This window comes from Bradyrhizobium sp. 2S1 (assembly GCF_011516625.5).
Taxonomy (GTDB): Bacteria; Pseudomonadota; Alphaproteobacteria; order Rhizobiales; family Xanthobacteraceae; genus Bradyrhizobium; species Bradyrhizobium septentrionale.
The window spans coordinates 3,435,120-3,492,534 of sequence record NZ_CP147717.1 but is presented as its reverse complement, the minus strand read 5'-3'; the positions used below and the strand labels follow the sequence as shown (position 1 = coordinate 3,492,534).

Genomic DNA, 57,415 nt, shown 5'->3' with positions numbered 1-57,415 from the left:
CGTCCGAGCCAGAACGATCCGGTGCGGCTCTACGGCACCGTCGATCGCGATCTCTACAAGGCGATCCTCAACATGTGCGTCGAGCCAGGCAAGATGTGCATGAGCGAGATGATGGCGATCGACGCCAAGGGCGGCCTCGGCCGCGAAGGCCTCAACAACACCCTGCCGCTCACTTACGACAAATACGCCCGCCGCGGCGCGTCGCTCGGCTCTGAGCCGACCTTCGTCGCCGGGATCTGCTCGATGGACGAGATCAAGGACGCGCCGTCGCGTGACGTTCTCGCCCCGCTCGATCTGACGCCGCTGCGCGGCGTCGGGCTGAAGCGGCCGCCGTTCTCGCCCGCCCCTCCGTCATCGACCTCTTTGCTGCTCGGCCAGCGCCCGAAATCAGACTCCTGAGGAGCGCCGCATGAATCCCGATCTCATCAAGATGATCTTCGGCCGCCTCAATCTGGAAGCGCTGCCGTTCCATGAGCCGATCCTGGTCGGCACCTTCGCCGTGGTCGCGACCGGCGGCCTCGCGCTGTTCGCCCTCGTCACCTATTTCCGGCTCTGGGGCTATCTGTGGCGCGAGTGGTTCACCACCGTCGACCACAAGCGCATCGGCATCATGTACATGATCCTCGGCATCGTGATGCTGCTGCGCGGCTTCGCGGACGCGCTGATGATGCGGCTGCAGCAGGCGATCGCCTTCAACGGCTCGGACGGCTATCTCCCGGCCCATCACTACGACCAGGTCTTCACCGCGCACGGCGTGATCATGATCTTCTTCGTGGCGATGCCGCTGGTGACCGGCCTGATGAACTACGTGGTACCGCTGCAGATCGGCGCCCGCGACGTCTCCTTCCCCTTCCTCAACAATTTCAGCTTCTGGATGACGGTCGGCGGCGCCGTGCTGGTGATGATGTCGCTATTCGTCGGCGAATTCGCCCGCACCGGCTGGCTCGCCTACCCGCCGCTGTCGAATATCGGCTACAGTCCCGACGTCGGCGTCGATTATTACATATGGGGATTGCAGGTCGCCGGCGTCGGCACGACGCTCTCGGGCATCAATTTGGTGTGCACCATCGTCAAGCTGCGCGCGCCGGGCATGACGATGATGAAGATGCCGGTGTTCACCTGGACCTCGCTCTGCACCAACGTCCTGATCGTCGCCTCCTTCCCGGTGCTCACCGCGGTGCTGGCGCTGCTGTCGCTCGACCGTTACGTCGGCACCAATTTCTTCACGAACGACTTCGGCGGCAACCCGATGATGTACGTGAACCTGATCTGGATCTGGGGCCACCCCGAGGTCTACATCCTGGTGCTGCCGGCGTTCGGCATCTTCTCCGAGGTGACCGCGACGTTCTCCGGCAAGCGGCTGTTCGGCTACACCTCGATGGTCTACGCCACGGTCGTCATCACCATCCTGTCCTACCTGGTCTGGCTGCACCACTTCTTCACGATGGGCTCCGGCGCCAGCGTGAACTCGTTCTTCGGCATCACCACCATGATCATCTCGATCCCGACGGGCGCCAAGATGTTCAACTGGCTGTTCACGATGTATCGCGGCCGCATCCGCTTCGAGCTGCCGATGATGTGGACGGTGGCGTTCATGCTGACCTTCGTGATCGGCGGCATGACCGGCGTGCTGCTCGCGGTGCCGCCGGCCGATTTCGTGCTGCATAACAGCCTGTTCCTGATCGCGCATTTCCACAACGTGATCATCGGCGGCGTGCTGTTCGGCCTGTTCGCCGGCATCAACTACTGGTTCCCGAAGGCGTTCGGCTTCAGGCTCGATCCGTTCTGGGGCAAGCTGTCGTTCTGGTTCTGGGTCTCCGGCTTCTACTTCGCCTTCATGCCGCTCTACGTGCTCGGCCTGATGGGCGTGACGAGACGGCTCCGCGTGTTCGACGACCCGTCCCTGCAGATCTGGTTCGTCATCGCGGCCTTCGGCGCGTTCCTGATTTTGCTCGGCATCGGCGCCATGCTGGTGCAGTTCGCGGTCAGCATTCTCAGACGCGAGCAGCTGAAGGACACCACCGGCGATCCCTGGGACGCGCGCACGCTGGAATGGGCGACATCCTCGCCGCCGCCGGACTACAACTTCGCCTTTACGCCTGTGGTCTACGACAACGATGCTTGGTGGGACATGAAGCGCCGCGGCTACAGGCGTCCGCTCACCGGCTTCAAGCCGATCCACATGCCGTCCAACACCGGCACCGGCGTCATCCTCGCCGGACTGGCGACAGTCATGGGGTTCGGCCTGATCTGGTACATCTGGTGGCTCGCCGCCATAAGCTACATTGCGCTGCTCGCGGTCGCGATCGGCCACACCTTCAACTATCACCGCGACTTCCACATCCCGGCGGATGAGGTGGTGCGGACCGAAGATGCGCGGACGCGCGTTCTCGCCGCGGGAGCCCAGCCATGACCGTTGCTACCGTCTCCACCCAAAGCTCCGAACCGATCTTTCACGTCATCGACGAGCATGCGCATCCGGAATGCGCCAGCACCATGCTAGGCTTCTGGATCTACCTGATGAGCGACTGCCTCATCTTCGCGATGCTGTTTGCGACCTATGGCGTGCTCGGCGGCAACTATGCCGCCGGTCCGGCGCCGAAGGACCTGTTCGACCTCAAGCTGGTCGCGCTCAACACCACGATGCTGCTGCTCTCCTCGATCACCTATGGCTTTGCGATGCTGACGATGGAGAAATCGCGGATCGGCGCGACGCAGATCTGGCTTGCGATCACCGGGCTGTTCGGCCTCGCCTTCCTCGGCATCGAGCTCACCGAGTTCGCGCACATGATCCATGAGGGCGCGACGCCGCAGCGCAGCGCCTTCCTGTCGTCGTTCTTCACCCTGGTCGGCACCCACGGCCTGCACGTCACCTTCGGCCTGGTCTGGCTGGTGACGCTGATGGTGCAGACCGCGCGTTTCGGCCTGACCGAAGCCAACCGGCGCCGGCTGATGTGCCTCTCGATGTTCTGGCACTTCCTCGACGTGGTCTGGATCGGCGTCTTCACCTTCGTCTATCTCCTGGGAATGCTGCGATGACATCAGACTCTCACGCCCTGCACTCTGCCGCCGGCGATCACGGTCACCACGCCCACGATGGCGCCGCCCATGGCTCGCTGAAGACCTATCTGATCGGCTTCGGCCTCTCGGTGATCCTCACCGCGGTGCCGTTCTGGCTGGTGATGACCGGCGCCATCGCCGACAAGCAGGTCACCGCGCTGATCGTGCTGGTGCTCGCCGCGGTGCAGATCGTCGTGCACATGGTGTACTTCCTGCACATGAACACACGGTCCGAGAACGGCTGGACCATGATGGCGCTGATCTTCACCGTGATCATGGTAGTGATCGCGCTGACCGGCTCGCTGTGGGTCATGCATCATCTCAACGTCAACATGATGCCCCTGCACGACATGAGCCAGATGCCGTGACAATGCGGGGCACCCGAGGCCCGTCTTCACCTCTCCCGCTTGCGGGGGAGCGTAGGCCGCCGTCGGCGGCCGTCTCTGAAGAACGCCGAAGCAAAGCTTCGGCTATCTCGCATCGTAAGATGCGATCCGGGTGGGGGCTTTCCCCACTCAATGAACCTTCCGACTCGCGGCGACACCCCCACCCCAACCCTCCCCCGCAAGCGGGAGAGGGGGTGCAGTCCCGGCGCGGACGTTCGACTCTCCGTCGCTATTCACTGCTCACGCTCGGCATGCTGGGCGTGGTGCTGCTGATCGCGCTCGGGGCCTGGCAGGTCGAACGCAGGACCTGGAAGCTGGCGCTGATCGGGCGGGTCGAGCAGCGCATGCATGCGGCGCCAACAGCGCCGCCGCCTCCGTCGTCATGGCCGGCGGTCACCGCCGCGAGCGACGAGTACCGCCGTGTCACCGTGCGCGGCACCTTCCTCAATGCCGACGAGACGCTGGTGCAGGCCGTGACATCAGACGGTCCAGGCTTCTGGGTGCTGACCCCACTGCGCATGGCCGACGGAACCACGGTGCTGGTCAATCGCGGCTTTGTGCCGTCTGAGCGGCGCGATCCCGCGACACGGCGCGACGGCGAGCCGCAGGGCACCGTCAACGTCACCGGCCTGTTGCGGATCTCGGAGCCGAAGGGCGGCTTCCTGCGCAGCAACGACCCCGGATCGGGCCATTGGTATTCGCGCGACGTCGCTGCGATCGCAGCCAACCACGGATTGTCGAAAGTAGCCCCCTTCTTCATCGACGCCGATGCGACGCCCAATCCGGGCGGCTACCCCATCGGCGGGCTCACGATGGTGCGGTTTCCAAACAACCACCTGATTTACGCGCTGACATGGTTCGCGCTGGCCTTTATGCTGGCGGGCGCGCTCCTGCGCATCATCAGCGGCAGGGGCCGCGCCGGCGCTGATCCAGGGTGGGACTCAAGGCGCGCCGCCGTGCGCCGCCTGATCGGCGCAGCCCGCAATCTGTCTCGCGACACAGGCCCAGATGCTCGAGCGCACATCGGATCCGCATGACGAAAAGGCCGAGACCGGCACGGCCGTGATGCCGTCCGCCGTGAACGCGGCTGCCGGCATGCCGTTCGATCTCGCAGCTCCCGCCGACGTCGCCACCAACCGAAAGAACATGGCCCTGCTGGTCCAGCTGCGCTGGATCGCGGTGATCGGCCAGATCGCGACCATCGGCTTTGTGCAGTTCTGGATGGGCGTCGCGCTGCCGCTGATGCCGATGGCGGCCGTGATCTCGGGGCTGGTGGCGCTCAATCTCGTCAGCCTGCTGTGGCTGCGCTACCGCGCCGACATCAACAACCGCGAGCTCCTGATCGCGCTGACGCTCGACGTCGCGGCGCTCACCGTCCTGCTCTATCTCAGCGGCGGCGCCACCAATCCCTTCACGTCGCTCTATCTGCTGCAGGTCACGCTGGGCGCGGTGCTGCTCGACGCCCCTTCGACCTGGTCGCTGGTGGCGCTGGTGTGCATGAACTTCGCCTGGCTGACCAGCTACTACCGGCCGCTGGAACTGCCCCAGCAGGGCTTTGCCGATGCGTTCAACCTCCATATCGTCGGCACCTTCATCGGCCTCGTGCTCGACGCCGTGCTGCTCGTGGTGTTCATGACGCGGATCAACCGCAATCTGCGCGACCGCGACCTCCGCCTCGCGGCGCTGCGCCAGGACGCTGCCGAACAGGACCATATCGTCCGGATGGGGCTGCTGGCCTCCGGCGCCGCGCACGAACTCGGCACGCCGCTCGCTTCGCTCTCAGTCATCCTGGGTGACTGGCGCCGGATGCCCGCGCTCGCCTCCGATCCCGAGCTGTCGCAGGACCTCGGCGAGATGGAGATCTCGGTGCAGCGCTGCAAGACGATCGTCACCGGCATCCTGCTGTCGGCCGGCGAGGCCCGCGGCGAAGGCTCCTCGCCAACGACGGTCGCGGCCTTCCTGGCGGCGCTGGTCGAGGAATGGCGGACGTCGCGGCCGTCGGCGACGCTGTATTTCCGCAACGCCTTCGGGGCGGATCTGCCGATCGTCTCCGACATCGCGCTCAAGCAGGCGATCTTCAACGTGCTCGACAATGCCGCCGAGGTCTCGCGCGACTGGATCGAGCTGACGGCGGAGCGCGATCGCGACAGGCTGGTGCTGTCGGTGATCGATCGCGGCCCGGGCTTCTCGCGCGAGATGCTGGCGCATGTCGGCAAGCCTTATCAATCGACCAAGGGCAGCCCCGGCAGCGGCCTCGGCCTGTTCCTGGTCGGCAACGTGGTGCGTAAGCTGGGCGGCGTGGTCACGGCGCGCAACCGGCCGGACATCGGCGCCGCGGTCAGGCTCGAGCTGCCGCTTTCGACGCTCGCGATCGGAGACCATCTTGACGGATGAACGCCAGCTCCTGATCGTCGAGGACGACGCGGGCTTTGCCCGCACGCTGAAGCGCTCGTTCGAGCGCCGCGGCTACGGTGTCGCGGTGTCGGCCTCGCTCGACGAGGTGCGGCATCTCCTGGAAGTACAATCGCCCAACTATGCCGTGGTCGACCTGAAGCTCGCCGGCGGCGCCTCCGGCCTCGCCTGCGTCGAAGCGCTGCACGCGCATGATCCGGAGATGCTGATCGTCGTGCTGACCGGGTTCGCCAGCATCGCGACCGCAGTGGAGGCGATCAAGCTCGGCGCCTGCCACTATCTGGCAAAACCGTCGAACACCGACGACATCGAGGCCGCATTCCTTAAAGCGCAAGGCAATTCCGCCATCGAGGTCGGCGCGCGGCCGACCTCGATCAAGACGCTGGAATGGGAACGCATTCACCAGACCCTGATCGAGACCGATTTCAATATCTCCGAAGCCGCCCGCCGCCTCGGCATGCACCGCCGGACGCTCGCGCGCAAGCTCGAGAAGCAGCGGGTGAAGTAGGCGATAGAGGCCGACGACGCCAACGAGACACGCGAATGCGCGCCTGATTCAGCCGGCCGCCTCTCGCTCCGTCACGACATCGCGGCAACATCCGCCGCAGTGTCGATGTACTCCTGAAAACGGACCGCCTTTCCGTCGCGGTACTTGAAAACGTGGGCCCATTCGTTCGTTACGGTCTTGCCTGTTCTCTTTGCCCGCGCCGTGAGTGTGCCCAAGACCACGACGGTGTCGCCCTGCTCGATCATCTCACGCGGAGCAAACTCGCTGAACTCCAAATTCTCGCCGACCTGGACGAAGAAGTTTGCAATCTGCTGCTTTCCCCTAAAGGTCCCAGCCCAAGGCAATTTATCCTGGGGACCTGGTGTTATCCACGTGCAGTCGTCATCGATCAGATCCCTGATGAGCGCTGGAATGTCACCACGTTGAAAGGCCTCATAGCCCTTCCTGGTTGCCTCAACATTGGATGCCATCGGATTTCTCCTCTGCAAATTGATGGGTCATCTTAACGTCGATCCAATAACGGCAGGGCGGCCAGCATAGCATGCCGGGCACCGATTGCCGTCGTCATCCGTGAAACAACTCAAGACGATTCCGGTCAGGATCGTTTACGTGGCTGGCGCGGAAGCTCGAGAGAAGCAGCGGGTGAAGCGGCCGATGCAGTAGCCCAGCTAGCGAGCTAGCGAAGTGGAGAGTGCCTCGCCGTCACCCTGAGGAGCGCGCAGCGCGTCTCGAAGGGCGACGGCCCGGCTATTTCCGCGCGCACCTGCAAGCACTCGGGCCGTGCATCCTTCGAGGCTCGCAAGAGCTCGCACCTCAGGATGACGGGGCGTCTGCCTGTAGCCCGGATGCAGCGCAGCGTAATCCGGGGCCAATCGATCCGCGGATGGGCCCAACCCCGGATTTCGCTTCGCTTCATCCGGACTACGAATAGAGAGCCGAGTGGACGCAGCGTTGCCGCTTACTTCGGTGGCGTTGCAACGCTCGCCACAAAACAAAAAGCCCGGTCCTGCGACCGGGCTTTCATCTGAAACCTTGCAGCGCTGCTTAGGCAGCTTCGTCGGCGACGCTGGTATCATCGCCATCGCTGTCGAGATCCTCACCGTCGGCATCGCCCTCGCCTTCACCCTCGGCTTCGGCCTTGGCACCGCGGCGCGGGCTCTTGGCGAGCTGGCCTTCGATCTCCTTGATCGCCTCGGTCTCGGTCGAGTGCTGCACGACCGCGATTTCGCGCGACAGGCGGTCGAGCGCCGCTTCATAGAGCTGGCGTTCGGAGTAGGACTGCTCGGGCTGCGATTCCGAACGATAGAGATCGCGGACCACCTCGGCGATCGCGACGATATCGCCCGAGTTGATCTTCGCTTCGTATTCCTGGGCGCGGCGCGACCACATGGTGCGCTTGACGCGGGCGCGGCCCTTCAGCGTCTCCAGCGCCTTCTTGACCAGCGCCGGCTCCGACAGCTTGCGCATGCCGACATTGGCGACCTTCGCCGTCGGAACGCGCAGCGTCATCTTGTCCTTCATGAAATTGATCACGAACAGCTCAAGCTTGGCGCCCGCGATCTCCTGCTCCTCGATCGCCAGGATCTGGCCGACGCCGTGAGCGGGATAAACCACGAATTCATTGGCCTTGAAGCCCTGACGCTGGGTCACGACCTTCTTCTCTGCCGGGGGCGGCGCAGCGGCCGGCTTGGCGGCAACCTTCGGAGCAGCGGCGGGGACGGCAGCCTTCGGGGCGGCCGGCTTCGGCGCAGCAGCAACAGTCTTGGGGGCGGCCTTCGCAGCAGCGGGCTTCGCAGCTGCCGCTTTCGCGGCAGTCTTGGCAGTCTTTTCTGGCATCACGCTTCTTTTGTTCTTTGAGGACTTTGCAGCCGCCGCCTTCTTGACCCCCTTCACGGGCGCCTTGGCACGGCCCTTGGTTGCGCTGCGGGCAACGACAGCGGCTTTTTTCGTCGTCTTTGAAGCACTCTTTTTACGCGTTTTCTGTGACACAGCCTGCGCGCGGAAACTGCCGCGCCCCTGTTCGATGTTTGCGGGAACCTCGAAGCCACAAGGTACGCATGGCAGGGGTTCTTGGCCTGTAATGTGCCAGATATAGCACATTTTCCGCAAAAATCAATGATTTACGCCCGATTCCGGGCATAACAGGGGACCCTCAGGTCATATGTCCGTCATTAGGGTTAAATCGGCGGGTCGGACGGAGGGCCGCGGCGGTCCAAGCCCGCCCTTATCGGGGTAGTCCCGAGGGTGACAGGCGAACTCAGTCGCCGCTGCCCGGATTCGCAGAAAAATATTCCTCGAACTTGCCTTCCTTGCCTTCCCACTCCTTGGCGTCCTCGGGCGAGTCCTTCTTCTGGGTGATGTTCGGCCAGCTCTTGGCGTAGTCCCGGTTGACCTCAAGCCACTTTTCCAGCCCCGGCTCGGTGTCCGGCTTGATGGCGTCAGCCGGGCATTCCGGCTCGCACACGCCGCAATCGATGCATTCGTCCGGATGGATGACCAGCATGTTCTCGCCCTCGTAGAAGCAATCGACGGGGCAGACCTCGACGCAGTCGGTATATTTGCACTTGATGCAGGCTTCAGTGACGACGTAGGTCATCCAAAACTCCGAAACGATCCACTTTTTCCGGGGTTGCGTAGCGCAGGAATACCGCAGCCGCAAGGAATTGCTGGTCCTAACCCGTCCTATTCGTGAGAGTGCTTTTTTTAGTCCGATTGATGTGGCCGCACATCTGCTCTGACGAGGCGCGCGGGATTGCCTTCGGCTTTTCACCGCCTGACGACCCGTACTTTGCAACGCGCTTGAGGGATGGGTTGGGCGAACGGGGGGCGGACGCCCCGCCGGTCAAGGACCGAGCGGCAGCAGCGCGCCTGGCAAGCCGCGGATCAGGTCGGCTTCGGGACATGCCGCGGCAAACGCAAGGCGAATGCGGCTCGTGGTCTCGACGACACGGGCAGCGAGTTTCAAGAGACGAAGACGCAGCGTCGCGAACTCGGCTGTGGCCAATTCCCGGGCTTTGGGAATCGCGTCGCGCACGGTCAGCATCAGCCAATAAGCGGCGGTGTGGAGAACGAGGCGGACTTGATTGGCGAGCGCCGAACGGCAGCTGGTGCGATCGGAGGCGAGCTGTGTCTTATGCAGCTTGATCAGATTCTCGGCTTGGCCGCGCGCGCAATACAGGCTGTCGTAGATCCACTCGGCCGAGCCGACATCGAGGCTGGTGACGACGAAACGGATGTCGAGGCCGAGCATCGTCGCCTCAATACGGGCGACGGTACGCCGTTCGCGATCCCAGGACTTGGCCTTGTGGCGCGTCTCGGTATAGCCACGCAGAACCGGCAGGTTCTCGATGGCGCGTCGCGTGCGGATGTCGTCGGCGGCCTCGTCGAGTTTTCTGGCGAGCGGCTTGGTGCCGGACAGACCGAAGATGTAGTCGATGCCGTTGGTCTCGCACCACGCCATTGCCTCCGGCCGGGCATAGTGCCCGTCGCCACGGAACGTAATTCGCGTGTTGTGCCACCGCGTCCGGATATGCCGTATCAGGCGGCGCAGATGGGCACGCACCTCGACGCCGCCCGGCGTCTTGCCGGGCCGCAACACGACCGCCACGGGCCGGCTCTTCTCCGTGTCGTAGACGTGGATCGGCAGGAAGCAGCGTTCGTCATAATGAGCGTTGAACAGCGAGAGCTGCTGATGGCCGTGGACGACATCGCAGGTATCATCGATGTCGAGCGTGACGGATGCCGGCTCGCGCGGGTAGCTATCCATCCATGCGTCGACCAAAGTGTAGGTCAGTCGGATCACGTCGCGCAGGCGCGGAGCATTCTCCAGCCGCGACAGCGTCGGTTGGGAACACAGATCGCGACCCGTGTCCGGCAGCCGTCCGCAGGCCAGCTTGAATGCGGGATCGGACCGCAGATGATCGAGGTCGTCGGCGTCCTCGTAGCCGCAGCAGATCGCGAACATGCGCGCGCGGAACATATCGACAAGGCTGTGCACGACCCGCGTCGGATCGCGCCGATCCGGGAACACCCGGGCCAAATTGTCGGCCAAGCCGAGACGCCGCTCGGCCATCGCCAGAAGCATCACGCCCCCGTTCGAGGTCAGCCGACCGCCATCGAAGGCAGCTGTGACTTTCTTGGCGTGAACGGCTGGAAACGAGAAGGGCAGAATCGTATCATCGGTCATGGCGGGCCTGGCGTTCGCGGTTGAGGTGATGGGGTTGGCTTTGCAACCGAATCCTACGCCGCATCAGCGCTTTACACCACGCTCGCCAGCCTCTCAGGCGCACTCTGACGAATAAGACGGGCTAAATAGCTATTCCTTGCCTCCTTGCAAATCCTCGCAAAGCAGGCGCGCGGACGCGGCGTCGCCGCGCCGTTCGGCAAAGCCGATCACTTTCAGCACACGGACGCTGTTGTCGAGCGCGACGGTGACGACGTCGCCTAGCTTCACCGCATGGCCCGGCGATTTCTCGCGCGTGCCGTTGATGCGGACATGCCCTGATGCGACGAGTTCAGCCGTGCTGGCGCGGGCCTTCACCACCCGCGCATGCCACAGCCATTTGTCGAGGCGCTGTCGATCCAAGAGCTAGACCAAAAGTTGGGCTATTCCTTCCGGCCGGCGAGCTGCTCCTTCAGTGCAGCGAGCTTGGCGAAGGGCGAGTTCGGATCGATCGGCCGATCGCGCTCGCGCGGCGTGCTCGCGCTCGAGGCATAGGGCCGATGCGACGGGCCACCCTCGCGCTTGTCGCGCCCGCCCTTGTCGCGGCCGAAATCGCGGCCGCCGCGATCACGATCGCCGCCCTTGCGGCCGCCGCCGAATTTCTCGCCGCGGCGCTCATTGTCGCGATCGCGTCCCTTGCCCTCGAAGCGCTCGCGGCGCTGGCCCTTGTCCTCTCTGGTGTCGCGGGCCTGCGCGCCATCGGCCGGCGCGGCGGGGGCTGCCGCAGCGCCGTCAGCGGGTGCCGCGCCCGGACGCGGCGCGCGGAAATCGTGATGCCGGCGCGGACGGCGATGCTGCTCGCGCTTCTCGCCTCCCTCGCCGCCGCCCTCAGCAGCCTGCGCACCTTCGGCGGGCTTGTTCTGATGACGGCCGCGATTGCGATCGTGACCGCGATGATGCGGCCGGCGTTCTCCATCGGAGCGGCCGCCGGGACGCCAGACTTCGACCAATTGCGGCTCGGCCGGCGTTTCCGCGGCTGCGGGAGCGGCCTCGGCGGTGTCAGCGTCAGCGCTCGCGGTCTCCGCGGGCGCCTCAGTGGCAGCCTCAGGCGTCTCTGCAGCGGCTTCCACGGCGGGCGCGGCTGCGACTTCAGCGGCGGGCGCTTCAGGAGCGGGTTCTTCGGTCGCGGCGGGCGCGTCGACCGGAGCGGCACGCTCCGCTGCGGCATCCTGGTGGGTCTCGATGACGACCGGCGTCGCCTCGCTGGAAACCACCTCGGCAAAGCCGACATCGGGCAACAGTGCGGCCGACGGCGCGGGATCGCCGGATACCGGCTGATCGACAGCAGCTTCGGCCTCGGGCGCTTCGGCCTCGGACGCAACGGTAGCCTCCACTGCATCGGCCGTGACCTCTGCGGCGGCGTCGGCCGGCGCCTCAGCGGCGGCGTCGACCGGCGCATCTGCGGCAGCGTCGACCGGCGCATCTGCGGCAGCGTCAGAGCTCGCTTCGACCGGCGGCGTCTCGGCGGCGGCCGTCTCGCTGGTCTCGACCGGTGCCACCTCAACCGCCTTCGGCGGCAGCGGCGGACGGCGGTCCATGCGATAGCCGAGCGCGCGCAGGATCGAGGCAAAGTCCTCGCCTGCCGAACCAGTCAGCGAGGTCATCGCCTGCGTCACGACAAAGCCGCGGCCGTCGAAGGCGCCTGTGGGCTTCTCGCCCGGCGAGGTCTCGCGCCAGGCCAGCGCCGGGCGGATCAGATCGGCGAGCCGCTCCAGGATGTCGACGCGCACCGCGCGCTCGCCGCACTGGCGATAGCCGAGCACACGATAGGCATCGCGGGCGAGCTGCTTGTCGACCGGGAACGAGGTGCGGCCGCTGGATGCCAGATGCTGCACGTTCGACAGCGCCGCCATGTCGACATTGTTCTGTTTCTCGGCCCATAGCAGCGAGGCCAGCGAGCGCGCCGCGGGCTTCAAAAGCTGCGGGAAGTAGATGTGATAGGCGCCGAACCGCACGCCGTATTTGCGCAGCGCTGCGCGCGAGGGCTGGTCGAGATCCTTCATCTCGGCCGCGATCTTGCTGCGCTCGAGCACGCCGAGCGCCTCGACCAGCTGGAAGGCAATGCCGCGGGCGATGCCCTGGATATCCTCGGCCTTGGAGAGTTCGAACAGCGGCCCGAGCAGTTTTTCGATATGCGTTTTGAGCCAGAGGTCGAGCCTGGTCTGCACGGCTTCGCGCGAGGCGCCGGTCAGCCGCTCGTCGGAGATGATGCGCAGGCGCGGATGCAGCGCGTCCTCGGCGGCGACCAGCTTTGCCACCGCATCGCCGGTCCAGCGGATGGTGCCGTCGGAGGTCAGCACGAACTGCTCGTCGGGCGCCGCACCCAGTTTCTCGGCGCGCGCATCGATCTCGCGCGCCAGCACCTGCTGGGCGGCGGCTTGCAGCGCCTTGGCGTCGCTGCCGGCCTCGGCCGCATCAGGTGCAAAGGTGAAACCATCGAGCCGGCCGATCACATGACCTTCCACGATCACTTCGCCGGTCTTGCCAATTTCCGTATTCAAAACTGAGTTCTCCCGCAGGCGGCGCATCAATACACTGGTCCGCCTGTCAACGAAACGCTCCGTGAGCCGTTCATGCAGCGCATCGGATAATTTATTTTCGAGATCGCGCGTGATCCCCTGCCAGTGCTCCGGGTCATACAGCCAGTCCGGCCGGTTGGCCACAAAGGTCCAGGTCCGGATCTGCGCGATCCGGCCCGATAGCGTGTCGATATCGCCGTCGGTCCGGTTGGCCTGGTCGACCTGGGCGGCAAACCATGCGTCAGGGATACGACCCTTTTGCATCAGGAAGCCATACAGGGTGGTCACGAGTTCGGCATGGGCGGCCGGCGACAGCTTTCGATAGTCCGGAACCTGGCAGGCCTCCCACAGCCGCTCCACCGCTTTGGCGCCATGCGCGAATTCGCGCACCTCGGCGTCGCGCGCGACGTGGTCGAGCACGCGCTGGTCCTCGGTGATCGGGGCCCGCGTCAGTGCCTCATGATTGGGCGCCTGCGCCAGCGACACCTGCAGCGCGCCGAGCGAGGCGAAATCGAGCTTCGCGTTGCGCCATTGCAACATCTTGACGCTGTCGAAGGTGTGGTTCTGCAGCGCGTTGACGAGCTCCGGCTCGAACGGCGCGCAGCGTCCCGTCGTACCAAACGTGCCGTTGCGCGTGGCGCGGCCGGCGCGACCCGCGATCTGGGCGAATTCGGCCGGCGTCAGCCGGCGGAATTGATAGCCGTCATATTTGCGGTCGGAGGCGAAGGCGACGTGATCGACGTCGAGATTGAGCCCCATGCCGACGGCGTCGGTGGCGACGAGATAATCGACGTCGCCGTTCTGGAACATTTCGACCTGCGCATTGCGCGTGCGCGGTGACAGCGAGCCCAGCACAACAGCCGCGCCGCCATGCTGGCGGCGGATCAATTCGGCGATCGCGTAGACCTCATCCGCCGAGAACGCGACAATTGCTGTTCTTCTCGGCTGCCGCGTGATCTTGCGGTCGCCGGCGAATTCGAGCTGCGACAGGCGCGGCCGCGTGACCATCGAGGCGCCCGGCAACAGCCGCTCGATGATCGGCCGCATCGTCGCCGCGCCAAGCAGCAGCGTCTCGTCGCGGCCGCGGCGGTTGAGCATGCGATCGGTGAAGACGTGGCCGCGCTCGAGATCGGCGGCGATCTGGATCTCGTCGACCGCAAGGAACGACACATCGAGATCGCGCGGCATCGCTTCCACGGTCGAGACCCAGAAGCGCGGCGCCTTCGGCTTGATCTTCTCCTCGCCGGTGATCAGCGCGACATTGTCGACGCCGGCGCGATCCGCGATCTTGTTGTAGACCTCGCGCGCGAGCAGCCGCAGCGGCAGCCCGATCAAGCCGGACGAATGCGCAAGCATGCGCTCGATCGCGAGATGCGTCTTGCCGGTGTTGGTCGGACCAAGCACCGCGGTGACGCCTGCGCCAGGCACGCGGTCATTTCCGAACGAGGATGAGAAAGCCATATTTTGCAGGTGTTTCTTGTTGCCGCGGTGTTGCGCGGATGCGCGCCTAAGAAGTCACCTCGCCCCGCCTGCGGGGAGAGGTCGGCGCAAAGCGCCGGGTGAGGGGGACCATCCGCGAGCAGCGCTCCTGGCGAGAGCCCCTCACCCCAACCCTCTCCCCGTAAGAGCGGGGCGAGGGAGAACAAGCAACGCGCGCGTCCAATTTCGTCACTCCAGCGCGATTCAACAATACGGCATCAGAATCGCGCAAAATCTGTCTCACAATGCGACGCTTTCTGCGCCCGGCTTAAGCTTCGGAACGACTCCGGAACGAATCGCGCCCGAATCGGTGACTCCATTCCAGGCCTGAAACGTTCACCGCAACATCTCGGGTGGGGCCCATGGCGGCGGCACTAGATCAAGTTTGAGAGGGCTCCACAAGCACAGGATATGCGGACTGAATTCCTTAAATTCCAGAGGGTGCCGAGTCGAATCAGAAGCAGGCAAGAGTCAACTGGATTCCGGTGACGTTTGTTGCATTCCCTGGACCGCGGTCACCTCCCCGATCCGTCATCCTGAGGTGCGAGCGCAGCGAGCCTCGAAGGATGCACGGCCCGGCCGGTGGCCGTCGATCCTTCGAGACGCGCTACGCGCTCCTCAGGATGACGGGTGGGCAGCGTGGCCGCGATCAGATCCGCTACTGCGTCTTCGCTACCCGCGGCGGCGCGGCTGTTGTGACGAATGAGGTGGCTTCCAGCATGGCCTGGCCGAGCGGGGTCGGGATCGTCATGCGGAACGGCACCAAGAGGCGGGTGCCCGCGATCGGCACGAAGGCGATCTCGATGTTGCGCTGGGCGGCGAGGTATTTGATCACGGGGCGATCCGGGATGTAGCCCGAGACCGGCACGAAATAGAGCGCGCAGACCAGCGCCGGGCCATGATAGCCGCGCTCGGCCTTGACGATCTCGACCCGCTTGAAATCGAGCTTGAGGTCGTAGCGCATGCGGCCGTCGAACACGCCGGCGCCGGAGCGGCAGACATCCGGGCTCATCAGTTCGGCATTGCCGGGCGCGCGCAGAAACGAGCCGGTCATCGGATCGAACACGCCCTTCTTCTGCGCGTCCGACACCGGCAGGCGGTCGGCATCGACCGGCGGCTCCGGCTCGATGGTGGATTCCTTGATGGCGCCGTTCACCAGCACCATCCGGATCGTCTCGGATTTCTTCGCGGTGGTGGTGGTCGCGGTGTAGGAATTGGCGACCAGCGATCCATTGACGACGCGGCCCTGCGAAGCGCCCGAGCCGCTGCCGCCGGAAAACGCCTTCAGGAGCCCCGCGGTGCCGCCCTGGGCCGAGGCCGAGAAGCTGTCGTCGCCGATTTCGATGGTCCAGGCGCCCTTGCCGACCGGGATACCGGCCAAGGTCGCCTCATACTTGGCGTCAAGCCGCCCCTGCGCGCTGGCGCGCTCGGCGCAAAACAGCAGGAGGGCACCAGCGCACAGGCCGATGAGCCGGCCGAGCGGGGGCAAAAGGGCAATCGTGGTGGTCACTTACGTACCTGACGGTCCTGCTATCGGCGCTCTGTGCGTTGTCCATCTTTGGCAGTCACATCGGCCGGACAACACGCGCATCTCTTATGGAACCAAGACTTGCAGCCGAATACGCCCTTTATATGGTTGCTATATCCGCCGGTAAGTGGCTGGAACGGCTTATGAACCGCCATTTCCCGCTGCGCCCATGCGGCGATATAATCTTGACGCTTGGGCGATCTGCCCCTATACACCCGCGGTTCCTGGAAAATGGACGCGAATTCAAAACCCCCGCGCGGGCCGCGTGATCGCACGCGCCGCCAGAGGCGGGGATGCAATAAGGATTTTGGTAATGTCCCGGCGCTGCGAACTGACGGCCAAGGGCCCCCAGACGGGCCACAAGGTGAGCCACTCGAACATCAAGACCAAGCGGCGCTTCCTGCCGAACCTGGCCAACGTGACCTTCATCTCGGATGCGCTCGGCCGCAACGTGCGCCTGCGCGTCTCGACCAATGCGCTGAAGAGCGTCGACCACAATGGCGGCCTCGACGCCTATCTGATCAAGGCCAAGGCCGAGGTGCTGTCGCCCCGCGCGCTCGATCTCAAGCGCGCGATCGAGAAGAAGGTCGGCAAGCCGGTGTTCGTGAAGAAGGCGAGCTGAGCTAGCTGCAAGCGCGAAAGCGCGGAGAGAGTTTTGAACGGCCGGGTCGGATGACCCGGCCGTTTTTGTTTTGGGCGAGCTTCCCCAAGAGTTAGTTAGGCCCCAAGGACCTCACCTCCCTCGGCCTCTCTCTTTGCGCTAACTCTTGCAGATCGCTTCTTCGCTGCAGCAGACGGGCTCCCGAGCTTAAGTTGATCGAAGAACACCTTGTTTCTGGTCTCGGCATCGCGAAGCATCTTCCTGTAGGAGATGACCCGTATGTGAGCGTTGTGGGGTGTGGACCAGCCGTAGTACCCATCACCATCTGGCGTTGGATGTTGAGCCAACGATCGTTGGAAGAGCCGTCTAGCTGACGACGTAAGATCGCAGACACCCGCCTCCAGTTTGACGGCGAGTTGGTCGAACTGCGAGAAATATGTCAATCGGCCTTTCAACCTATGGTTGGCTGCAGCGTAGACGACTGATTTCCCTTTGGTGCCCCCTGTGCCAAAAATCTAATTTCTCCAGAAATTTCAATACGACACACCCTGTCCAGTCCTCGCAGAGAAAATATTCCTCTTCCCCGGCACCCCAACTCAGCACTACAAACAGCGCGTCCCGCCTCCTCTGAGAGGGGCGTATCGCGATCGTCACGGACGTTGGGTGCGGGATGCGGTGGACGCTGTGGATGCGCTTGACGAGCGCGCCTATCTGCGGACGGTGAAAGCGTGTGGTCCTGACGCCCTAGGTGGTGTGGACTCTAAGGATTCCCTTTTAGGAGCAAATCAGATTCAAGGCTGCTTTTGGGGAGGCCGCCTTGGGTGTGATGGACCGTTTGGTATTGAGCGACGCGGCGTGGGAGCGGATAGCGCCGCTGATCATAGGGCGCCCCGATCAGAAGGGCTCCACCGGGCGCGACAACCGGATGTTCGTGGAAGGTGTGCTGTGGATCGTGCGTACGGGGTCTCCCTGGCGCGATCTTCCGGAGGTGTTTGGGGACTGGAACAGCGTGTTCCGGCGCTTCAGTCGATGGAGCATCAAGGGTGTTTGGTGGCGGATCTTCGAGGCGATGTCCGATGATCCGGACTTCGAATATCTGATCGTCGATTCCACCATCGTTCGGGCGCATCAGCACGCCGCCGGCGCCAAAAAGGGGGGTCTGAAGATCAAGCGGAAGATCAAGCGATCGGCCGCTCGCGCGGCGGCCTGAGCACCAAGATACATATGGCCGTTCGAGGCTTGGGATGTCCGGTGCGGTTCAAGCGTAAGCGCGCATTTTACTGCACAGGCTGCGCGCGCGGCTGGCCGCGGCGTCGCGTGGCGCCGGGGCCCAGCGGGATCATCGGAACGGCTTGATTGATCCTGAGCGTTTGACGGTCAGCCGCTGTCGTTGTCAGCTGGCAGGTTTTTTTGAGCGGTGCAATTGAACGGCAACAGATCTTCGATATCGGCGTCTGGCGCGCGTTGGGGCAATTCGGTGAGCGCGTGACGTAGCCATGCATAGGGATCGACGCCGCATGCCCGGCATGTCAGCACCAAACTGTAGATCACGGCGCTTGCCTTGGCGCCGGCAACGGTGTCGCTGAACAGCCAACTTTTTCGTCCGGTGCAAAACGGCCTGATGTCGCGCTCCAGAACATTGTTATCGATCGGGGCGAGACCGTCACTGGTGTAACGGGTCAGATAATCCCATTGGTTGCGTGCTAGGCGATCGCCTTGCCGGTCAAGCTTTCGGGTAGCACCTTCGGCGCCTGGTCGTCGAGCCAGGTCCGGAAGGCGGCCAATACCGGCAGGCTATGCTGCTGGCGCAGCCGCAAGGTGTATGCGGCGCGCGTTTCGCCGTCGGGCGGCGTCTGGCGCGCCACCCTCTCGACCTCGTACAACGCCTCGAAGAACTTGAGCGCCTGCAATGGCGGACCGCCAGGCTTTGTCCTGGCCTTGAGCGCATCGGTAAATTTCCTGCGCGCATGCGCCATACAGCCGAGATGGGTCGCGCCTGTCAGCGTGCGCCAGGCGTCATAGCCGTCGCTCATCAACAAGCCGCGATAGCCGGCCAGGAAGGCCTGAGGATGTTGCTGGCCGCGACCGGGCTGGTAATCGAACAGCACGACCGGCTGCGCGCAGTCCTAGGCCCACATGAAGGATTTGGCCTGCGCATCACGGCCGTCCTCTTTAAGAACCTGGACCCAGGTTTCGTCGCCGTGGACCAGGGGCTGCGACATGAGCTTTTGCTGTAGCGCGTCATAGACCCGATGCAGATGCAACTCGCTCGCCCGGATCACCCAGTTGCCCAGCGTCCCGCGGCTGATGCTGACGTCGGCGCGCCCCAGCGCGTCCGCCACACGGTACAGCGGCGTGCCGTCGACGTATTTGTTGGCGAGCACCAGCGCCAGCGTCGATGGCGTGGCGACGCTACCCGGCAGCGGCTGCGCCGGCATCGGCGCGGTCACAATCGGGGTGTTCAGCGCGGTGCGCTCGCAGTGACGGCAGGCATATTTGAACCGCACATGTTGCAGCACCGACGCCTTGACCTCGACGTGCAACTGCTCGGTGACGGTCTCGCCCATCCGATGCATCCGATTATGGCAGCACGGACAGTCCTTTTGATCCTCACCCAGATCGTGTTCGACGCGTTGGCGCGGCAGATCGTCAGGCAGCGGCTTGCGGCCGCGTGCCTTCGGCGCCGGCTTTGGAGCCTCCGGCAATCCCGTGTCCGGCACGGCGACCGCCTCGACATCGTCGTCGTCCCGGCTTTCAGCGGCGGCCTGCTCGGCTTCGTTGAAGATGCGCTCCTTGAGCTTTTCGCTCTTCGGCGCATACCGGTGCAGGCGCTCCAGGCGCAACTGCTCCTCTAGATGCAGCACGCGTTGTGCGAGTTTCTCGTTTTCGGCCTTCAGCGCCGCGATCTCGGCCGCGTGCGCCGCGATCAAGGCTTCCAGTTCGTGCGTCGTGGGCTTGCGACTCATCGGAGTCTTGAATCGAAGTCATGCCGCCGCGTCAACCGGGCTCCCATGTCTTCGTCATGTCTTCGGCCGCGTCATCTGAGAACGGCCATGCCGAAGCCCGATGACGCCGCCCGCATCGAACACGCTCAGCCCACGCTCTGATATTGCCGCACCGGATGACGACGCACCGCCGCGATGTTGATGCCGTCAAGCAGCCAGTGCAGCTCCTCCGTCGTCAGCGTCAGCACCGCCTCCTGACTTCGGGGCCAGTGGAATCTGTCGGCCTCCAGCCGCTTCAGCAGCATCCAAAATCCTGACCGATCATAAATCAGCAGCTTGATCCGGTCGCGGCGACGATTGCAGAACGCGAACACCGCGCGCTGGAACGGATCCAGCCCCATCGACTGCTCGACCACGATCGCCAGGCTGTTGATGCCCGCCCGGAAGTCAATCGGTTCGCGGTGAAGGTAGACCCGAAGATCAGACGCCAGTCGGAACATCGCAACGCCCCAGCGCTTCAATCACCGCCGACAGCAACTGCGCGTCGCCGCCTTCCAGCGAAAGCGTCACGCCGTTGGGCATCGATGCCGTCAGCCGCCCTGCACAGGATCGCTCCGTCGCGCAAACCGCAATCGCGCCAGCAGATCGAGTTGGCGACGGCGACGGCGCGCGAACCGGAATAAAGGCTGGCGCAATCGGCGCCCGCGCCTCCGGCTGGCCATCCCCGTTCTGAAGTTGTCGCTTGGCCACCCACTTGCGCAGCAGGTTCGCGTTCACGCCGTGTTGCAGCGCAAGCCCCGCCAGCGACACGCCAGACTGCAGACAGGCCTCGACCAGCCGCTGTTTGCTGGCCGGATCATAGCGACGCCGGCCATTGCGCAACACGCCGACCGTCTCAAGTCTCAAAGGTTCTTCTGGAGTGATCATCGATCGTGTCCACCTCGCTCATGGTGGACACCTCATCCCATCCCCGCGCTCAACTGCATAGGTGCGTAGAAAGGAGCGCTTACGTTCAAGCTCACCGCAGGTCAGAAGGGCGATGCACCGCAAGCCGCCGCATTGATCGAAGGCTTATCCGCCGAGGTCGTCATGGCCGATACGGCCTATGACGCCGATCACTTGCGCCAAGCCATCGCCGCCAAAGGCGCGCTCGCCGTGATCCCCAACAACCCGTCACGCGCGCTCAAATATCCACTCGACAAGCATTTCTATGCCCAGCGTCATCTCGTCGAATGCTGCTTCTCAAAGCTCAAGCAGTTCCGCCGCGTTGCAACCCGCTTCGAAAAGACCGCCCGAAATTACCTGGCCGTCGTCACTCTCGCAGCCATCGTCTTATGGATGCGATAAGTGTCCACACCACCTAGCGGCCGGTGTCCCCTCGCGAAACGCGCAAGCGTTCTGCGGAGGCGGTGACAAGCAAGCCCAGTCTCGCCGGGGAGAGCACGTATAAGCCGTAACCCATCCGCGCGGGGAACGCCGGGATCGCCCGGCCGTACCTGTGGTCCTACCTCCCGAGCTTTTTGTTGCTCGGGACCCATGGGTGCGTGCTGGCACCCGGCGTTCCCTGCACCCTCTGCTATCGAAGCGAGGGTCACACTGCCGCAAAGCTCGGGCCGATCCGGCCGCGAGGCTGCGTGCGCTCACCCCCTCCTGCTGTTTGACAGGTGAATCGATCCGAACGGCGCGCATCCGTGGCTGCGCGTGAGTGGATTCTTCTTTGTGTGATTGGACGTGGAGTAGAATTATCCATCGCATCGAGTGAGAAGAGATGGATCGCGCTGCCTCGCCAAAACTTCCGCCTTCGCCCAAAGGCTTCGGCGGACAAGACGGCGCGACAAGCCTCGCAATGACGGCGCTGCCAATGGCTGAGAAACGTCCGCTGACAGCTGTTGCCAATGACAGCGGTGTCATCACGCGAATCCATTCTGATGCTTGGAGTGCGCGTGAAGAACGCCTTAACGCGCCGACGTTAACCGACAAAGAAAGCCTATAAATCACGGCAAAAAGCGGCTTGTCACGCCGAAGCCTTGGCGAAGGCGGATTAATCACAAACTCATTCGCATCATCACGAGCGCATGAGGCGCATGCAAAACGCCACGATCTCTTCCAAGTGTTAGTGTGCAAACAAGCCGTCCGACACGATTGCGATTCGACGCGGCCACGCCGCGCGGGTTTGAAAACCGTGAAGGACATCACGACCGGCACAACTGATTGTGAGGCATGTGCGCCGCACTCTTGGGAACAAGCCAGGCCGTACTTACATCACGTCCAAAGAACGACTCAGTACAAGGAATTGATCAATGCAAGTTCGCGCAGTCGATACGCGCGGAAGACTGGTGCCTGCGCTCGCAACCGCCGCCGTGGCGGTGCTGGCCACCGCCGCCCTCGTCGTCCTCGAATTCCACCCGCCCCGCAATGTGCTGAAGGGCGAACCCGGCATGATCACCTCCGCCGCCGCCAGCCGCGCCGGCGCCACCGTGCTGCCGACCGATCCGATCACGACCGGCAGCGTGCGGTATCGTTGAGCTAGAAGTTCTCCCTCGCCCCGCTCTTGCGGGGAGAGGGTTGGGGTGAGGGGCCTCTCTCCACCAGCGACACTCGCGAACGTACCTGTACCCCCTCACCCGGATCGCATTGCGCTACGCTCCATGCGATCCGACCTCTCCCCGCAAGCGGGGCGAGGTAAGAAGCGCCCGGCACGCGGGGAGAGATTTTGATAGTCATTCCACTTTGCGGCAAACCACCGCACATTGGCTGAGGAGGTCGCCGCGATCCTCAATCCGCTGGGCACGCCGACCGGCCTGGCCGTGCGCAAATATCTCAACGACAAGAAAGTCCCGCAGCTGTTCGTCGGCGCCGGCGCCACGCTGTGGGGCGATTACGCGCATTATCCGTGGTCGATCGGCTTCCAGCCGTCGTACCAGGCCGAGACCGCGGTCTACGCCAAATATGTGCTGACCAACAAGCCGGACGCCAAGATCGCGCTGTTCTACCAGAACGACGACGCCGGCAAGGATTACGGCAACGGCTTCAAAAAGGGCTTAGGCGCGGAGAACACCGCGAAGATGGTGGTGGCGGAAACGACCTATGAATCGACCGATCCGACGGTCGACAGCCAGATCGTGAAGCTGAAATCGTCCGGCGCCAACGTGCTGTTCATGCACGCGATCCCCAAGCAGGCGGCGCAGGCGATCAAGAAGATCGGCGAGATCGGCTGGAAGCCGGACCTGTTCTTCCTCGCGGCGACCTCGACCTCGGTGTCCTCGGTGCTGAAGCCGGCCGGCTTCGACTATTCCAAGGACATCATCTCGTCCTACTCGCTGAAGGATCCCAACGATCCGCAGTGGAAAGACGATAAGGATGTCATCGCCTGGCAGAGCTTCATGAAGAACTACTTCCCCGAAGGCAATCTGCAGGACCAGCTGATCGTCTACGGCTATGTAGTGGCGGAGGCGACGGTGCAGGTGTTGAAGCAATGCGGCGACGACCTCACCCATGAGAACATCATGAAGCAGGCCGCCAACCTCGACATCGCGCTGCCGATGTTCCTGCCCGGCATCAAGGTGAAGACCTCGCCGACCGACTATTTCCCGGTCGAGGCGATGCGGCTGCAGAAGTTCAACGGGGAAACGTGGCAGCTGTTCGGGGACACGATCGGGAATGATTGAGGGGGAGTTATTGAAGGGGGTTGAGGAGAAGTTGTCGAGCGACGACCCCATCTACATCGTCGTCCCGGCGCAGGCCGGGACCGATTACCCCGAATGTGCAAGTGGCGGGACGCTGGGGCCGCAGCCCGCTGCAACAACAAGCTGCGGTGGCTATGGGTCCCGGCCTTCGCCGGGACGACGGGAGGTTAGACTCCCCGCTCCAGCAACGCCCGAAAATCCGCCCGCGCGCGCTGCGCCTCCGCCCGCGCGGCTTCCGAGGCATCGCCAAGACCGAAATAGCCGTGAATCAGGCCCTCGCCGGCATGATACGTCACCGGCACACCGGCGGCCTGCAACGCCTTCGCATAGGCCTGGCCCTCGTCGCGCAGCGGGTCGAACCAGGCGGTGGTGACGACAGCCGGCGCGACACCGGCGAGAGACTTCGCGCGCAGCGGCGAGACGCGCCAGTCGGCGCCCTGTGCCGGGTCGGCGAGATAATGCCCGCAAAACCACTGCATCACCGCGCGCGACAGGAAGTAGCCCTCGGCATTCTCGGCGCGCGACGGAAATCTGGCGTTCTCGGCTGCGTCGGCAAAACCGCCGACCACATCAGTGACGGGATAGACCAGCAATTGCGCGGCGAGCCTGATGCCGGCGTCGCGGCAGGCGAGCGCTGACGTGGCGGCGAGATTGCCGCCCGCGGAATCGCCGGCGACGCCGACGCGCGAGAGATCGCCGCCGAATTCGGCGATGCGCGCGACGACATCGCGGACAGCGGCGAACGCATCCTCGAACGCGCCGGGGAAGCGGGTCTCCGGCGGGCGGCGGTAATCGACCGAGATCACGACCGCGCCGGTCTCGATCACGAGGTTGCGGACCTGGCGGTCATGGGTCTCGAGATCGCCGGCGACCCAGCCGCCGCCGTGGAAGAAGATCACGGTCGGCGCCTTGCCGCCGCCGCTGCGATAGAGCCGCGCCGCGAGCTTGCCCGCGGCGCCCTGCACCTCAATGTTATCAGCGACATCGACCGGCGGCGGCGGCACCGCCTTGCGCGCCTCGGCCAGCGCGCGCAGCGAATCGCGGGCGCTCTGCGGCGTCACGGTGGTGGGATCGCGCAGCGGCAGCAGCGGGATGATCTTCTCAATGACGGGATCGAGCGGAAGCGGCATGATCGTGCTTTCTCGGGAGCAGTTGCCGTCTATCTGACAACATGCTCCCGAAAAGCACAACCATCATGCGACGTGTTGCGCGAGCTGCTCCGGCGCAGCCTCGCCCTCCTCGCCGGCGGGCTCAGCCTGCGCGGCGGGTGCGGCGGCCAGTTCCTTGGCCAGCGCAGTGGCGCCGACATAGTCGGTCTTGCCGGTGCCGAGCAGCGGCACCTTGTCGACGACGCGGATGTCGGCGGGCACCGCGAGCTCGGACGCGCCGACGCTCTTGGCCTGGCGTTGCATGGCGGCGCGGTCGGCATCCTTCTGCGTGGTGAGCAGCACGATGCGTTCGCCCTTGCGCTGATCGGGAAGCGTGACCGCAACCGACATCGCCTGCGGCCACAGCGCGGTCGCCATGGTCTCCACCGCGGACAGCGAGACCATCTCGCCTGCGATCTTGGCGAAGCGCTTGGCGCGGCCCTTGATCGCGATAAAACCCTGCGCGTCGACCGTGACGATGTCGCCGGTGTCGTGCCAGCCTTCGGGCAGCGGCTCGAGCACGCCGGGATTTTCGGCGCGGAGATAGCCGATCATCACGTTCGGACCCTTCACCGACAGCCGTCCGCCTTCCTCGATGCCGGGGACCGGATCGAGACGATACTGCATCAGCGGCGAGATGCGGCCGACGGTGCCCTGGCGGTTCGCCATCGGCGTGTTCATCGCCAGCACCGGCGCGGTCTCGGTGACGCCGTAGCCTTCGAGGATGCGGATGCCGTAGCGCTCCATGTAGATCTGCCGCGTGCGCTCCTTCACCGCCTCTGCACCGGCGATGACGAGCCGCAGCGTGCGGAAGTCATAGGCATGCGCCGAGCGGGCGTAGCCGGTGAGGAATGTGTCGGTGCCGAACAGGATGGTCGCGCCGGTCTGGTAGATCAGCTCGGGCACGATCCGGTAGTGCGGCGGCGACGGATACATGAAGATCGGGATGCCGCCGAGAAGCGGCATCATCATGCCGCCGGTCAGGCCAAAGGAGTGGAACACCGGCAGGACGTTGAACACCTTGTCATTGGCATTGGCATCGACCCGTGCCAGCGCCTGCGCTGCGTTGGCGAGGATGTTGCGGTGGGATAGCACGACGCCCTTCGGCGTGCCTTCCGAACCCGAGGTGAACAGGATGACCGCGGGATCGTTGGCGTTGCGAGTGACGCGCGGCGCGATGCCGGCGCGGAAACCGGCGATCTTGTCGGCGAGGCCGATGCCCGCCCTGACGTCCTCGAGATAGACGACGCGCGCCTGGCCTTCGATCGCCGCGATCAGCTTGTCGAGCTTGCCCTTCTCGATGAAGGCCTTCGAGGTCAGCACGGTCTTGACCTGCGCCGCCTTCATCGCGGCCAGCACGTTGACCGGCCCGGCCGAGAAGTTGAGCATCGCCGGCACGCGACCGACGGTCTGCAGCGCAAAGAAAACGACCGCAACGCCGGCCGAATTCGGCAACAGCACGCCGACATTCTCACCGACCGCAGTGCCCTGCTCGAGCTTGCCGCTCAACACCTGCGCGCCGAGGATCAGCTTGCGATAGGTCAGCTTGGTGCCGAGCGCGTCCTCGATGATCGGCTTGCCGGTGTCGCGGTCGCGATAGGCGTGGCCGAGGCCATCGAACAGCGTCTGGTCGAGCATCGCGTTCTTGACCATGGCGTCGATCATGACGTCCTGCAGCGCGGCACCGGCGGCATTGCGGCGCGCCTTGCCGCGCAGCGACTGGTCGACCGGCAGCTTCACCGGCGGCAGGATCGAGATCGTCACCTTGGGGAACCAGGAGCGCTTGATCTCGCCGTTCTTCAGATAGCTGAGATGCGAGCGCTGCGCGCCCTCGATGCGGACCGGGACGACGACCGCATCGGCCTTGTCGGCGATCATCGCGGTGCCGTCATAGACCTTCATCAGCGACCCGGAGACCGTGATGCGGCCTTCCGGGAAGATCACGACCGGCTCGCCGGCGGCCACCAGCTTGATCAGGTCGCGCGCCGCCAGCGGCTTGGACGGGTCCATCGTGTAGTGCTTGATCATCTTCAGGAACGGCTTGGCCCACCACGCCTTGGAGATGCCGGTGTCGACCGCGAAGCTCGCATCGATCGGCAGCGTGGCGTGCAGCAGCGGGCCGTCGACCAGGCTGACATGGTTGGGCGCGATCAGCATGCGCGTGCCCTCGGGCGGCAGGTTCTCCATGCCGCGCACCTCGACCCGGAACAGCGCACGGAACAGCAGCGCGCCGAAGTCGCGCACGCCCTCCTTGCCCCACTTGCTCAGCACGAACCAGACGGTGCCGAAGCTCGCGATGGCAAGACCGAAGAAGATCCAGGCGATCGCAAGCCCCGCGGCCTGCAGCGCGCCGACGAACACCGCGCCGGCGACCATGAAGCCGGCCTGCAAAATGTTGCCGGCGGCGATGATGCGGGCGCGTTCGGACGGCGCGGTCCAGGCCTGCACCGCGGCAAACGACGGCACCACGAACAGGCCGCCGCCAAAGGCGAACAGGAAGAAGTCCGCCAGCATCCGGAAGCCGCCGAACGAGCTCGCAAACGCAGCCGCGGTGACCTCTTTGCCGAGCGACGTGGTTGCGATCGCCCAGGCGAGGTCGAGGCCGATCACGCCCATCACAATGGCGCCGATCGGCACCAGCGCGAGATTCGGACGAACATGGCTCAGCTGCGCCGCGAACAGCGAGCCGGCGGCGATGCCGATCGCGAACACGGCGAGGCACAGCGTGACCACGCCCTCGGTGCCGCCGACGCCTTCCTTAATCAGCGCAGGCAACAGCGACAGCACGATCGCGCCGACCATCCAGAACCAGGACACGATCACCATGCCGTCCCACAGCCGCGGTTCGGCATAGAGCGACTTCAGCAGGCGTACGGTCGAGGTCCAGGGATTCTTGGTGATCAGCAGATCGGGCGCGGAGGGCTGCGTCAGGGGGATGCGCGACGCGAACGCCCAGGACAGCACGGAAAGGCCGACCACGGCGGCGCAGATCCAGCCCATATGGCTGGCGCCGGCGACGAACATGCCGCCGGCAATGGTGCCGATCAGGATCGCCATGAAGGTTGCGCCCTCGACCAGCGCATTGCCGGTTGCAAGCTCGGAAACCGAGAGCTGGTCGGGCAGCACCGCATACTTCACCGGACCGAACAGCGCAGCGAGGATGCCGAACAGCGCCAGCGCGATGAACAGCAGCGGGATCGAATGGGTGAAGAAGCCGGCTGCGGCGAACGCCGCGGCGAAAATCTCGAAGAACTTCAGCCGGCGCGCCACAACGGACTTGACGTAGCGGTCGGCGAGCTCGCCGCCGAGCGCCGACAGCACAAAGAACGGCGCGATGAAGACCGCGCCCGCGAGCTGAACCAGCGCCGGCCCCTGCTCGTTGGCGACGCCATAGAGCAGCATGATGACCAGGGCGTTCTTCAGCACGTTGTCGTTCAACGCCGAGCAGAACTGCGACCAGAACAGCGGCGCGAAGCGGCGGGACGACATCAATTCCTTGATCATGACCGTTTCCTTGGGTTAGCGCGCGAGGCGCTGGCAGGTCTGCGAGTTCGCGTGGCAGAGAATGGTGAGCGTGGTGAAATGACGGAGATGCCGCAGCCTTTAGTCTTTTCCGCAACGTATCGGTTCGAACCGGCGCACATCCGCTGGCGCCGGAATACCGGGACATTGCCCGCCAGAGATGTACGAGACCTTATCCAGACCTGGGGTTGCTCGGCGCCGAGGCGGGTTCGCGGGGGACATGGTGAGCGCTTTGTTGAGGTTTCGGCGACAATTGCCGCCGGTACGGTTCAGGTCAGTTCACTCAACCCGCGGAACGGCGACCACCGGCAGTGGCGCGGCTTGCACCCGCGGCCGCCCGAGGCCGCCCGGCGCGGCGCGCGCCGGTCCGCGCGCCGCTGCTCCAGGACACCTGCGACGTCGCAGGCACGGGCGATCCGCTCGATCGGCTCCATCGCCGGGGAGAGGATGGCGCGGCCAAAGCCCTTCACGAACTCGATCGCGTCATCGACAAGGGTGGTGGTCAATTGAAGTGCTAGGGTCTGCATGTGAGTGGCCTCCTAAGCCAACTTGAGCAACGCTCAAATTAGTAGTACGAAAATGAACATTGTTCAAGACGAATCGCGACGGGATCGAAAAAAACTTCAGCGGCGGACCCTGCTGATCGAGATCGCGCGCCGGTCAATCGCCACTAAGGGATTGAGATCATTGAAGGTTCGAGACGTCGCCGAGGCCGCCGGCTGCTCCATCGGCAGCGTCTATAACGAGTTCGGCGACTTCGATGCCCTGATCCTGACGGTGAACCGGGAGACCGTCGAGGCCCTGACCACACGGCTGAAGGCGATTCCAGCCGATGATCCCCTGCACCAGCTGCACGGGCTCGCCGACGCCTATCTCGGCTTCGCGACCGAGCACGCCAATCTGCTGCGCTCGCTGTTCGAGCACCGGATGGAGGACGACCGGCCATTTCCGGAAGATATCCTCGTGATGGTGATGGACGCGTTCGCGCTGATGCACGCGCCGCTGCTGCGGCTGTTGCCCGATCGCGCCCCCGATGATGTCGCGCTGCTGTCGCGGATGATGTTCTCCGCGGTCCACGGCATCATCTCACTGGGCCTCGAGGAGCGCATGGTCGCGGTGCCGCCGGAGCGGCTGCGCGAGCGGCTCGCGCAGTTCGTCGACACGCATCTTGCTGGATTGGGCGTAACCCGCAGGCCGTAGTCAGGCTCGCGTGCCCGCGATCATGTTTGATTGCGTGCGACGCGCCCTGAGCGGCCGAGCGTCCAGAGCGGCTCAAGAAATACCACTCCGGTGCCGCCCTCCCGGAAGATCAGCTTGAACTCGATCCGTCCGTCCGCGGTGATGGAGGCCGAATGCAGTCCCGCATTGCCGTCGTATCGCAAGGTGTCGTCCAGGACATGCCCGGTGAAGCCGCCGGAAAAGCCAGGTCCGGGGTGTACGGCTGTGCGGCATGGCCGGTCCATTCACGAGATAGCCGGTCGCGACACCATCCCGATCGACGGTCGTGACGATCATCATGAACTGGCGGTGCGAGTTGATCCATCCTTCGTCGCTCACCCACACGCCGAGAAAGCGGCGGACACTGTCCGGCACGTCGTTTGCCGGCGCGTGAACGCGAAAGGCCGGAAGCGGCAACTGCTTCTCGACGGCCAGCGCAGTGATCCGCTCGACATCCTGATCTGGCACAATGCCGTGATCCTGCGGCGCGAACCAGTTCGCCAATTCCGCCAGGGGATGCCGCATCCCGTTTGCGATCGGCGGCACGAATGCGAGCGCTGCGAAGGCGATCGCCGACAGGCCGGCGACAAGCAACCATCGGGGAAACACGGCCAAACGTCCTGCAACGGCGCGCGGAGCGGATGTCGCGCCCGCGGCATCCCGCGGTGCGTGTTCGTGCGATGCCGAAATCGGCTTAGCATCGAGGCGATAACCCCGGCGCGATACCGTCTTGATGATGCGGTGGTCGTCATCCCGCAGTTTCAGGCGCAGCTCGCGGATGCATTGGACCAGCGAATCGTCTGAAACCGCGACGTGGCCCCACACCGCCTCGTGCAGATCCTGCTTGGAGACCAGCCGCCCGGCATTCCTGGCGAGACAGCCGAGCACCGCGAACGACTTCGGCCTGAGATCAAGTTCGACGCCATCCGCGCGCGCGACACCACGGGCGAAGTCCAGCTCAAAGGCATCAAATATCAATACGGAATCAGTCGCCGGGTTCATAGAGGTCACTCCATGCCCACAGACGGCACCAATCCGGGAAATTTAGCAGGAAAATCGTCGTTCTGTCACTTCTTCATCAGGACTTCCCCGTGGCGTGGACGATAGTGGCGGACCGGCCCGGCATCATTTCCGGGCACGCGGGAGGTTGACCATGTCGAGGGCACCGTTGGCCGCATTGGTCGGGGGGATTGTTGCGCTCGCGGCGGCGCAATCGGGACACGCCCAAGCGCCGAACGTCGTGCAGGACGTCGTGAAGGTCGGCCTGGTGATGCCGTTGACCGGCGTTTTGGGGCCGGTCGGCAAACAGGCGGTCGCCGGGGCGAGGCTCTACATGGCGCAACACGGCGACACGGTCGCCGGCCGCAAGATCGAATTGATCGTCCGGGACGATTCCAGCGTGCCCGACAATGCCAAGCGCATTGCCCAGGAGCTGATCGTCAACGACAAGGTCGCGATCCTCGGTGGCGGATTGACTCCGAGCGTGCTGGCGCTCGCACCGCTGGTCAATGAGAGCAAGACCGCAACCGTCGTCATGGTCTCGGGCACATCGATCGTGACTGATCGGTCGCCCTACTTCGTGCGCACCAGCTGGACCCATGCGCAGCAGGCCAGCGTCCTGGCTGATTGGGCGGCCAAAAACGGATCGAAGCGGGCCACCATCATCGCGTCCGACTGGGCACCCGGGCATGAAGCCGCCGGCGTATTTGCGGCGAGCTTCATCGCGGCAGGCGGATCGATCGTCGAGGCGTTGAAAGTGCCGCTGGCCAATCCCGACTTCGCACCGTTCCTGCAGCGCGCGCGGGACGGCAATCCCGACACCCTGTTCATTTTCGTTCCGACAAGCCAGGCCGGCATCCTGGCCAAACAGTTTGTCGAGCGCGGGCTCGACAAGAGCGGGATCAAGCTGATCGGCCCCGGCGACATCGCCGACGACGAGGACCTGCCGGGGATGAGCGATGCCATGATCGGCACGATCACGGCGGGGTTCTACTCCGCCTATCATCCGTCGGACCTGAACCGCGACTATGTCGCCGCGTTCCGCAAGGCCAACGCCAATGTCCGCCCGAACTTCATCAGCGTCAGCGCCTATGACGGCATGCATCTGATCTACCAGGCGCTGCAGGCTACCGGCGGCAAGACCAACGGCGACGCGCTGGTCGAGGCCATGAAGGGCATGGCCTGGGAAAGCCCGCGCGGCCCGATGTCGATCGATCCGAAGACCCGCGAAGTCGTCCAAAACATCTACATTCGCAAGGTCGAGAAGATCGGAGGCGAGCTCTACAGCGTCGAGCAGGAGACCTTCCAGGCGATCAAGGATCCCACCAAGGTCGCGAACAGGTAACTGGGACGGAGCGGCAACCCTTCCGGCGCGGCGTCGCTTCGACGCCTCAGACCCGGGTGCGCGCGATCGTGCCGGCGACGATCTGCATGGCGACGCCGAGCACCCAGCCCGCCATGATGGTCGCGGTCCAGGCGATGTCCGGCTCGCTGCGCAGCACGACGACACCGACCGAGAAGAATGCAACCATGGTCGCGAGGAAGGTGCCCACCGCGCTGAGCAGCTCAGCCGCGTCGATCTTGCGCGTCGAATTCGAGTCCTTCGGATGGAAGAGCTTTGGCGGCGTATCGATGCCGACATAGAAGCCGATCGCGCCGCCCAGCATCATGAGCAGCAGGAAGGCCTGCGAGGTCAGCGCCGACACGCTCGAGCCGACATGGATGGCGACGAACAGACCGCTCGCGGCTCCCGCCAAAGCAAGGCCAAAGCGCTCCAGGATATGGGCAAACTTTCTGACGCGGCTGCGCATGGCTGTGCCTCATCAATGAATTGCACCGCTGGCAGGCTAGGCCTTTTCGCAGCATCGCGAAAGCCGCCGCCGCTCACATGGCTGCGACCACGCGACGCTATTGTGCGCCAGTTCACATCTATCGTGGCACGGAATGACTAAACATCGATCCAAAGTAGCAATCGAATCCGCTACTACTACCTTGCGCGATCCGCTTCATTCTTTTCAGCGAGCATCTTTCAATGCCGAGCCCCAAGATCATCATTCTGTCCGATGGCACCGGCAACGCCGCCTCCAGCGTCTGGCGAACCAATGTCTGGCGGATCTTCCAGTCGCTCGATCTGCAGGGCAACAGCCAGGCCGCCAAGTATGATGACGGCGTCGGCACGTCGTCGTTCGTCCCGCTTGCGCTGCTCGGCGGCGCCTTCGGTTACGGCCTCAAGCGCAATATCCTCGATGCCTACAAGTTCATCTGCCGAAACTACGACCACGAGAACGATTCGAAGATCTACCTGTTCGGATTCAGCCGTGGCGCATTCACCGTGCGCACGCTTGCCGCACTCATCCTCGATCGGGGCCTGATCGTCGCGGACACCGAATCCGAGCTGCACGACGGCGCGGTGAAGGCCTATCGGGCGTACCGCGCCGAGGGCTACCATTCGATATGGCGCATCGAGGTGCTGTTCCGCGCGCTGCGCGATTACATCCTTGTGCCGGTGTGGGATCGCCTCCGAGGCCACAAGTCTTATACAGAGATTGCCCGGAAGCAGGTCGCCGCGATCGAATTCATCGGCATCTGGGACACCGTCGCGGCCTATGGGCTGCCGATCGACGAGATGACCCGCGGCATCTCCAACTGGGTGTGGCCGCTCGAGCTGCCGAACCGCATTCTCAGCCCGCGGGTCAAGTGGGCGCGACATGCGCTGGCCCTCGACGATGAGCGCACGACATTCCATCCGGTGCTCTGGACCGAGCAGGAGCCGGGACAACCGGTCCCGGCCGTGCCCGCGACCATCGATGGCGAACGCCTCGTCCAAGTCTGGTTCGTCGGCATGCATGCCAATGTCGGCGGCGGTTATCCCGACGATGCCGTCGCGTTCGTGCCGCTGGCATGGCTGGTCGACGAAGCCGTCAAGCGTGGCCTGGTGTTCAAGAGCGCGCCGACTGCCGATCCTGATGCGATCAAGTCGATCAGATCGTCCGAGGACAAGGACGGCCGCCTCTATGATTCGCGCGCGGGCCTCGGCTCCTACTACCGGTATGGACCTCGCAAGGTCGCCGAGCTCTGCAACGATCGTTATGCCCGTGTCAGCGTGCCGACGCCGAAGATCCACGAAAGCGTGTTCGAGCGGATCGACAGCGGCGCCAATGCCTATGCCCCGATCGGACTTCCGCCAAACTACGTCATTGTCTCGCGAAGCGGCCAGATCACGCCGCTGGGCGAGACGACGTTCGAGACGCCGGCGAGCGCACCGGCGCGTTATGCGGCGCAGGAGAAGCTATGGAATTATGTCTGGATGCGCCGGATCGCCTACTTTGCCACGCTGGCGGCGTCGTTGCATCTGGCCGCGTTCTGGCTGTTCCACAACCAGCACAAGGAGCACGAATTCAGCTCCTGGTTCAGGATGATTTCGGAGCTGGTGCGCTTCGTCCAATCGTTCCTGCCCGATTCGTTTCACTGGTGGACGGACTGGTATGCCGGCAACCCGGAATGGTTCGCCGGCGGCGTCATTGCGGTTTTCCTGCTGATGGGCGTCGGCACCTCGCTCAGCGCCGCGATCAGGGACAGGATGCGGATCATCTGGCGCGACCGCGCGAACCCGACGCCGCTCTCCGGAATCGTGCACAATGCGATCTATCGATTCCGCACCAGCGCGGTCTATCAGTGGATCCTCAACTTCGGGAAGCGACACGCCGTTCCGTTCCTGCTGACGGCCTTGCTGGTCTGGTTCAGCGCGACACTGCTCAGCCATTTCCTGTTCAATGCCGCTGACTCGATGGGCGCTGTCTGCACGGGCACCGCGGCCGACAAGCTTGTCGCCGTCGACAAGGGCGTCCCGCAGGACGCAGCCGACTTCGATACCAGCGCGATTTGTGCGCCGACCGGCCTCAAGGTCCGCACCGGGTTCAAGTACGAGATCGCGATCACCATGGCGGAGCCGTGGGAGGACGCCGGACGGGCGGTGACGCCGGTCGGATACCGCACGTCGACGATCGAGGCCGCAAAACGTTGGCGTGGTTACGCCACGATTTTCCTGCGGCGCGTCCTGTTCCGGCCGTGGTTCAGGCTGATCGCACGGGTCGGACAGACCGGGGTCGACGAGTATTTTCTTGATCCGGCGCCGGCGCCCAACACCGATCCGCAGGTCTACAAGGCGCGGTTCACGGCCGATCGCAGCGGCGAGATCTTCCTCTACGTCAACCAGGCCGTCATCGGCCTGCCCTGGGTCTACAAATGGTTCTACGGCGATCACAAGGGCAAGGCGAAGGTCACGGTGCGGTTGCTGTAGGGGGTCGAGCCGCGCCCACAGGATCGCGACCCGACACGGAGCCGCCCGGCGTGATCCATCTGTGATCCAGCCGACAGTTCGGGTTGTAGATCAGCTGCTATGCTCCCTTTGCTAGATGGGCTGCCAGACGCCTGGAACGATCCGACGCGACACCACGGATCCCCGGGGAGTACTGACGCGCCAGTTTCATATCGACCGGCTATTTTCACCAGCGATTTGGAGGCATCACCATGATTTCCCGAATTCAGGCGTTTCCAACCACAGCGGCATCTTCGTGGTCTGGGAAGTATCGGCGATGATCCCGAACTGTCTGGGCTTCGCGCTGTATCGCCAGCAGCAGGGCAAGACCGCGACCGTGGTCGACACCTGGGTCGGGTTCGAGGATCAGGCGCAGGGCCACAAGTCCGGCGAGCATCGGCCGAGCACCGAATGGCCGGTGCAGAAGACCAACTGGACCGATTTCCTGGCGCCGGCCGATGCGCCGGTCCGCTACGGCGTGGTGCCCGTCCTCAAGGACGGCGATACCAAGGTAAAGCCTGCGGCCAACGCGCCGTCGACGTGGACCGACTACGTCTCCGCCACGCCGTCGGGTCCGCTGAAGCCATGGTTCAACCGCGGCACGATCTCGGCGCAATGGCTGTCGCGCGCGATCGGCAAGGACAAGAAGCCGGCGCAGACGCTGGAGAAGGCGATCTCGACCAAGGGCAACAAGATTCGCGACTTCCTCAAGGGACAGCTTGGCGCCCGCCTGCTCGCGTTACTGGCCGATGCCAAGAAGAACAAGCGCGACGTCTATCTCGCGCTTTACGAGCTCAACGATCCCGAACTGATCGCGGCGCTGACCGCGCTGAAGGGCAAGGCCCATGTCGTGCTCGGCAACAGCACCGGCAAGTCCGACGCCACGGCAAAGGACACCGAGAAGAACGCCGGCGTGCTGAAGAAAGCCGGCGTCGACATCGTCCGCCGCAAGATCGCGCCGAGCCGCTACGCGCACAACAAGTTCGCGGTGTTCTGCGACGGCGCGCAGACACCGAAGGCGGTCTGGACCGGCAGCACCAACTGGACGCGTACCGGACTGTGCACCCAGAACAACAACGGCCTCGAGATCACCGACGACAAGATCGCCGCGGCCTATTACGACCATTGGAAGCTGATCTACGCCGACGGCAGCAAGTCGCCGAAGGCGCTGGCGGTGGCCGGCGATAAGGAATGGCCGTTCACCATCGGCCCGTCGAAGGTCAGCGTCTGGTTCACGCCGACCACCAAGAGCGGCGATCTCAAGGAAGCCACCAAGATGATCGAGGACACCGAGCATGGCGCGGTGTGCCTGATGCTCAATCCCGGCAACAAGGGCCTGCTCGGCCCGATCCTGGAGAAGGCGCAGGACAAGAAGCTCTATGTCCGCGGCGTGCTCAACAATTTCCCGGCGCAGGGCAAGGACAGCCCGAAGGATCAGCTGCAGCTGCTGGCCGGCGACGGCCAGCAGCAGGTGTTCAAGGGCAAGCAGATCGCCGACGTGATCCGGCCCGCCGGCATCGACAAGACCGCCGACTGGTGGGAGCACGAGATCAAGAACACCGGAAAATTCATGATCGCCGTGCACAGCAAGGTGATCGTGCTGGATCCGGCCGGCAAGAACCCGGTGGTCATGACCGGCTCGCACAATTTCTCTGACCGCGCCAGCACCAAAAACGACGACAATCTCGTCATCATCAGAGGCGATTCGCAGCTCGCGCTAACTTACGCCGCGCGCATCGTCAGCATCTACGGTCAGTATCGCTGGCAGGCCTGGCGCAACACGCCGGAGGGCCAGACGGACAAGGGGCTGAAGCGCAGCGATGCCTGGCTGAGCAACCGCATCGGCAAGGGCTGGGCGGAAACCGAGACGCGGTTCTGGCTCGGCACGACCTGACTGCCTGATCTCCTATCGGGGTCATGACATGAAACACGGGGCAGCGTCGCGGTTGCCCCGCGTTCTTCCTCACTCGCTACGCCGCGCGGCCGACCGAGGCATCGAGATGCTTCAGCCGCGGCAGCACCTCCTGCTTCAACAGCCGCAGCGAATTGTGCCAGGCTTCCGGCTTGTGCTTGTAGTCGAAGCCGAACACCAGCAGCACACCGAAGCCGCCGACCTCCTGGTAGATCTTCTCGATCTTCTCGGTGACGGTCGCGGGCGAGCCGACGATCCAGTTGTTGCGGGCGCAATATTCGACGGTGACGTCGCTGTCCGGCACGTCGGGCGAGGCTTTCAAATAATCCTTGAAACCGAAGTGACCGAGCAAGGGGAGAAAATACTCACCCATCATCCGGCCCATCATGTCGCCGGTTGAGAGCTTCCACGCCTCCGCATCGGTGTCGGCGACGAACACCTCGCGCACCATGCGCCAGTCCTTGCGGCTCGGCTTGCGGCCAGTCTTGGCGGCGCCGGCTTCCACTGAGTCCCAATGGCTGCCGACATAGGCAGGATTGAGATTGAGGCTCATCGGAATGAAGCCGCGCTCGCCGGCGAGCTTCAGCGTGTCCGAGTTCTTCGACAGGCCGGCGACGCCGATCGGCGGATGCGGCGCTTGCTGCGGCTTGATATGCGGTTTGAGGAAATCGAACATCGTGTCCGGCTTGGTCACCGTCCAGAACTTGCCCTTGTGGGTCCACGGCGCCGGCTCGGTCCACATTTTCAGGATGATTTCGAGCGCCTCGCGGGTCATGTCGCGGTTCTGGCCCGACATGCCGTCGACGTTGAACATCGCCCAGTCGCTCGGCAGGCCGCTAGCCGCGACGCCGAAGTTCAATCGCCCGTTCGAGATGTGATCGAGCATCGCAACGCGGTTCGCGAGTTCGGCCGGGTGATGATAGGGCAGGAGGAAACCGCCGGGGCCGATGCGCAGAGTCTTGGTCTGCAGCAAAGCCTGCGCGACCAACAGATCAGGCGACGGGTGCGGCTCCCACGGTGCGGTGTGATGCTCGCCGATCCAGGCTTCCTGGTAGCCGAGCTCGTCCAGCCAGCGCAGCACCCGCAGGTCCCAGTCGTGGCCCTCCTTCAATCCGCACTCCGGCGGATGCGACGGCATCGCGAAGTATCCGAGTTCCATGGGTTTCCTCTCTTTGTCTGATGCGTGTCTTCCGCACGCGATGGAAGAGTACCCGCCATGGCCGCGGCAGAACAATGGCCTTGTCGCATGCAGCCGGGCCGGGACTATGCGTAGGGCGTATCCTTCAGCATGGCCGCGATCCCCGAAAAGCTTCGCTCCATGATCTGCAGGAAGGCCTCGCGTGACGATGCGGCCGATCTGCGGGCCTTGTGCGCGCGAAGCCCTTCCGCATAGGCGACGGTGATTGCCGTCACCACCATCGAAGCGGCGAGCCGGGCATCGGCATCGGCGAGCGGCCGCGTGATCACGCCCGCCAGCACGGTTGCGAGATCATCGATGAACTCGTCTCGCATCTCGCGCGCCCGCGCCGCGAGCGCCGGGCTCTCTGCGACGGTGCGCCAGAATTTCGCCGTTGCATCGGTGAATTTCGCGAACGGATGCGCTCGATCCGCCAGGCTCTGCACCAGCTTGCGCAGGGTCACGAGCGGCGCCTCGCCGGGTGCTCGCTCGGCAAACGCGGTCTTCAGAATCTGGCGGCTTTCCTCTTCGCGGTCGAAGAACAGATCTTCCTTGCGCGGAAAGTAATTGAACACCGTCATCCGGGAGACCTCGGCGGCCTCGGCAATTTCGGCCACCGAAACATTGTCGAAGCCGCGTTCCAAAAACAGCTCGGTGGCGACGTCCGAGATCGCCTGACGCGTCGCCTCCTTCTTCCGCTCCCGCAATCCATCCCGATTTGACATGTGAAAATTTGTACCATACTAAATATTATACCCAGTATAAAAATATGGTGACGGCGTGACGCGTGAACGAACGGATGTGGTGGTGGTCGGCGCCGGGCCGACCGGACTGCTGCTGGCGATCGAATTGACCCTGGGCGGCGCCGACGTGGTCGTCATCGAGCGGCTGAGCGAGCCCGACCAGACCATCAAGGCCGGCGCGATCGGCGCCCTCGCAGGCGAGGCACTGGAGCGCCGCGGCCTTGCCGACGCGATGGATGCGGTCGAACGCGCCATGGCGGAGAGTATGTCGACGCTCATGAAGGGCGCGGACGGCCAGAGCGAACTTCCGTTCAAGAAATTCGGCGGTCACTTCTCCGGCATTTTCCTGATCGATCAGACACGGCAGCACGAGCCGGACCGGCGGCTGCGCGGCGTGAACCAGCACGCCCTGGAGAAGATGCTGGGCGAACGCGCGCTCGGGATCGAGATCAGGCGCGGCTGCGAGCTGATCGATTTCAGGGATCACGGAGACGGCGTCGTGGCGCGGACGACGGGCGCGTCCGGCGAGATCGAGCTGCACGCCGCCTATCTTGTCGGCTGCGACGGCGGACGCAGCGCGGTGCGCAAGCGCTCCGGCTTCGACTTTCCCGGCACCGACCCGACCCTCACCGGACACCAGGCCATTGTCGACCTCGATCATCCGGATCGGCTGTTGCCGGTCGGCTGGCGGCGAACGCCTGTCGGCATGATGGCGTATGGACCGATTCCCGGCCGGGTTTTCCTCGCCGAGTTCGACGGACCGCCGGCCGATCGCAGCGCACCCGTGACGCGCGAGGAGATCGAGACCACCCTGCGCCGGATCAGCGGCGCCGACGTCCGCGTCACCGCCGTCAAGACCGCCACGCGCTTCACCGACAATGCCCGGCAGGCCGCGAGCTATCGTAAAGGTCGCGTCCTTTTGGTGGGCGATGCGGCGCATGTGCACTCGCCGTTCGGCGGGCAAGGCTTGAATCTCGGCCTGCTCGATGCAGTCAACCTCGGCTGGAAGCTTGCGGCGGTTGTCTGCGATCGCATGCCGGAGAGCCTGCTGGACAGCTATACGGAGGAGCGGCATCCGATCGCGGCGAAGGTGCTCGCCAACACCCGCGCCCAGGTCGCATTGATGCGGCCGGATGCCATGACCGACGCGCTGCGCGACATCGTCGCGGAGCTGATGAGCCTCGACGAGGGCACCCGCTACTTCGGCGAAATGATCAGCGGCATCAAGATCCGCTACGACCTCGGCAGCGATCATCCGCTGGTCGGCCGGCTCGCCGGCAATTTTGCGCTCGGCGACGACGGCGCTGAAACGACGCTGTTCGATCAGATGGAGGACGGCAGGGCCGTGCTGCTCGATGCCACGGGCGGCGCTGCGTCAGCGATCGCAGCCCACTGGGACATCTTTGTCCGATGCATGCCAAGACGCAGCGGCCCTTCGCTGCTGATCCGTCCGGATGCCTGCATCGCCTGGGCGGCCGACGACGCCGATACGATGGGCCTCGACGTCGCGCTGGTGCGATGGTTCGGGCCCGCCACGCATTGACCTCGCAGGCGAGGCGCGCTGTCAGCGCGCCCCGAACGTGGTCTTGCCGAACAGCGCCTTCTGCGTCGAGGGCTGCGAGCGCCAGTATTGCGGCGGCGCGTTCACCTCGCCGCCGAGTTCGGCAGCGGCGTGCCAGCCCCAGCGCGGGTCGTAGAGCATGCCGCGGGCGAGCGCGACCATGTCGGCCTTCCCTGAGGCGACGATCTCTTCCGCCTGCTTCGCTTCCGTGATCAGGCCGACCGCCATCGTGGTGACGCCGGTCGCCTCCCGCACCGCCTGCGCCGCCGGCACCTGATAGCCGGGTGCGAGCGGGATCTTCTGCAGCGCCGAGACGCCGCCGGAGGAGACGTCCATCCAGTCGACGCCGCGCTTCTTCAACTCCTTCGTATATTCGATGGTCTGCGCGACATCCCAGCCGCCCTCGACCCAATCGGTCGCCGAGACCCGGACGCCGACCGGCTTGCGATCGGGAAACACGGCGCGCACCGCATCGAACACTTCCAGCGGGAAACGCATGCGGTTCTCGAGCGAGCCGCCGTAGCGGTCGGTGCGCTTGTTGGCGAGCGGCGACAGGAACTGGTGCAAGAGATAGCCGTGCGCACTGTGCAGCTCGAGCGCGTCGATGCCGAGCCGGTCGGCGCGCTTTGCCGAGGCGACGAAGGCCTCGCGGATGCGCTTCAGGCCGGCCTCGTCGAGTGCCACCGGCGCGGCCTCGCCTTCCTTGTGCGGGACATCAGACGGCGCAACCGTCTGCCAGCCGCCTTCCGCAATCGGGATCAACTGCCCGCCTTCCCAGGGCCGCTGGCTCGAGGCCTTGCGGCCGGCATGGGCGAGCTGCATCGCGACCGCCGCCTTCGAATGCTTGCGCACCGAGGCCAGGATCGGCTTCAGCGCCGCCTCGTTGGCATCGCTGTAAAGCCCGAGGCAGCCCGGCGTGATCCGCCCGATATCCTCGACATGGGTGGCCTCGATACAGAACATCGCGGCGCCCGACAGCGCCAGCATGTTGATATGGGTGAAGTGCCAGTCGTTGGCGGAGCCGTCGATCGCCGAATATTGGCACATCGGCGCGACCATGATGCGATTGGAGAGTTTCAGGCCGCGCAGTTCGATCGGAGAAAACAGGGTGCTCATGTGGACGGTATCCGGGATCGGGGAAAGGGCACGGTTAAGATAGAGGCGGCGGCCGCGATCACCAACCGTCCGGACGGCCACGCGGGCCGGGACGCAGATCAGCAATGCGATAGCGCCGCCCCTTGGGCGCGGCAGATCAGTCCACCAGCGTGAACTGCAGCAGCAGATTGCGCTGGATTAGTGAGAAATTGTCGTCCGAGATCATGGTCAGCACGGTCTCGCCCTCCGCGGTGACATGGGCGTCGATGCCTTCCATGTTGTCGATCTCGTTGCCGAGATCGGCGTTGAAGATCGCAGGGCCATCGACGATGGCGCCGGGCGCAATGTCGGGCAGCGCGAGGCGGCGGATGCGGATGCCGACGCCACCGAGCCAGGAGAACTTCCGCTCGAGGATCAACAGTTCGCCCGACGGCAGCAGCACCGCGTCGCTGATGTCGAAATTCTCGGTGCGGCGCACGCTGAACTGCCCCGGCGTCTTGCCGCCGACCAGGAAGGCGATCAGATTGCCGCCGGCATCGATCCCGCGCTCCGAGAACGCGATCAGCGTGCCGGCAAGCCGCTGGGCTTTCGGCATCACCTTGGGCACGAAGACCAGCGCCTCCAGTCCCTTGTTGTTGGGAAGCTTGCGCGCCGCCGCCGGCAGCGGCACCACCTCGCCGCGCGACCGGGTAAAGCCCTTGGAAAAATCGTAGCGCAGCACCTGGTTGACCCGCTCGAGCCCGACATAGGCGAACGAGCCGTCGAGTGCGAGCGATTCCGAATCGTACCAGCCGCGCGTCGCGGTGATCGGCCTGCCGTCGGCCCCGAGCAGCGGCGCCGCCTCGACATCGTCGAGCCCGGCCATGTCGCGGCCGCGATAGACGATGCGGCCGGTGAACCAACTGCCCTGATCGCTGACCGCGATGAAGCGCTCGCCCTTGGGATCGAGCCGCAATGCGGAGAGGCCGCCGAAGCCGGAAAACGACGAGGTCAGGATCAGCCCGCTGCGATATTCCAGCGCGCCGAACCGCGTGCGCGCACGATCGCGGATGTCGAACGACGGCAGCGGCCGCGCATTGACCTCGACCGCGACAGGTTCGTCGACGCGATGACGGCCCGGCCTGCCGGACGGGCCCGGCGTCAGCGGCGGCTCGGTGGCGCTCTGCGCCTGCGCGAGACGCGGCAGCGCGGCCGCCGACAGTCCCGCCGCCATATCTCGAAGGAAACGGCGGCGGCTAAGGTGTGAGCGCATGTCTCACGAGTGGAGGCGGCGCCGGGTGCCTTGGGCGGGCGCCGAGCCGTGGGTCTCGCTGAACAGTTCGGCGAGCTTTTCGGTGATGGCGCCACCGAGTTCTTCGGCGTCCACGATGGTGACGGCGCGGCGATAGTAGCGCGTGACGTCGTGACCGATGCCGATCGCGATCAGCTCGACCGGCGAGCGGGTCTCGATCTCGTCGATGATGTGACGCAGGTGCCGCTCCAGATAGTTGCCCGGATTGACCGACAGCGTTGAATCGTCGACCGGCGCACCGTCGGAAATCATCATCAGGATGCGGCGCTGCTCGGGACGAGCCAGCAGGCGCTTGTGCGCCCAGTCGAGCGCCTCGCCGTCGATGTTCTCCTTGAGCAGACCCTCGCGCATCATCAGGCCGAGATTTTTCCGCGCGCGACGCCACGGCGCGTCGGCCGACTTGTAGATGATGTGGCGCAGATCGTTGAGGCGGCCGGGATTGGCCGGCTTGCCGGCGGCAAGCCACGCCTCGCGCGACTGCCCGCCCTTCCAGGCGCGGGTAGTGAAGCCGAGAATCTCGACCTTGACGCCGCAACGCTCCAGCGTGCGCGCCAGGATGTCGGCGCAGGTGGCGGCGACCGTGATCGGACGGCCGCGCATCGAGCCGGAATTGTCGAGCAGCAGCGTCACCACGGTGTCGCGGAAGGTCGCCTCCTTCTCATGCATGAAGGACAGCGGGTGATAGGGATCGGTGACGACGCGCGACAGCCGCGCCGGATCGAGGATGCCCTCTTCGAGATCGAACTCCCAGGCGCGGTTCTGCTGCGCCATCAGGCGGCGCTGCAGGCGGTTGGCGAGCCGCGCCACGATGCCCTGCAGATGCGCAAGCTGCTTGTCGAGATAGGAGCGCAGCCGCTCCAGCTCGTCATGATCGCAGAGATCCTCGGCCGCGATCACCTCGTCGAACTTCGGCGCAAACGCATGATATTCCGGACCGCGCGGCTCGTTCTGGCCGCGCGAATTCGGCCGCGTCGCCTCGCCCGGCGTCTCGTCGTCGCCGAGCTCGCCGTCGTCGAACGTATCGCTGGTGGAGGCCTGCGCGCTCTCCATCGCGCTTTCGCTCATCTCTTCCGCCGTCGTCTGCGCCTGGTCGGCGCTCATCTCCTGCGCGGCGTCGGAATCGGGCGAACCTTCGGCACCGGACTGATCGCTCTCGCCGTCCTGGTTCTCGTCCTGGTCCTCGTCATCGTCGGAATCCATGTTGCGGTCGTCGCCGAGATCGAGCGCCGACAGTAGATCATGGACGAGGTCGCCGAACTTGGCCTGGTCCTCGGTGAAGCGGCTGAGCTTGTCGAGCCGCGAGCCGATCTTGTCCTCCAGCGTCGGGCGCCAGAGATCGACCATCTTCTTGGCGGCCGCGGGCGGCGCCATGCCGGTCAGGCGTTCGCGCACCAGCATCGCCAGCGCATCCGACAGCGGCGCATCGGCGCGGTCGGTGATCTCGTCATACTTGCCGCGGTGGAAATGATCGTCGAGCATCGCGGTGAGGTTCTTGGCAACGCCTGACATCCGTCGCGAGCCGATCGCCTCGACGCGCGCCTGCTCGACCGCTTCGAACACGCCGCGCGCCTGCGGATTGCCCGGCATCAGCTTGCGATGCACCTTGGGATCGTGGCAGGCGATCTTCAGCGCGATCGAATCGGCGTGGCCGCGCACGATCGCCGCATCGCGCTTGGTCATCTTGCGCGCCGGCTCCGGCAGCCGGGCCTTGCCGGGCGCAAGCCCGGGACGTTCGGCGGCGAAGCTGACTTCGAGCTCCGGCTTCTTGGCGATCGCCTTCAGGCACGCCGACACCGAGCGCTTGAACGGCTCGGTCGGTGCTTCCTTCGATCCGGGACGGAATTTGATATTGGAGGTTGTCATAGCGATTTCGTAAGCCAGTGGCGCGTGACGCCGCCGGGATACCCCTCAATCGAACCGAACTCTTTATATCCGTTGGCGCGGTAGAAGCCCGGCGCCTGGAAGCTCATTGTATCCAGATAGGATCGCGTCGCCCCGAAGCGCCGCGCCTCGTCCTCGATCGCCTTGATCAGCTTCGCGCCAAAACCCTTGTTGCGAAACTTTTGCTCCATCCAGAACAACTGGATGAACAACACCGCGGTCCAGACCTCGCCGACGATGCCGCCGACGATCTTGTCGCCTTGCCGCAGCGAGATGGCGAAGCGCTTGTACTTCTGCTTCCCCATCTTCTCGTGGTTGTAGCGGAGCAATCCGCCGAGCACCGCCTTCTTCGTCTGTGTGACTGTGCGCTCGACGGAGATTTTCGGCATGGACTAGCTGAGCGCCACGTTGACCGAGGATTCCGGCAGCTCGACGTTGAAGCAGCGCTGATAGAACTCGGCGACCAGCGGCCGCTCCAGCTCGTCACACTTGTTGAGGAAGGTGACGCGGAACGCGAAGCCGATGTCGTTGAAGATGTCGGCGTTCTCGGCCCAGGTGATCACCGTGCGCGGGCTCATCACCGTCGACAGGTCGCCATTGGCGAACGCGTTACGGGTGAGGTCCGCAAGTCGCACCATCTTGTTGACGATGTCGCGGCCTTCCTGCGTGCGATAGTGTTTCGCCTTGGCCAGCACGATCTCCACTTCCTCGTCATGGGCGAGGTAGTTCAGCGTGGTGACGATCGACCAGCGGTCCATCTGGCCCTGGTTGATCTGCTGGGTGCCGTGATAGAGGCCCGAGGTGTCGCCGAGGCCGACCGTGTTGGCGGTCGAGAAGAGGCGGAACGCCGGATGCGGCTTGATCACCTTGTTCTGGTCGAGCAGCGTCAGGCGGCCGGAGACTTCCAGCACGCGCTGAATCACGAACATCACGTCCGGGCGGCCGGCGTCGTATTCGTCAAACACCAGCGCGATGTTGTGCTGCAAGGCCCAGGGCAGGATGCCGTCGCGGAATTCGGTGACCTGCTTGCCCTCCTTGACCACGATGGCATCCTTGCCGACGAGATCGATACGGCTGATGTGGCTGTCGAGGTTGACGCGCACGCAGGGCCAGTTGAGGCGGGCCGCAACCTGCTCGATGTGGGTCGACTTGCCGGTGCCGTGATAGCCGGTGACCATCACGCGGCGGTTCTTGGCGAAGCCGGCGAGGATCGCAAGCGTGGTGGCGCGGTCGAAGCGATAGTCGCTGTCGACTTCCGGCACGTGCGGATCGACTTCGGAATAAGCGGGCACTTCCAGATCACTATCGATCCCGAAGACCTGCCGAACCGACACCTTCATGTCGGGCATTCCGACGGGTTCTTGCGCTTTCGTCTGGACGGCGGTCGTCATTCATCCTCCGAGGTCCCGGGCATTCCCGAAACCAGATTAGGTCATTTGGCTGCGGATGGGGTGCTTCGCACAAGCCTAGCAGAGAGCAACGGCCGGCAGAAGCCCACGGGCAAATCAAAGTTTCGTTGTTCTATCATAAAGATAGGAGTGAAACTCGGTTTTTGGAAGGCTGCCCTGCAAATCCCGCCGTACTTTCGCCGCGGCGCCAATGCGGCCTGCCCGGCCGGGCACTTTTCAGCCCGGCGGGGAGTTGGTAGCTCTCAGATCTATATCACCGCCACATGGGAATTTTGTGACTTCATTCCTGGACCCCTTGATCGCGTTCGTTTCAGCCCATGCCTGGCTTGCCTATCTGACCCTGTTTCTGGCCGCCTTGCTGGAGGCGGTGCCGGTGGTCGGCTCCCTGGTGCCGGGCTCGACCATCATCCTGGCGCTAAGCGCACTGGTGCCCGGTGGCGAATTGAAGCTCTGGCCGGTGCTCGCCGCGGCGGCCGCCGGCGCGATGCTCGGCGACGGCACGGCCTATATGATCGGCCACCGCAGCCAGCGCGAGATCCTCTCGGCCTGGCCGCTCTCCAACTACCCGCGGGTGGTCGCACAGAGCGAGGCGTTCTTCAACCGCTGGGGCGTGCTCGCGGTGTTCTTCGCCCGCTTCGTGCCGCCGATCCGCGCCTTCGTGCCGATCACGGCCGGTGCGCTAGACATGCCGCCGGCGCGCTTCTACGCCGTCAACATCCCCGCGATCCTGCTCTGGGCGCCGGCGCATGTGCTGCCCGGCGTGCTCGCCGTTACCGCGCTGCATGACTATGCCGGGCTGCCGCATCACGAGCATGTCGGCAAGCATCTCTGGATGTTTGCGGTAGCGGGCGGCGCCGTGATCCTGGCGCTCGCGATCTGGACCATCCGCCGCCGTCACGGTGGCAGCCTGATCGAACCGACCAAGCCGGCTAAGTAGCTGTCAGAGACTGTTGGTCGCGCCGGCCCGCCCGGGTGCCGGGCCGACATAGCGCGCACGAGGCCGAATCAGCTTGCCGAGCTGTAGCTGCTCGCTGGCATGCGCGATCCAGCCGACGCTGCGGGCCATCGCAAACAGCGCGAGCTCGCTGCCCGCAGGCATCCGCAGCGCATGCACCAGCACCGCCAGCGCGTAATCGATGTTGACGAATTCGCCGGTCGCCTCCGCGATTCGCTCCGGCACTTCTCTGGTGAATTTGCGCGGCGCGCCGGCCCGCGTCAGGGCCTCGAGCAGCGAGATGGCGCGTGGGTCGCCCTTCCTGTAGACGCCGTGCCCGAAGCCGGCGAACCGCTCGCCCAGCGCGACGCGTTCGCGAACCACCGGCGCAACCCCGGTCGATGCCGCGCAGCGCGCGGTGAAGGTGGAGGCGTTCAGTTCGTGCTCGGCGAGCAGCACCAGCGCGCGGCGGATCAGATCGGGCGCGTGCTCGTTGTCGGATGTCCAGACCCGCGCCACCTGCTCGTGCAGCAGGTGCGCCGACGGCGCCGCATTCAACATGGTCGCAACCAGCAGCCGCAGAATGCGCCCGCCGACCATCGCGCGGCCGTCGGGCGCACGGGTGAAGGCGCCGGGATCGGCGCTTGCCGCCAGCGCCAGCACGGCGACCGTGCGGTCGATCGGCTGGGCGCGGCGCGCGGCCTCCGCGATCGCGCGCATTTCGTCCGAGACCTGCGGACAATTGTCCGGGGCGAACGGATCGACGCCGGTGACGTCCCAGAGCAGCGTCGCGGTGTGCTCCAGGGTGTCGCGCTCGGCGAGATCGACGCAGTTCACGCCGCGCCGACGGCGCCGACCTGCCGTTTGCCGGCGAGGTCGAGGCCTATATCCGCGGGGCATTGCGCAAGAAGAATCCGGAGCGGCCGCTCGAGACCAATGTCGAGTTCTTCACCGCGATCCTGACGACGGGCTGAAAATCCCGCGGCAGGCGTTCACGCCGATCTTCGCCGTGGCCCGCGCCGCGGGCTGGACCGCGCACGCGCTGGAGCAGCGGCGCACCGGACGGCTGATCCGGCCGAGCTCGTCCTATGTCGGGGCAGTGCCGAAGGGCTGAGTGCTAACGGGCTACGAGGCTCTTCTCCCTCCCCCTGAAAGGGGGAAGGTCGGGATGGGGGTCAGCCGCAGACGACACTGTTTGTGGAGGGAACGAATCCCCACCCGCTTTGCTCTCGCGAGCAAAGCGACCTCCCCTTTTCAAGGGGAGGTGCGGAAGCTCCGCATCCTCGCGTAGGAGCGGCGAAGGCCAGAGTTCAGGCCTCGCGCACCACGGTCTTCAGATAATTATACGCCTTGATGATCTCGATCAGGCGATCTTCGGTGGAGCGGTCGCCGCCATTGGCGTCGGGATGGTGCTGCTTCACCAGCGCCTTGTACTTCGCCTTGACGTCTTCCAGCGTCGCGCCGGCGCCGAGCCCCATCACCAGAAGCGCCTTGCGCTCGGCATTCATGACCTTGCGGGTCTCGGGCTTGGGCTCCGCGCCGCCCGGTCCGGGGCGCCAGCGGCCGCGGCCGTTGAGCTCGGAGAAGACGTGGAACGGATCGGAGGCGGCGTCGAGGCCATCGTCGCCCTTCTTGCCGCTGTTGGCGCCCATCTTCCAGGTCGGGCGATGGCCGGTCAGCGCGTCCTTCTGGTAGCGCGCGACGTCGTCGGGATTCATGCCCTGGAAGAAATTGTAGGACTGGTTGTACTCGCGGACGTGATCGAGACAGAAGTGCCAGTACTCGCGCGAATTCTCACGGCCCTTCGGGGCGCGGTGCGCACCCTTGTTCTGGCAACCCGCCCACTCGCAGGTCACAGCCTGCTCGCCGGCCTGCGCCGTGCGCTTCGCACTCACCTTGGTCGGCTTGATGCGAATGGAGTCGAAGAATTTTGATGAATCGATCGGCATGTTCTCTTTGACTACGCAATGCACAATTCTTCAAGTCTTGACATTGCGCAGACCTCGTTTCCCGCTTGCACCATTGACGAAAAGCCGTCGCGGACCTAACTCCGCCGCCATGAGCACCAAAGACACTATCATAAACAAGTTGCGTGAAGCTTTCTTGCCGGAAAGCCTCGACGTGGTCGATGAGTCAAATCTGCATGAGGGCCACGCCGGGCACAGGCCAGGCGGCGAGACGCATTTCCGTGTATATATTGTGTCTCCGGCCTTCGAAGGGAAGAGCCGGATCGAACGCCATCGCATGATAAATGCGACGCTGGCGCAGGAACTCGCCGGCTCGGTGCACGCGCTCGCGATCCATGCACACGCCCTCGGGGAAAAGCCGCGCTAGTTCGCGCTGGCCTCAAGACGCCGCCACAGTTTTCCTTTATTGAGGACGGATACTCGGCGACGGACCTGCACCATATGCGGGCAGGTCAGCGTATCGCATCGCCACCGATCTATGTGGGGCCGTTGATGATCCCTTGCTGGCCACGCCTCCGGTCGATTGCAACCGCCGCCGGCCTGCTCCTGATCTGCGCAATCCGCCCGGCCGCGGCGCTGGATATGCCGAGCCCGTTCGTCCAGGAGGTGCTGATCAAGAGCATCCTGGTGTCGCTCAACGATGCGGTGGCGGCGAATAATTTCTCCGTGTTCCACGCCAAAATCTCCAAGCCGTTCCGCGACCAGTTTCCGCCCGACAAGCTGAAGACGATCTTCAAGGACCTGGTCGACAAGCACGCCGTGTTCGACGCCGTGGTCGCCAGGCCGATCGTGCTCGATGAGGACGCCAAGATCGACGACAAGGGCGTGCTGCGGCTGAAGGGCCATTTCGACACCACGCCCAAGCAGGTGAGGTATCAACTCGGCTTCATCGCCTCCGACGGCGCCTGGAAGCTGTCGGGCATCTCGATCGATATCGAGTAGCACTGGCGTGCCTATCAGACCCGTCATCCTGAGGAGCGCGTAGCGCGTCTCGAAGGATGCACGGCCACCAGCCGGGCCGTCGCCCCTTCGAGACGCGCGCGTTGCGCGCTCCTCAGGGTAACGAGACTAGCAGCCAGCCAACTCAAACTAAAACGCCGTCCCCGCCCGCTTCGGCTTCTTCTCGTCGTGCTCGGCCTCGCGCGGGACTGCGACGATGCGCAGCGCGGTGATGCGGTTGCGCTCGCGGCGCAGCACGCGGAAGCGGAAGCCGTGGAAGGTGAAGCTCTGGCCGCGATCGGGAATCGAGCGCGCCTCATGGATCACGAGGCCGGCGACCGTGGTCGCCTCCTCGTCCGGCAGGCGCCAGTCCATCGCGCGGTTGAGATCGCGGATCGGCACCGAGCCGTCGACCACGACCGAGCCGTCCGGCTGCGCACGGACACCGGCGACAACGACGTCGTGCTCGTCGGAGATGTCGCCGACGATCTCCTCCAGGATGTCCTCCAGCGTCACCATGCCTTCGACCTCGCCATACTCGTCGACCACGAGGGCGAAGTGGGTCTTGCGGCGGCGGAACGCCTTCAGCTGCTCGGAGACCGGGCGCATCTCCGGCACGAACCACGGCGGCAGCGCGATCGCGGAGGCGTCGATCGCCGACATGTCGCCCTCATTGGCGCGGATCGCGCGCAGCAGGTCCTTGGCGTGGAGCACGCCGACGATGTTCTCCGGCTTCTCGCGCCACAGCGGGATGCGGGTGTATTCGCTGGCCAGCACCTCGCGCACCAGCTCCTCGGGCGGCAGGTCGGCGTTGACCATGGTCATCTCGGTGCGGTGGACCATCACGTCGGAGACCTGCAGCTCGCTCAGATCCAGGAGGCCGCCGAGCATGTCGCGGTCCTGCTTCTCGACCTTGCCCTCGTGATGCAAGAGATCGACCGCGCCGCGCAGGCGTTCGGTCGGCGAAAGCACCGCCTGATGCGTCCCGACCTTGATGCCGAGCAGCTTCATCAGCGCCAGCACGATGGTCTCGATGATGGTGAGCAGCGGCCCCAGCACGAAGATCGTCAGCCGCATCGGCCGCGCGACCAGCAGCGAGATGCGGTCGGGCGCGTTGATCGCGATGGTCTTGGGCAGCACCTCGGCGAACACCACGACCATCACGGTCATGACCGCGGTGGCGTAGAGCACGCCGACATCGCCGAACCAGGCGGTGAACACGCCGGTCGCCAGCGCCGAGGCGCCGATATTGGCGATGTTGTTACCGAGCAGCAGCGCGCCGATCATGCGCTCGCGCATGTTGATCAGCTTCGAGACCACGCCGGCATCGCTGTTGCCCTGTTTCGACAGCCTCAGCATGCTGGCGCGCGAGGCGCCGGTCAGCGCCGTCTCGCTCGCCGCGAAGAACGCGGAGATGAAGAGACAGACCAGCACGATCGAGAAGGTTAACCAGCCCACTGGCTTGATCCGTGGTTTAGGCCTTCAGCTTGGCTTGCAGGAAGTCGCGCACCAGCTGTGGCTCGACATTGTTGGCGATCACGGCGCGGCCGACGGCCTCCAGCAGGATGAAGGTGAGCTTGCCGCGCTTGACCTTCTTGTCCTGCGCCATCAGCGCCAGCAGCGCGTCGGCGTCGGCAAGACCTTCCTGCGTGAAGCCTGCGATATCCTGCAGCCGCGTCGGCAATCCTGCCGCGGACAGATGACGCGCGATGCGCGTAGCATCGTCGGACGAAATCATGCCGAGCTGCGCCGAGAATTCAGCGGCAAGCACCATGCCGACCGAGACGCCCTCGCCATGGAACAGGCGGTCGGAGAAGCCGGTCGCGGCTTCCAGCGCGTGGCCAAAGGTGTGGCCGAGATTGAGCAGCGCGCGCTCGCCGGTCTCGCGCTCGTCGCGGGAGACGATGGCGGCCTTGGCGCGGCAGGAGGTCGCGATCGCGTGCTCGCGCCCGGCGCCGCCTGCGACGATGTCGGCGTGGTTCTTTTCGAGCCAGGCGAAGAAGGCCTCATCGCCGAGAATGCCGTATTTCGCGACCTCGGCGTAGCCGGCGCGGAACTGGCGCGGCGACAGCGTGTCGAGCACCGACGTGTCGGCAATCACCAGCACCGGCTGGTGGAACGCGCCGATCAGGTTCTTGCCCTGCGGCGAGTTGATGCCGGTCTTGCCGCCGACGGAGGAATCGACCTGCGCCAGCAGCGAGGTCGGCACCTGCACGAAATCGACGCCGCGGCGCAGGATCGCGGCCGCAAATCCGGCGAGATCGCCGACCACGCCGCCGCCGAGCGCGATCACCAGATCGTTGCGCTCGATCTTCGCTGCGACCAGCGCTTCGCTGACCTGCGTCAGGGTGGCATAGCTCTTCGAACTCTCGCCCTCCTCGACGACGATCCGCGACGTCGGCACGCCTGCAGCTTTGAGCGAGGCTTCGGTCGGCTCCAGCCAATGCTTGGCGACGGTGCGGTCGGTGACGATGGCGGTGCGCACGCCGGGCCGCAGCGCCGCGACGCGCTCGCCGAGCGACTGCAGCACGTCGCGGCCGATGACGATGTCATAGGCGCGGTCACCGAGCGCAACGTCGACGGTAACGGAGGCGGAATGTTTCACGGGCGCAGTCATGAGGTCGCGTTCAATCCATCAGATGGTGGCTCGTCGGCCGGGCGCGCGCCGCACAGATGCGCATGCAGAGCCTCGAGGCATTCGTCGACGATGCGGTCGTGCGGCACGTCGCGCGAGGCAATCGTCAGATCGGCGTTTTGGTAGACCGGCTCGCGCTCGCTGAGCAGCCGGTTGACGGTCGCCTCGGGGTCGGCGGTGTGCAGCAGCGGACGATCGGCGCGGCGGCGGACCCGGCGCATGATGATATCACTGTCGGCCTTGAGCCAGATCGAGATCGCGCGGTCGCGAATCCGGTTGCGGGTCTCCTCGCGCATGAAGGCGCCACCGCCGGTCGCCAGCACGATCGGGCCGCTGTCGAGGATGCGGGCGATCACCCGCGCCTCGCCGTCGCGGAAATAAGGCTCGCCATGGGTCTCGAAGATCTCCGGGATCGTCATCCTCGCCGCCGCCTCGATCTCGGTGTCGGCGTCGGCGAACGGCAGCTTGAGCCGCGCCGCCACCCGCCGTCCGATGGTCGACTTGCCGGCCCCCATCATGCCGACCAGCACGATCGACCGCGTCCCCAGCGCGGCCGCAATGTCGGCCTCCAGGGTCGGGTGGGTGGGCGCCGGTACGGCTGCGTCGGACATAAAAAGCTCGGATATCGGGACGAATTGTTCAGAATTCGAGCCACCTATACTACCCCCGGCGACACCGTTACCAGCGACTCTTGCAACGGCGCGGGGAACATGTTGGATGATTTCATTGGTTAATTCGCTCCCTGAGTCGCCTCCATGCCCAGCCTGTTCCGCTTCCTGACGGTCGTCGCCGTGATTTTCGGGATCGGCTACGGCGTCATCTTCGCGCTGGCGAATTTCGTGACCCCGAAGCCGCGGGAAATGTCCGTGACCATCCCGCCGGATAAGTTCCTCAAGAAATAGGCGCTATGAGTCTTGGCATGCCCGCTTCCGCCAAGATCACCAAGACCCCCGCACAGGCTCCGGCCAAGACTGCTCAGCCGAAGTCCTCCGACGCCAAGCTGACCGCGTTGTTCCTCGACATGCTCGCCGCGGAACAGGGCGCCGGCGCCAACACGCTCGACGCCTACCGGCGCGACCTGACCGACTTCTCCGACTACCTCGCCCATGCCGGCACCGATTTCACCGGCGCCGACACCGAGGCGCTGCGCGGCTACCTTGCCGACCTCGATACCAGGGGCTTCAAGTCGTCGAGCGTGGCGCGGCGGCTGTCGGCGATGCGGCATCTCTATCGTTTCCTGCTCAACGAGCGGGTCCGCGGCGACGATCCGGCCGCGATCCTGTCCGGGCCGAAGCGCGGCCGCGGCCTGCCCAAGGTGCTGTCGATCGCCGACGTCGACCGCATGCTGACCCGCGCCAAGGAGCTGACCCAGACCGACGTCTCGCCGGCGCAGCGGCTGCGCGCGCTGCGGCTCTATTGCCTGCTCGAGGTGCTCTACGCCACCGGCCTGCGCGTCTCCGAGCTGGTATCGCTGCCGGTCTCCGCGGCGCGGCGCGATGCGCGGATGATCGTGGTGCGCGGCAAGGGCAACAAGGAGCGGCTGGTGCCGCTGAACGACGCCTCGCGCCAGGCGATGGCGGACTACCTCGCGGCGATCGAGGTGATGCAGCCGAAGGCGAAGAAGGCCGCGCCGTCGAAATGGCTGTTTCCGTCCTCCAGTGAGAGCGGCCATCTGACCCGGCAGCATTTTGCCCGCGACCTCAAGGAGCTCGCCGCCGCCTCCGGACTGGCGCCGCGGCTGGTCTCCCCGCACGTGCTGCGCCACGCCTTCGCCAGCCATTTGCTGCATAATGGCGCGGATCTGCGCATCGTGCAGACCCTGCTCGGCCACACCGACATCTCGACCACCCAGATCTATACCCATGTGGTCGAGGAGCGGCTGAAGAGCCTGGTCCGCGACCTGCATCCGCTGGCCGAGAAATCGTAAGCCGTCCGTAGATGGGGTAACGGGCCGGCCGCCCGCTCGCTACGGCGCGATTTGGAAGCGCGCTCGCGAGCGGCCTGTTGGTTGGAAGGCGGTCGTCCCTCAAACTGATGGTGTCAATAAACGGAGTCGGGCAAGCCCGCTCCAAGCATCATTAAGGGACGACCATGTACCACTATGCAGGAATCGACGTGTCTTTGGAATGCTCGAGCGTCTGCCTTGTCGATGGGACAGGTAAGATTTTGCGCGAGGCGAGGGTTGCGAGTGAGCCGGAGGCCTTGATCACCTGGTTGCGGTCGCTGGGGTTGGTGCTGGAACGGATCGGGCTGGAGGCTGGTCCGCTGTCGCAATGGCTCTACGCAGCGATGCGGGATGCGGGCCTGGCAGTCGAACTGTTGGAGACGCGGCACGTCCGCGATGCCTTCAAGGCGATGCCGGTGAAGTCGGACCGCAACGATGCCCGCGGGATCGCGCAACTGATGCGGCTGGGCTGGTTCCGGCCGGTGCACTGCAAGTCGATCGAAGCGCAAGAGACGCGGGCGGTTCTGACGGCACGCAAGCTGCTGCAGTCCAAGCTGCGCGACATCGAGAACAGCCTGCGCGGCGTGCTCCGCGGCTTCGGTCTGAAGGTCGGCACGACCACCGAGCGCACGTTCGCCGAACGCATCCGGGAGCTCGTAGCGGGCCATCCCGGACTTGAGATCGTGGCACAGGCGCTGCTCGAAGCCCACGCCGTGCTGCGGCGCGAGTTCAATGGCCTGGATAAGCACACCCAAAAGCTCGCCAGGTCGCACCCTCAAGCCCGCCTCCTGATGACGACACCGTCCGTCGGCCCGATCGTGGCGCTTACCTACGCCTCGGCGGTCGACGACCCGAAGCGCTTCCGGTCCTCGAAGGCGACGGGAGCGCATTTTGGCCTCACCCCGAAGAAGTACCAATCGGGCGAAACCGACTATACCGGCCGCATCAGCAAGATCGGCGATGCCTCCGTGCGCGAGGCGCTCTATCAAGCGGCTCACGTCATGCTGACCAAGCCGGTCAGGAACTGCTCGGCGCTGAAAGGCTGGGCGATGCGGATCGCCCGGCGCGCAGGCCTGCGCAAGGCCAAGGTGGCGCTCGCACGCAAGCTCGCCGTCGTTCTGCATCGCATGCTCGCCGACGCCAAACCGTTCAACCCGATGGCCAAGGCCTCGGCAACCTAAGCAAGGAGCAGCAATCGGTTCTGGGCGGGCCACGACACCAGGCTCTCCCTGAGCGAGGTCCCTGCGCCGGGACGATGGATCCGGTCAGGCCGCCATCCGGGAAGTGGCTCACAACCACGCTTCCGTAGATTGGCCGGCCGGCTCCTCAATGCACCCCATCAGGCGACGGCCTTCGCGCCGATCCCGTACAGAAGCAAGTGCCCGGCGAGTGGATCACGCAAAAAGGGATTGACTTACAAAGGCCCGTTACAGAAGCCCGGATGAAGCGCCAGCGAAATCCGGGGACGCTCCACCCGCGGGTCGACTTGTCCCGGATTGCGCTTCGCTTCATCCGGGCTACATGGACCGGAGACATCGATACCGTCATCTGATCCGTCTTGACTTCGGCGGCATCTCCGCAGAAAGAGCGTCACCTGCCTGCGATCCCGAAGCGTGCATTCTGCCCGGATGCGCGTTAACCGATTGAAGTTACAAAACTTCTCTTCTCTACGCCGAAACCGCTTCGCCCCTCGCACCCTTCCTCCCTATATTGAGTTGATGCCCGACCCGATGCGCAGCTATCTCGACTTCGAAAAACCCGTCGCCGAGCTTGAATCCAAGATCGACGAGTTGCGTGCGCTTGCCGCAAGCGGCAGCGACATCGGCGACGAGGTCGCACGGATCGAGGACAAGGCGGCGCAGGCGCTCACCGAGCTCTATGCCAACCTGACGCCATGGCAGAAGACGCTGGTGGCGCGGCATCCGCAGCGGCCGCACTTCACCGATTTCATCGGCGGCCTGATCACCGAATTCACGCCGATGGCCGGCGACCGCAAATTCGCCAACGACGAGGCCCTGATCGGCGGCTTCGGCCGCTTCCGCGGCGAGAGCATCTGCGTGGTCGGCCAAGAGAAGGGCGCCACCACCGACAGCCGCATCAAGCACAATTTCGGGATGGCGCGCCCCGAAGGCTACCGCAAGGCGGTGCGCCTGATGGAGATGGCCGACCGCTTCGGCATCCCGGTGCTGTCGATCGTCGATTCCGCCGGCGCCTATCCCGGCATCGGCGCCGAGGAGCGCGGCCAGGCCGAGGCGATCGCGCGCTCGACCGACGCCTGCCTGTCGCTCGGCGTGCCCAATGTCGCGATCGTCACCGGCGAAGGCATGTCGGGCGGCGCCATCGCCATCACCACGGCGAACCGCGTGTTGATGATGGAGCACGCGATCTACAGCGTGATCTCGCCGGAGGCGGCATCCTCGATCCTGTGGCGCGACGGCACCAAGGCGCAGGAAGCCGCCAACAGCATGAAGATCACCGCACAGGACATGCTGCGCTTTGGCGTGATCGACCAGATCCTGAGGGAGCCCTCGGGCGGCGCTCATCGCGACCCCGCCGCGATGATCACCACCACGGGCGATGCCATCGCCCAGGCGCTCAACGACCTACGAAATCTTGATCCGGACGCGATTCGCAAACAGCGGCGCCAGAAGTTCCTCGATATCGGCCGCAAGCTCGGCTGAGGCGCCCAAACCGCCCGATTTTTCGTCCAAATCGCCTGATTTTGCCGTAATTGGGCCCTGAGCAGGGTCTTTAACGTTCCTTGAACCATGCCTGCTACCGTGAGGGCCGTCAGCCCTGTTCAGGTTGCGAGCTGGGGGTGTCGAAGGCTAATATTTTAGACAATGGCTTCAGGGCATATTCGCCGTGTTGGGGTCGCGAATAACGCCCGGTGGGTGTGGAGCTTCGGACTTGACTCATCGCACGCTCGTACGCGCGCTTCTGACTTCGGCGGTGCTCGCCGCGGGTATCTTGCTCGCCGGTTGTGACAGCGACCAGATTTCGCTCGCGCAGAACGCCAAGGCCAACCAGCCGGTCACGCCAAAACTCCTCGCCGCCATGGTCGAGAAGGACATGGATCTGCAGTCGCCGATGCTGGTCCGCCTGTTCAAGCAGGAGGCCGAGCTCGAGGTCTGGAAGCAGGACCGCTCCGGCCGCATGGCGCTGCTCAAGACCTATCCGATCTGCCGCTGGTCGGGCGATCTCGGTCCGAAGGTCCGCGAAGGCGACCGCCAGGCGCCCGAGGGGTTCTATTCGATCAACCCGAGCCAGATGAACCCGCAGTCGGCCTATTACCTGTCGTTCAACACCGGCTATCCCAACGCCTTCGACAAGGCGCTCGGCCGCACCGGCTCGCAGCTGATGGTGCATGGCGAC

General features: G+C 64.8%; 49 protein-coding genes and 5 pseudogenes (2 of these 54 only partly in view). 27 read left to right on the top strand and 27 right to left on the bottom strand.

The window, feature by feature from the left end; translation table 11 throughout:
- The 7 genes from cyoA to HAP54_RS16430 form a co-directional block, all read left to right on the top strand.
- Positions 1-399: the 3' end of a ubiquinol oxidase subunit II gene (gene cyoA / locus HAP54_RS16460; protein ID WP_166301707.1), read on the top strand. Its footprint begins 768 nt before the window's first position; the window shows 399 of its 1,167 coding nt (coding positions 769-1,167); its start codon lies off the left edge, out of view; its stop codon occupies positions 397-399.
- 10 nt (positions 400-409) lie between these two features.
- Complete coding sequence (gene cyoB, locus HAP54_RS16455; protein WP_166301705.1) at positions 410-2,413, top strand: cytochrome o ubiquinol oxidase subunit I; 2,004 nt, start codon at positions 410-412, stop codon at positions 2,411-2,413.
- Positions 2,410-3,039 carry a cytochrome o ubiquinol oxidase subunit III gene (cyoC, locus tag HAP54_RS16450; protein WP_166301702.1) on the top strand — a complete coding sequence of 210 codons (630 nt, stop codon included), beginning with the start codon at positions 2,410-2,412 and terminating at the stop codon, positions 3,037-3,039. The genes cyoB and cyoC overlap by 4 nt, the downstream gene beginning before the upstream one ends.
- Positions 3,036-3,428, top strand: coding sequence for a cytochrome o ubiquinol oxidase subunit IV (cyoD, locus tag HAP54_RS16445; protein ID WP_166301699.1), 393 nt, complete (start codon positions 3,036-3,038; stop codon positions 3,426-3,428). Before cyoC ends, cyoD begins: the two co-directional genes overlap by 4 nt.
- A gap of 269 nt (positions 3,429-3,697) precedes the next feature.
- The gene (locus HAP54_RS16440) at positions 3,698-4,483 is read left to right on the top strand and encodes an SURF1 family protein (protein ID WP_166307932.1); all 786 of its coding nucleotides are present in this window, start codon (positions 3,698-3,700) and stop codon (positions 4,481-4,483) included.
- A gap of 28 nt (positions 4,484-4,511) precedes the next feature.
- Positions 4,512-5,840, top strand: a complete 1,329-nt coding sequence (locus tag HAP54_RS16435; protein ID WP_414646221.1) for an ATP-binding protein — start codon at positions 4,512-4,514, stop codon at positions 5,838-5,840.
- Entirely contained in the window at positions 5,830-6,366 is a 537-nt protein-coding gene (locus HAP54_RS16430; RefSeq protein ID WP_166301693.1) for a response regulator transcription factor, read from the top strand. Before HAP54_RS16435 ends, HAP54_RS16430 begins: the two co-directional genes overlap by 11 nt.
- Positions 6,367-6,437: 71 nt before the next feature.
- Here HAP54_RS16430 and HAP54_RS16425 read toward each other — a convergent pair whose 3' ends face one another.
- The 7 genes from HAP54_RS16425 to HAP54_RS16395 form a co-directional block, all read right to left on the bottom strand.
- On the bottom strand, positions 6,438-6,836 hold the full coding sequence (locus tag HAP54_RS16425; RefSeq protein ID WP_029079623.1) for a nuclear transport factor 2 family protein: 399 nt from the start codon (positions 6,834-6,836) through the stop codon (positions 6,438-6,440).
- A 574-nt stretch (positions 6,837-7,410) separates the two neighbouring features.
- Positions 7,411-8,202 (bottom strand): CarD family transcriptional regulator, encoded by a 792-nt coding sequence (locus tag HAP54_RS16420; protein WP_166301690.1) that lies wholly within the window; start codon positions 8,200-8,202, stop codon positions 7,411-7,413.
- A 421-nt stretch (positions 8,203-8,623) separates the two neighbouring features.
- The gene (fdxA, locus tag HAP54_RS16415) at positions 8,624-8,962 is read right to left on the bottom strand and encodes a ferredoxin FdxA (protein ID WP_166301687.1); all 339 of its coding nucleotides are present in this window, start codon (positions 8,960-8,962) and stop codon (positions 8,624-8,626) included.
- Positions 8,963-9,208: 246 nt separating this feature from the next.
- Positions 9,209-10,552, bottom strand: a complete 1,344-nt coding sequence (locus tag HAP54_RS16410) for an IS1380-like element ISBdi2 family transposase (protein ID WP_166204320.1) — start codon at positions 10,550-10,552, stop codon at positions 9,209-9,211.
- 129 nt (positions 10,553-10,681) lie between these two features.
- Entirely contained in the window at positions 10,682-10,951 is a 270-nt protein-coding gene (locus HAP54_RS16405; protein WP_166301684.1) for an RNA-binding S4 domain-containing protein, read from the bottom strand.
- A gap of 20 nt (positions 10,952-10,971) precedes the next feature.
- On the bottom strand, positions 10,972-14,568 hold the full coding sequence (locus HAP54_RS16400; RefSeq protein ID WP_166301681.1) for a helicase-related protein: 3,597 nt from the start codon (positions 14,566-14,568) through the stop codon (positions 10,972-10,974).
- Positions 14,569-15,244: 676 nt separating this feature from the next.
- On the bottom strand, positions 15,245-16,075 hold the full coding sequence (locus HAP54_RS16395) for a DUF3108 domain-containing protein (RefSeq protein ID WP_175619793.1): 831 nt from the start codon (positions 16,073-16,075) through the stop codon (positions 15,245-15,247).
- A 352-nt stretch (positions 16,076-16,427) separates the two neighbouring features.
- On the opposite strand from HAP54_RS16395, the gene rpmB reads away from it, so the two are divergent.
- Both rpmB and HAP54_RS16385 read left to right on the top strand, forming a co-directional pair.
- Positions 16,428-16,736 carry a 50S ribosomal protein L28 gene (gene rpmB, locus HAP54_RS16390; RefSeq protein ID WP_092120029.1) on the top strand — a complete coding sequence of 103 codons (309 nt, stop codon included), beginning with the start codon at positions 16,428-16,430 and terminating at the stop codon, positions 16,734-16,736.
- Between the two features lie 796 nt (positions 16,737-17,532).
- Positions 17,533-17,975: pseudogene (locus HAP54_RS16385) on the top strand (IS5 family transposase); the annotation flags it as partial.
- A 117-nt stretch (positions 17,976-18,092) separates the two neighbouring features.
- On the opposite strand, the pseudogene tnpC reads toward HAP54_RS16385, so the two are convergent.
- The 3 genes and pseudogenes from tnpC to tnpA all read right to left on the bottom strand — a co-directional run bounded on the left by tnpC (position 18,093) and on the right by tnpA (position 20,587).
- A pseudogene (tnpC, locus tag HAP54_RS16380) lies at positions 18,093-19,681 on the bottom strand (IS66 family transposase).
- Between the two features lie 125 nt (positions 19,682-19,806).
- On the bottom strand, positions 19,807-20,160 hold the full coding sequence (tnpB, locus tag HAP54_RS16375; RefSeq protein WP_166205730.1) for an IS66 family insertion sequence element accessory protein TnpB: 354 nt from the start codon (positions 20,158-20,160) through the stop codon (positions 19,807-19,809).
- A complete protein-coding gene (tnpA, locus tag HAP54_RS16370) occupies positions 20,141-20,587 on the bottom strand; it encodes an IS66-like element accessory protein TnpA (protein WP_166205731.1) in 447 nt (148 codons plus the stop codon). The genes tnpB and tnpA overlap by 20 nt, the downstream gene beginning before the upstream one ends.
- A gap of 84 nt (positions 20,588-20,671) precedes the next feature.
- Between tnpA and HAP54_RS16365 the strand changes: the two are divergent.
- From HAP54_RS16365 to HAP54_RS16350, 4 genes and pseudogenes are all read left to right on the top strand, one after another.
- Positions 20,672-21,007, top strand: a pseudogene (locus HAP54_RS16365) (IS5 family transposase); the annotation flags it as partial.
- Between the two features lie 421 nt (positions 21,008-21,428).
- Positions 21,429-21,653 (top strand): hypothetical protein, encoded by a 225-nt coding sequence (locus HAP54_RS16360; protein WP_166301678.1) that lies wholly within the window; start codon positions 21,429-21,431, stop codon positions 21,651-21,653.
- A 307-nt stretch (positions 21,654-21,960) separates the two neighbouring features.
- Positions 21,961-22,185, top strand: coding sequence for a hypothetical protein (locus HAP54_RS16355; protein ID WP_166301675.1), 225 nt, complete (start codon positions 21,961-21,963; stop codon positions 22,183-22,185).
- 225 nt (positions 22,186-22,410) lie between these two features.
- A complete protein-coding gene (locus tag HAP54_RS16350) occupies positions 22,411-23,328 on the top strand; it encodes an ABC transporter substrate-binding protein (protein WP_224741909.1) in 918 nt (305 codons plus the stop codon).
- 185 nt (positions 23,329-23,513) lie between these two features.
- Here HAP54_RS16350 and HAP54_RS16345 read toward each other — a convergent pair whose 3' ends face one another.
- The 3 genes from HAP54_RS16345 to HAP54_RS16335 all read right to left on the bottom strand — a co-directional run bounded on the left by HAP54_RS16345 (position 23,514) and on the right by HAP54_RS16335 (position 28,543).
- Entirely contained in the window at positions 23,514-24,476 is a 963-nt protein-coding gene (locus tag HAP54_RS16345) for an alpha/beta hydrolase (RefSeq protein ID WP_166301672.1), read from the bottom strand.
- Positions 24,477-24,539: 63 nt separating this feature from the next.
- Positions 24,540-27,998 (bottom strand): acyl-[ACP]--phospholipid O-acyltransferase, encoded by a 3,459-nt coding sequence (locus tag HAP54_RS16340; protein ID WP_166301669.1) that lies wholly within the window; start codon positions 27,996-27,998, stop codon positions 24,540-24,542.
- Between the two features lie 287 nt (positions 27,999-28,285).
- Complete coding sequence (locus HAP54_RS16335; protein ID WP_166301666.1) at positions 28,286-28,543, bottom strand: hypothetical protein; 258 nt, start codon at positions 28,541-28,543, stop codon at positions 28,286-28,288.
- A 52-nt stretch (positions 28,544-28,595) separates the two neighbouring features.
- On the opposite strand from HAP54_RS16335, the gene HAP54_RS16330 reads away from it, so the two are divergent.
- Positions 28,596-29,216, top strand: a complete 621-nt coding sequence (locus HAP54_RS16330; protein ID WP_175619437.1) for a TetR/AcrR family transcriptional regulator — start codon at positions 28,596-28,598, stop codon at positions 29,214-29,216.
- Between the two features lie 72 nt (positions 29,217-29,288).
- Here the strand turns inward: HAP54_RS16330 and HAP54_RS16325 are convergent, their stop codons facing one another.
- Positions 29,289-30,236, bottom strand: coding sequence for a winged helix-turn-helix domain-containing protein (locus HAP54_RS16325; protein WP_166301663.1), 948 nt, complete (start codon positions 30,234-30,236; stop codon positions 29,289-29,291).
- A 151-nt stretch (positions 30,237-30,387) separates the two neighbouring features.
- Here HAP54_RS16325 and HAP54_RS16320 point away from each other — a divergent pair, with 151 nt between their 5' ends.
- On the top strand, positions 30,388-31,578 hold the full coding sequence (locus HAP54_RS16320; protein ID WP_166301660.1) for an ABC transporter substrate-binding protein: 1,191 nt from the start codon (positions 30,388-30,390) through the stop codon (positions 31,576-31,578).
- A gap of 46 nt (positions 31,579-31,624) precedes the next feature.
- Here the strand turns inward: HAP54_RS16320 and HAP54_RS16315 are convergent, their stop codons facing one another.
- On the bottom strand, positions 31,625-32,044 hold the full coding sequence (locus HAP54_RS16315) for a hypothetical protein (protein WP_029079606.1): 420 nt from the start codon (positions 32,042-32,044) through the stop codon (positions 31,625-31,627).
- Between the two features lie 221 nt (positions 32,045-32,265).
- Here HAP54_RS16315 and HAP54_RS16310 point away from each other — a divergent pair, with 221 nt between their 5' ends.
- Together HAP54_RS16310 and HAP54_RS16305 are read left to right on the top strand one after the other, a co-directional pair.
- The gene (locus HAP54_RS16310) at positions 32,266-34,533 is read left to right on the top strand and encodes a DUF2235 domain-containing protein (RefSeq protein WP_166301657.1); all 2,268 of its coding nucleotides are present in this window, start codon (positions 32,266-32,268) and stop codon (positions 34,531-34,533) included.
- A 295-nt stretch (positions 34,534-34,828) separates the two neighbouring features.
- The gene (locus HAP54_RS16305; protein ID WP_166301654.1) at positions 34,829-36,445 is read left to right on the top strand and encodes a phospholipase D-like domain-containing protein; all 1,617 of its coding nucleotides are present in this window, start codon (positions 34,829-34,831) and stop codon (positions 36,443-36,445) included.
- A 76-nt stretch (positions 36,446-36,521) separates the two neighbouring features.
- On the opposite strand, the gene HAP54_RS16300 is transcribed toward HAP54_RS16305, so the two are convergent.
- A complete protein-coding gene (locus HAP54_RS16300) occupies positions 36,522-37,622 on the bottom strand; it encodes an LLM class flavin-dependent oxidoreductase (RefSeq protein ID WP_166301651.1) in 1,101 nt (366 codons plus the stop codon).
- Between the two features lie 104 nt (positions 37,623-37,726).
- Entirely contained in the window at positions 37,727-38,365 is a 639-nt protein-coding gene (locus HAP54_RS16295) for a TetR/AcrR family transcriptional regulator (RefSeq protein WP_166301648.1), read from the bottom strand.
- 55 nt (positions 38,366-38,420) lie between these two features.
- On the opposite strand from HAP54_RS16295, the gene HAP54_RS16290 reads away from it, so the two are divergent.
- Complete coding sequence (locus HAP54_RS16290) at positions 38,421-39,926, top strand: FAD-dependent monooxygenase (protein ID WP_210297539.1); 1,506 nt, start codon at positions 38,421-38,423, stop codon at positions 39,924-39,926.
- A 21-nt stretch (positions 39,927-39,947) separates the two neighbouring features.
- Here HAP54_RS16290 and HAP54_RS16285 read toward each other — a convergent pair whose 3' ends face one another.
- The 5 genes from HAP54_RS16285 to cobS all read right to left on the bottom strand — a co-directional run bounded on the left by HAP54_RS16285 (position 39,948) and on the right by cobS (position 45,602).
- Positions 39,948-41,060 (bottom strand): NADH:flavin oxidoreductase/NADH oxidase, encoded by a 1,113-nt coding sequence (locus HAP54_RS16285; RefSeq protein ID WP_166301645.1) that lies wholly within the window; start codon positions 41,058-41,060, stop codon positions 39,948-39,950.
- 136 nt (positions 41,061-41,196) lie between these two features.
- Positions 41,197-42,291 (bottom strand): esterase-like activity of phytase family protein, encoded by a 1,095-nt coding sequence (locus HAP54_RS16280; protein WP_166301642.1) that lies wholly within the window; start codon positions 42,289-42,291, stop codon positions 41,197-41,199.
- A 3-nt stretch (positions 42,292-42,294) separates the two neighbouring features.
- The gene (gene cobT / locus HAP54_RS16275; protein WP_166301639.1) at positions 42,295-44,193 is read right to left on the bottom strand and encodes a cobaltochelatase subunit CobT; all 1,899 of its coding nucleotides are present in this window, start codon (positions 44,191-44,193) and stop codon (positions 42,295-42,297) included.
- Positions 44,190-44,600 carry a GNAT family N-acetyltransferase gene (locus HAP54_RS16270; protein ID WP_166301636.1) on the bottom strand — a complete coding sequence of 137 codons (411 nt, stop codon included), beginning with the start codon at positions 44,598-44,600 and terminating at the stop codon, positions 44,190-44,192. Before HAP54_RS16270 ends, cobT begins: the two co-directional genes overlap by 4 nt.
- Positions 44,601-44,603: 3 nt before the next feature.
- A complete protein-coding gene (gene cobS, locus HAP54_RS16265) occupies positions 44,604-45,602 on the bottom strand; it encodes a cobaltochelatase subunit CobS (RefSeq protein WP_166301633.1) in 999 nt (332 codons plus the stop codon).
- A gap of 292 nt (positions 45,603-45,894) precedes the next feature.
- Between cobS and HAP54_RS16260 the strand changes: the two genes are divergently transcribed.
- On the top strand, positions 45,895-46,557 hold the full coding sequence (locus tag HAP54_RS16260) for a DedA family protein (protein WP_166301630.1): 663 nt from the start codon (positions 45,895-45,897) through the stop codon (positions 46,555-46,557).
- Between the two features lie 3 nt (positions 46,558-46,560).
- Here the strand turns inward: HAP54_RS16260 and HAP54_RS16255 are convergent.
- Positions 46,561-47,397 (bottom strand): annotated as a pseudogene (locus HAP54_RS16255) (citrate synthase); the annotation flags it as partial.
- Between HAP54_RS16255 and HAP54_RS16250 the strand changes: the two are divergent.
- Positions 47,397-47,668, top strand: a pseudogene (locus tag HAP54_RS16250) (citrate/2-methylcitrate synthase); the annotation flags it as partial. The pseudogenes HAP54_RS16255 and HAP54_RS16250 sit on opposite strands and share 1 nt — an antisense overlap.
- Positions 47,669-47,864: 196 nt before the next feature.
- Here HAP54_RS16250 and HAP54_RS16245 read toward each other — a convergent pair.
- Complete coding sequence (locus HAP54_RS16245; protein ID WP_029079593.1) at positions 47,865-48,503, bottom strand: J domain-containing protein; 639 nt, start codon at positions 48,501-48,503, stop codon at positions 47,865-47,867.
- Between the two features lie 109 nt (positions 48,504-48,612).
- Here HAP54_RS16245 and HAP54_RS16240 point away from each other — a divergent pair, with 109 nt between their 5' ends.
- Together HAP54_RS16240 and HAP54_RS16235 are read left to right on the top strand one after the other, a co-directional pair.
- Positions 48,613-48,888 (top strand): BolA family protein, encoded by a 276-nt coding sequence (locus tag HAP54_RS16240; RefSeq protein ID WP_166301627.1) that lies wholly within the window; start codon positions 48,613-48,615, stop codon positions 48,886-48,888.
- 125 nt (positions 48,889-49,013) lie between these two features.
- Positions 49,014-49,463 (top strand): hypothetical protein, encoded by a 450-nt coding sequence (locus HAP54_RS16235; RefSeq protein ID WP_166301624.1) that lies wholly within the window; start codon positions 49,014-49,016, stop codon positions 49,461-49,463.
- A gap of 147 nt (positions 49,464-49,610) precedes the next feature.
- Here HAP54_RS16235 and HAP54_RS16230 read toward each other — a convergent pair whose 3' ends face one another.
- Genes HAP54_RS16230 through HAP54_RS16220 form a run of 3 tightly spaced genes read right to left on the bottom strand, consistent with a single transcriptional unit; the run spans position 49,611 to position 52,706 of the window.
- Positions 49,611-50,918 (bottom strand): HlyC/CorC family transporter, encoded by a 1,308-nt coding sequence (locus HAP54_RS16230; RefSeq protein WP_166301621.1) that lies wholly within the window; start codon positions 50,916-50,918, stop codon positions 49,611-49,613.
- Positions 50,919-50,934: 16 nt separating this feature from the next.
- Positions 50,935-52,077: a 3-dehydroquinate synthase gene (aroB, locus tag HAP54_RS16225; protein ID WP_166301618.1), complete on the bottom strand. Its 1,143-nt coding sequence runs from the start codon at positions 52,075-52,077 to the stop codon at positions 50,935-50,937.
- Positions 52,074-52,706: a shikimate kinase gene (locus tag HAP54_RS16220; protein ID WP_029079588.1), complete on the bottom strand. Its 633-nt coding sequence runs from the start codon at positions 52,704-52,706 to the stop codon at positions 52,074-52,076. Before HAP54_RS16220 ends, aroB begins: the two co-directional genes overlap by 4 nt.
- 144 nt (positions 52,707-52,850) lie before the next feature.
- Here HAP54_RS16220 and HAP54_RS16215 point away from each other — a divergent pair, with 144 nt between their 5' ends.
- The 5 genes from HAP54_RS16215 to HAP54_RS16195 all read left to right on the top strand — a co-directional run.
- Positions 52,851-52,997, top strand: a complete 147-nt coding sequence (locus HAP54_RS16215) for a histidine kinase (protein WP_166301615.1) — start codon at positions 52,851-52,853, stop codon at positions 52,995-52,997.
- A 17-nt stretch (positions 52,998-53,014) separates the two neighbouring features.
- Positions 53,015-54,022 carry a site-specific tyrosine recombinase XerD gene (xerD, locus tag HAP54_RS16210; protein WP_166301612.1) on the top strand — a complete coding sequence of 336 codons (1,008 nt, stop codon included), beginning with the start codon at positions 53,015-53,017 and terminating at the stop codon, positions 54,020-54,022.
- A 164-nt stretch (positions 54,023-54,186) separates the two neighbouring features.
- Entirely contained in the window at positions 54,187-55,221 is a 1,035-nt protein-coding gene (locus HAP54_RS16205) for an IS110 family transposase (RefSeq protein WP_166294930.1), read from the top strand.
- Positions 55,222-55,758: 537 nt separating this feature from the next.
- Complete coding sequence (locus tag HAP54_RS16200) at positions 55,759-56,721, top strand: acetyl-CoA carboxylase carboxyltransferase subunit alpha (RefSeq protein WP_029079586.1); 963 nt, start codon at positions 55,759-55,761, stop codon at positions 56,719-56,721.
- Positions 56,722-56,950: 229 nt separating this feature from the next.
- On the top strand, positions 56,951-57,415 hold the 5' end (the start) of the coding sequence (locus HAP54_RS16195; RefSeq protein WP_166301609.1) for a L,D-transpeptidase family protein. The gene runs 1,011 nt beyond the window's last position; the window shows 465 of its 1,476 coding nt (coding positions 1-465); its start codon is at positions 56,951-56,953; its stop codon lies off the right edge, out of view.

Coding starts and splice junctions, on each gene's coding strand:
- xerD (WP_166301612.1), top strand. CDS start 53,015: ATGCCCGCTTCCGCCAAGATCACCAAGACCCCCGCACAGGCTCCGGCC.
- aroB (WP_166301618.1), bottom strand. CDS start 52,077: ATGACTGCGCCCGTGAAACATTCCGCCTCCGTTACCGTCGACGTTGCG.
- HAP54_RS16245 (WP_029079593.1), bottom strand. CDS start 48,503: ATGCCGATCGATTCATCAAAATTCTTCGACTCCATTCGCATCAAGCCG.
- HAP54_RS16425 (WP_029079623.1), bottom strand. CDS start 6,836: ATGGCATCCAATGTTGAGGCAACCAGGAAGGGCTATGAGGCCTTTCAA.
- rpmB (WP_092120029.1), top strand. CDS start 16,428: ATGTCCCGGCGCTGCGAACTGACGGCCAAGGGCCCCCAGACGGGCCAC.
- HAP54_RS16335 (WP_166301666.1), bottom strand. CDS start 28,543: ATGCAGACCCTAGCACTTCAATTGACCACCACCCTTGTCGATGACGCG.
- HAP54_RS16300 (WP_166301651.1), bottom strand. CDS start 37,622: ATGGAACTCGGATACTTCGCGATGCCGTCGCATCCGCCGGAGTGCGGA.
- HAP54_RS16295 (WP_166301648.1), bottom strand. CDS start 38,365: ATGTCAAATCGGGATGGATTGCGGGAGCGGAAGAAGGAGGCGACGCGT.
- cobT (WP_166301639.1), bottom strand. CDS start 44,193: ATGACAACCTCCAATATCAAATTCCGTCCCGGATCGAAGGAAGCACCG.
- cyoC (WP_166301702.1), top strand. CDS start 2,410: ATGACCGTTGCTACCGTCTCCACCCAAAGCTCCGAACCGATCTTTCAC.
- HAP54_RS16220 (WP_029079588.1), bottom strand. CDS start 52,706: ATGTCCGACGCAGCCGTACCGGCGCCCACCCACCCGACCCTGGAGGCC.
- HAP54_RS16280 (WP_166301642.1), bottom strand. CDS start 42,291: ATGCGCTCACACCTTAGCCGCCGCCGTTTCCTTCGAGATATGGCGGCG.
- tnpA (WP_166205731.1), bottom strand. CDS start 20,587: ATGATCACTCCAGAAGAACCTTTGAGACTTGAGACGGTCGGCGTGTTG.
- cyoB (WP_166301705.1), top strand. CDS start 410: ATGAATCCCGATCTCATCAAGATGATCTTCGGCCGCCTCAATCTGGAA.
- HAP54_RS16200 (WP_029079586.1), top strand. CDS start 55,759: ATGCCCGACCCGATGCGCAGCTATCTCGACTTCGAAAAACCCGTCGCC.
- HAP54_RS16440 (WP_166307932.1), top strand. CDS start 3,698: ATGCTGGGCGTGGTGCTGCTGATCGCGCTCGGGGCCTGGCAGGTCGAA.
- tnpB (WP_166205730.1), bottom strand. CDS start 20,160: ATGTTCCGACTGGCGTCTGATCTTCGGGTCTACCTTCACCGCGAACCG.
- HAP54_RS16285 (WP_166301645.1), bottom strand. CDS start 41,060: ATGAGCACCCTGTTTTCTCCGATCGAACTGCGCGGCCTGAAACTCTCC.
- HAP54_RS16215 (WP_166301615.1), top strand. CDS start 52,851: ATGCCCAGCCTGTTCCGCTTCCTGACGGTCGTCGCCGTGATTTTCGGG.
- fdxA (WP_166301687.1), bottom strand. CDS start 8,962: ATGACCTACGTCGTCACTGAAGCCTGCATCAAGTGCAAATATACCGAC.
- HAP54_RS16310 (WP_166301657.1), top strand. CDS start 32,266: ATGCCGAGCCCCAAGATCATCATTCTGTCCGATGGCACCGGCAACGCC.
- HAP54_RS16355 (WP_166301675.1), top strand. CDS start 21,961: ATGCAAGTTCGCGCAGTCGATACGCGCGGAAGACTGGTGCCTGCGCTC.
- HAP54_RS16315 (WP_029079606.1), bottom strand. CDS start 32,044: ATGCGCAGCCGCGTCAGAAAGTTTGCCCATATCCTGGAGCGCTTTGGC.
- HAP54_RS16360 (WP_166301678.1), top strand. CDS start 21,429: ATGGATCGCGCTGCCTCGCCAAAACTTCCGCCTTCGCCCAAAGGCTTC.
- HAP54_RS16325 (WP_166301663.1), bottom strand. CDS start 30,236: ATGAACCCGGCGACTGATTCCGTATTGATATTTGATGCCTTTGAGCTG.
- HAP54_RS16330 (WP_175619437.1), top strand. CDS start 28,596: ATGAACATTGTTCAAGACGAATCGCGACGGGATCGAAAAAAACTTCAG.
- HAP54_RS16305 (WP_166301654.1), top strand. CDS start 34,829: ATGATCCCGAACTGTCTGGGCTTCGCGCTGTATCGCCAGCAGCAGGGC.
- HAP54_RS16345 (WP_166301672.1), bottom strand. CDS start 24,476: ATGCCGCTTCCGCTCGATCCCGTCATTGAGAAGATCATCCCGCTGCTG.
- HAP54_RS16235 (WP_166301624.1), top strand. CDS start 49,014: ATGATCCCTTGCTGGCCACGCCTCCGGTCGATTGCAACCGCCGCCGGC.
- HAP54_RS16410 (WP_166204320.1), bottom strand. CDS start 10,552: ATGACCGATGATACGATTCTGCCCTTCTCGTTTCCAGCCGTTCACGCC.
- cyoD (WP_166301699.1), top strand. CDS start 3,036: ATGACATCAGACTCTCACGCCCTGCACTCTGCCGCCGGCGATCACGGT.
- HAP54_RS16420 (WP_166301690.1), bottom strand. CDS start 8,202: ATGCCAGAAAAGACTGCCAAGACTGCCGCGAAAGCGGCAGCTGCGAAG.
- cobS (WP_166301633.1), bottom strand. CDS start 45,602: ATGACGACCGCCGTCCAGACGAAAGCGCAAGAACCCGTCGGAATGCCC.
- HAP54_RS16270 (WP_166301636.1), bottom strand. CDS start 44,600: ATGCCGAAAATCTCCGTCGAGCGCACAGTCACACAGACGAAGAAGGCG.
- HAP54_RS16435 (WP_414646221.1), top strand. CDS start 4,512: ATGCCGTCCGCCGTGAACGCGGCTGCCGGCATGCCGTTCGATCTCGCA.
- HAP54_RS16400 (WP_166301681.1), bottom strand. CDS start 14,568: ATGGCTTTCTCATCCTCGTTCGGAAATGACCGCGTGCCTGGCGCAGGC.
- HAP54_RS16205 (WP_166294930.1), top strand. CDS start 54,187: ATGTACCACTATGCAGGAATCGACGTGTCTTTGGAATGCTCGAGCGTC.
- HAP54_RS16340 (WP_166301669.1), bottom strand. CDS start 27,998: ATGATCAAGGAATTGATGTCGTCCCGCCGCTTCGCGCCGCTGTTCTGG.
- HAP54_RS16320 (WP_166301660.1), top strand. CDS start 30,388: ATGTCGAGGGCACCGTTGGCCGCATTGGTCGGGGGGATTGTTGCGCTC.
- HAP54_RS16240 (WP_166301627.1), top strand. CDS start 48,613: ATGAGCACCAAAGACACTATCATAAACAAGTTGCGTGAAGCTTTCTTG.